48 protein-coding genes and 4 pseudogenes (1 of these 52 cut by a window edge) are annotated in these 56,179 nt (G+C 71.4%); 22 read left to right on the top strand and 30 right to left on the bottom strand.

The genetic code is table 11. The features are described from left to right. Positions 1 to 475: the 5' portion of an aspartate/glutamate racemase family protein gene (locus AB0L95_RS21510; protein ID WP_365163515.1), read on the bottom strand. 311 nt of this gene lie to the left of the window's left edge; only the first 475 of its 786 coding nucleotides appear in the window; its start codon is at positions 473 to 475; its stop codon lies off the left edge, out of view. Between the two features lie 57 nt (positions 476 to 532). On the opposite strand from AB0L95_RS21510, the gene AB0L95_RS21505 reads away from it, so the two are divergent. Next, the gene (locus AB0L95_RS21505) at positions 533 to 1,708 is read left to right on the top strand and encodes a glycosyltransferase (RefSeq protein ID WP_365163514.1); all 1,176 of its coding nucleotides are present in this window, start codon (positions 533 to 535) and stop codon (positions 1,706 to 1,708) included. Positions 1,709 to 1,739: 31 nt separating this feature from the next. Here the strand turns inward: AB0L95_RS21505 and AB0L95_RS21500 are convergent, their stop codons facing one another. Further along, the gene (locus tag AB0L95_RS21500) at positions 1,740 to 3,095 is read right to left on the bottom strand and encodes a TerD family protein (RefSeq protein WP_365163513.1); all 1,356 of its coding nucleotides are present in this window, start codon (positions 3,093 to 3,095) and stop codon (positions 1,740 to 1,742) included. Between the two features lie 289 nt (positions 3,096 to 3,384). Between AB0L95_RS21500 and AB0L95_RS21495 the strand changes: the two genes are divergently transcribed. The 4 genes from AB0L95_RS21495 to AB0L95_RS21480 all read left to right on the top strand — a co-directional run bounded on the left by AB0L95_RS21495 (position 3,385) and on the right by AB0L95_RS21480 (position 8,291). Beyond that, positions 3,385 to 3,825, top strand: a complete 441-nt coding sequence (locus AB0L95_RS21495; RefSeq protein WP_365163512.1) for a DUF6643 family protein — start codon at positions 3,385 to 3,387, stop codon at positions 3,823 to 3,825. A 48-nt stretch (positions 3,826 to 3,873) separates the two neighbouring features. Next, positions 3,874 to 4,698, top strand: coding sequence for an MOSC N-terminal beta barrel domain-containing protein (locus AB0L95_RS21490; protein ID WP_365163510.1), 825 nt, complete (start codon positions 3,874 to 3,876; stop codon positions 4,696 to 4,698). Between the two features lie 425 nt (positions 4,699 to 5,123). Next, complete coding sequence (locus tag AB0L95_RS21485) at positions 5,124 to 5,729, top strand: hypothetical protein (RefSeq protein ID WP_365163509.1); 606 nt, start codon at positions 5,124 to 5,126, stop codon at positions 5,727 to 5,729. A 123-nt stretch (positions 5,730 to 5,852) separates the two neighbouring features. Next, positions 5,853 to 8,291, top strand: coding sequence for a right-handed parallel beta-helix repeat-containing protein (locus AB0L95_RS21480; protein ID WP_365163508.1), 2,439 nt, complete (start codon positions 5,853 to 5,855; stop codon positions 8,289 to 8,291). On the opposite strand, the gene AB0L95_RS21475 is transcribed toward AB0L95_RS21480, so the two are convergent. After that, positions 8,261 to 10,531: a hypothetical protein gene (locus AB0L95_RS21475; protein ID WP_365163739.1), complete on the bottom strand. Its 2,271-nt coding sequence runs from the start codon at positions 10,529 to 10,531 to the stop codon at positions 8,261 to 8,263. The two genes, AB0L95_RS21480 and AB0L95_RS21475, sit on opposite strands and share 31 nt — an antisense overlap. A 413-nt stretch (positions 10,532 to 10,944) precedes the next feature. On the opposite strand from AB0L95_RS21475, the gene AB0L95_RS21470 reads away from it, so the two are divergent. Both AB0L95_RS21470 and AB0L95_RS21465 read left to right on the top strand, forming a co-directional pair. Further along, positions 10,945 to 11,772 (top strand): DeoR/GlpR family DNA-binding transcription regulator, encoded by an 828-nt coding sequence (locus AB0L95_RS21470; RefSeq protein WP_365163507.1) that lies wholly within the window; start codon positions 10,945 to 10,947, stop codon positions 11,770 to 11,772. Positions 11,773 to 11,854: 82 nt separating this feature from the next. Then, positions 11,855 to 12,373, top strand: a complete 519-nt coding sequence (locus AB0L95_RS21465) for an SRPBCC family protein (RefSeq protein ID WP_365163506.1) — start codon at positions 11,855 to 11,857, stop codon at positions 12,371 to 12,373. Here AB0L95_RS21465 and AB0L95_RS21460 read toward each other — a convergent pair. Beyond that, positions 12,341 to 13,465, bottom strand: a complete 1,125-nt coding sequence (locus AB0L95_RS21460; RefSeq protein WP_365163504.1) for a PLP-dependent cysteine synthase family protein — start codon at positions 13,463 to 13,465, stop codon at positions 12,341 to 12,343. The genes AB0L95_RS21465 and AB0L95_RS21460 overlap by 33 nt on opposite strands. A gap of 404 nt (positions 13,466 to 13,869) precedes the next feature. On the opposite strand from AB0L95_RS21460, the gene AB0L95_RS21455 reads away from it, so the two are divergent. Both AB0L95_RS21455 and AB0L95_RS21450 read left to right on the top strand, forming a co-directional pair. After that, positions 13,870 to 14,193: a hypothetical protein gene (locus AB0L95_RS21455; protein WP_365163503.1), complete on the top strand. Its 324-nt coding sequence runs from the start codon at positions 13,870 to 13,872 to the stop codon at positions 14,191 to 14,193. A gap of 242 nt (positions 14,194 to 14,435) precedes the next feature. After that, positions 14,436 to 14,960, top strand: a complete 525-nt coding sequence (locus AB0L95_RS21450; RefSeq protein ID WP_365163500.1) for an ATP-binding protein — start codon at positions 14,436 to 14,438, stop codon at positions 14,958 to 14,960. 74 nt (positions 14,961 to 15,034) lie between these two features. On the opposite strand, the gene AB0L95_RS21445 is transcribed toward AB0L95_RS21450, so the two are convergent. Then, positions 15,035 to 15,322, bottom strand: coding sequence for an SHOCT domain-containing protein (locus tag AB0L95_RS21445; RefSeq protein ID WP_365163738.1), 288 nt, complete (start codon positions 15,320 to 15,322; stop codon positions 15,035 to 15,037). A gap of 170 nt (positions 15,323 to 15,492) precedes the next feature. On the opposite strand from AB0L95_RS21445, the gene AB0L95_RS21440 reads away from it, so the two are divergent. After that, the gene (locus tag AB0L95_RS21440; RefSeq protein WP_365163499.1) at positions 15,493 to 16,068 is read left to right on the top strand and encodes a TetR/AcrR family transcriptional regulator; all 576 of its coding nucleotides are present in this window, start codon (positions 15,493 to 15,495) and stop codon (positions 16,066 to 16,068) included. 44 nt (positions 16,069 to 16,112) lie between these two features. Continuing rightward, a complete protein-coding gene (locus tag AB0L95_RS21435; RefSeq protein ID WP_365163498.1) occupies positions 16,113 to 16,697 on the top strand; it encodes a DUF4865 family protein in 585 nt (194 codons plus the stop codon). A gap of 67 nt (positions 16,698 to 16,764) precedes the next feature. Here the strand turns inward: AB0L95_RS21435 and AB0L95_RS21430 are convergent, their stop codons facing one another. Both AB0L95_RS21430 and AB0L95_RS21425 read right to left on the bottom strand, forming a co-directional pair. Beyond that, the gene (locus AB0L95_RS21430; RefSeq protein ID WP_365163496.1) at positions 16,765 to 18,009 is read right to left on the bottom strand and encodes an ROK family protein; all 1,245 of its coding nucleotides are present in this window, start codon (positions 18,007 to 18,009) and stop codon (positions 16,765 to 16,767) included. Then, the gene (locus AB0L95_RS21425) at positions 18,006 to 18,695 is read right to left on the bottom strand and encodes an alpha-ketoglutarate-dependent dioxygenase AlkB (RefSeq protein ID WP_365163495.1); all 690 of its coding nucleotides are present in this window, start codon (positions 18,693 to 18,695) and stop codon (positions 18,006 to 18,008) included. Before AB0L95_RS21425 ends, AB0L95_RS21430 begins: the two co-directional genes overlap by 4 nt. Before the next feature lie 154 nt (positions 18,696 to 18,849). On the opposite strand from AB0L95_RS21425, the gene AB0L95_RS21420 reads away from it, so the two are divergent. Then, positions 18,850 to 19,983 (top strand): methyltransferase, encoded by a 1,134-nt coding sequence (locus AB0L95_RS21420; protein ID WP_365163737.1) that lies wholly within the window; start codon positions 18,850 to 18,852, stop codon positions 19,981 to 19,983. A gap of 46 nt (positions 19,984 to 20,029) precedes the next feature. Here the strand turns inward: AB0L95_RS21420 and AB0L95_RS21415 are convergent, their stop codons facing one another. Next, complete coding sequence (locus AB0L95_RS21415; protein ID WP_365163493.1) at positions 20,030 to 20,920, bottom strand: ketose-bisphosphate aldolase; 891 nt, start codon at positions 20,918 to 20,920, stop codon at positions 20,030 to 20,032. A 186-nt stretch (positions 20,921 to 21,106) separates the two neighbouring features. Next, positions 21,107 to 21,985, bottom strand: a pseudogene (locus AB0L95_RS21410) (sugar isomerase); the annotation flags it as partial. 139 nt (positions 21,986 to 22,124) lie between these two features. On the opposite strand from AB0L95_RS21410, the gene AB0L95_RS21405 reads away from it, so the two are divergent. Further along, positions 22,125 to 22,904 carry a DeoR/GlpR family DNA-binding transcription regulator gene (locus AB0L95_RS21405; protein WP_365163492.1) on the top strand — a complete coding sequence of 260 codons (780 nt, stop codon included), beginning with the start codon at positions 22,125 to 22,127 and terminating at the stop codon, positions 22,902 to 22,904. A 192-nt stretch (positions 22,905 to 23,096) separates the two neighbouring features. After that, positions 23,097 to 24,932 carry a glycoside hydrolase family 15 protein gene (locus AB0L95_RS21400; protein WP_365163491.1) on the top strand — a complete coding sequence of 612 codons (1,836 nt, stop codon included), beginning with the start codon at positions 23,097 to 23,099 and terminating at the stop codon, positions 24,930 to 24,932. Positions 24,933 to 25,023: 91 nt separating this feature from the next. Here the strand turns inward: AB0L95_RS21400 and AB0L95_RS21395 are convergent, their stop codons facing one another. After that, positions 25,024 to 25,755: a CBS domain-containing protein gene (locus tag AB0L95_RS21395; protein ID WP_365163490.1), complete on the bottom strand. Its 732-nt coding sequence runs from the start codon at positions 25,753 to 25,755 to the stop codon at positions 25,024 to 25,026. A 296-nt stretch (positions 25,756 to 26,051) separates the two neighbouring features. After that, positions 26,052 to 26,447: a MarR family transcriptional regulator gene (locus tag AB0L95_RS21390; RefSeq protein ID WP_365163489.1), complete on the bottom strand. Its 396-nt coding sequence runs from the start codon at positions 26,445 to 26,447 to the stop codon at positions 26,052 to 26,054. Between the two features lie 86 nt (positions 26,448 to 26,533). On the opposite strand from AB0L95_RS21390, the gene AB0L95_RS21385 reads away from it, so the two are divergent. Together AB0L95_RS21385 and AB0L95_RS21380 are read left to right on the top strand one after the other, a co-directional pair. Next, on the top strand, positions 26,534 to 28,036 hold the full coding sequence (locus AB0L95_RS21385) for an MFS transporter (protein ID WP_365163488.1): 1,503 nt from the start codon (positions 26,534 to 26,536) through the stop codon (positions 28,034 to 28,036). Between the two features lie 72 nt (positions 28,037 to 28,108). Continuing rightward, positions 28,109 to 28,420 carry a DUF6332 family protein gene (locus AB0L95_RS21380; RefSeq protein ID WP_365163487.1) on the top strand — a complete coding sequence of 104 codons (312 nt, stop codon included), beginning with the start codon at positions 28,109 to 28,111 and terminating at the stop codon, positions 28,418 to 28,420. On the opposite strand, the gene AB0L95_RS21375 is transcribed toward AB0L95_RS21380, so the two are convergent. The 3 genes from AB0L95_RS21375 to AB0L95_RS21365 form a co-directional block, all read right to left on the bottom strand. After that, positions 28,381 to 29,046, bottom strand: a complete 666-nt coding sequence (locus AB0L95_RS21375; protein ID WP_365163486.1) for a response regulator transcription factor — start codon at positions 29,044 to 29,046, stop codon at positions 28,381 to 28,383. The genes AB0L95_RS21380 and AB0L95_RS21375 overlap by 40 nt on opposite strands. Then, positions 29,043 to 30,299: a sensor histidine kinase gene (locus tag AB0L95_RS21370; RefSeq protein WP_365163485.1), complete on the bottom strand. Its 1,257-nt coding sequence runs from the start codon at positions 30,297 to 30,299 to the stop codon at positions 29,043 to 29,045. Before AB0L95_RS21370 ends, AB0L95_RS21375 begins: the two co-directional genes overlap by 4 nt. A gap of 103 nt (positions 30,300 to 30,402) precedes the next feature. Then, positions 30,403 to 31,095, bottom strand: coding sequence for a TetR/AcrR family transcriptional regulator (locus tag AB0L95_RS21365; protein ID WP_365163483.1), 693 nt, complete (start codon positions 31,093 to 31,095; stop codon positions 30,403 to 30,405). A 208-nt stretch (positions 31,096 to 31,303) separates the two neighbouring features. On the opposite strand from AB0L95_RS21365, the gene AB0L95_RS21360 reads away from it, so the two are divergent. Beyond that, positions 31,304 to 31,753, top strand: coding sequence for a nitroreductase family deazaflavin-dependent oxidoreductase (locus AB0L95_RS21360; protein WP_365163480.1), 450 nt, complete (start codon positions 31,304 to 31,306; stop codon positions 31,751 to 31,753). Here AB0L95_RS21360 and AB0L95_RS21355 read toward each other — a convergent pair. Next, entirely contained in the window at positions 31,743 to 32,975 is a 1,233-nt protein-coding gene (locus tag AB0L95_RS21355) for a geranylgeranyl reductase family protein (protein ID WP_365163479.1), read from the bottom strand. The genes AB0L95_RS21360 and AB0L95_RS21355 overlap by 11 nt on opposite strands. Positions 32,976 to 33,184: 209 nt before the next feature. On the opposite strand from AB0L95_RS21355, the gene AB0L95_RS21350 reads away from it, so the two are divergent. Both AB0L95_RS21350 and AB0L95_RS21345 read left to right on the top strand, forming a co-directional pair. Next, the gene (locus tag AB0L95_RS21350; protein WP_365163477.1) at positions 33,185 to 34,540 is read left to right on the top strand and encodes a dipeptidase; all 1,356 of its coding nucleotides are present in this window, start codon (positions 33,185 to 33,187) and stop codon (positions 34,538 to 34,540) included. A gap of 63 nt (positions 34,541 to 34,603) precedes the next feature. After that, positions 34,604 to 34,797, top strand: a pseudogene (locus AB0L95_RS21345) (MBL fold metallo-hydrolase); the annotation flags it as partial. 90 nt (positions 34,798 to 34,887) lie between these two features. Here AB0L95_RS21345 and AB0L95_RS21340 read toward each other — a convergent pair. The 8 genes from AB0L95_RS21340 to AB0L95_RS21305 form a co-directional block, all read right to left on the bottom strand. After that, the gene (locus tag AB0L95_RS21340) at positions 34,888 to 35,931 is read right to left on the bottom strand and encodes an NUDIX domain-containing protein (protein ID WP_365163475.1); all 1,044 of its coding nucleotides are present in this window, start codon (positions 35,929 to 35,931) and stop codon (positions 34,888 to 34,890) included. A gap of 187 nt (positions 35,932 to 36,118) precedes the next feature. After that, positions 36,119 to 36,313, bottom strand: coding sequence for a hypothetical protein (locus AB0L95_RS21335; protein ID WP_365163473.1), 195 nt, complete (start codon positions 36,311 to 36,313; stop codon positions 36,119 to 36,121). A gap of 61 nt (positions 36,314 to 36,374) precedes the next feature. After that, on the bottom strand, positions 36,375 to 40,673 hold the full coding sequence (locus AB0L95_RS21330; protein WP_365163472.1) for a TIR domain-containing protein: 4,299 nt from the start codon (positions 40,671 to 40,673) through the stop codon (positions 36,375 to 36,377). Positions 40,674 to 40,746: 73 nt separating this feature from the next. Further along, positions 40,747 to 41,481: a hypothetical protein gene (locus AB0L95_RS21325; RefSeq protein ID WP_365163471.1), complete on the bottom strand. Its 735-nt coding sequence runs from the start codon at positions 41,479 to 41,481 to the stop codon at positions 40,747 to 40,749. Next, a complete protein-coding gene (locus AB0L95_RS21320) occupies positions 41,460 to 42,254 on the bottom strand; it encodes a hypothetical protein (protein ID WP_365163469.1) in 795 nt (264 codons plus the stop codon). The genes AB0L95_RS21325 and AB0L95_RS21320 overlap by 22 nt, the downstream gene beginning before the upstream one ends. A gap of 8 nt (positions 42,255 to 42,262) precedes the next feature. Then, positions 42,263 to 43,414, bottom strand: coding sequence for a hypothetical protein (locus AB0L95_RS21315; protein WP_365163468.1), 1,152 nt, complete (start codon positions 43,412 to 43,414; stop codon positions 42,263 to 42,265). Further along, positions 43,411 to 45,699, bottom strand: coding sequence for a hypothetical protein (locus tag AB0L95_RS21310; RefSeq protein ID WP_365163466.1), 2,289 nt, complete (start codon positions 45,697 to 45,699; stop codon positions 43,411 to 43,413). The genes AB0L95_RS21315 and AB0L95_RS21310 overlap by 4 nt, the downstream gene beginning before the upstream one ends. A 351-nt stretch (positions 45,700 to 46,050) precedes the next feature. After that, entirely contained in the window at positions 46,051 to 47,010 is a 960-nt protein-coding gene (locus AB0L95_RS21305; RefSeq protein ID WP_365163736.1) for an ROK family protein, read from the bottom strand. A gap of 213 nt (positions 47,011 to 47,223) precedes the next feature. Here AB0L95_RS21305 and AB0L95_RS21300 point away from each other — a divergent pair, with 213 nt between their 5' ends. Continuing rightward, a complete protein-coding gene (locus AB0L95_RS21300) occupies positions 47,224 to 48,318 on the top strand; it encodes a LacI family DNA-binding transcriptional regulator (RefSeq protein ID WP_365163465.1) in 1,095 nt (364 codons plus the stop codon). 64 nt (positions 48,319 to 48,382) lie between these two features. Here the strand turns inward: AB0L95_RS21300 and AB0L95_RS21295 are convergent, their stop codons facing one another. Beyond that, entirely contained in the window at positions 48,383 to 49,687 is a 1,305-nt protein-coding gene (locus AB0L95_RS21295; protein ID WP_365163464.1) for an aldolase/citrate lyase family protein, read from the bottom strand. A 214-nt stretch (positions 49,688 to 49,901) separates the two neighbouring features. Between AB0L95_RS21295 and AB0L95_RS21290 the strand changes: the two genes are divergently transcribed. Next, complete coding sequence (locus AB0L95_RS21290) at positions 49,902 to 50,807, top strand: endonuclease/exonuclease/phosphatase family protein (protein ID WP_365163463.1); 906 nt, start codon at positions 49,902 to 49,904, stop codon at positions 50,805 to 50,807. A gap of 74 nt (positions 50,808 to 50,881) precedes the next feature. On the opposite strand, the gene AB0L95_RS21285 is transcribed toward AB0L95_RS21290, so the two are convergent. The 4 genes and pseudogenes from AB0L95_RS21285 to AB0L95_RS21270 form a co-directional block, all read right to left on the bottom strand. Next, positions 50,882 to 51,844, bottom strand: a complete 963-nt coding sequence (locus AB0L95_RS21285; RefSeq protein WP_365163461.1) for an electron transfer flavoprotein subunit alpha/FixB family protein — start codon at positions 51,842 to 51,844, stop codon at positions 50,882 to 50,884. A gap of 57 nt (positions 51,845 to 51,901) precedes the next feature. Further along, positions 51,902 to 52,687, bottom strand: a complete 786-nt coding sequence (locus tag AB0L95_RS21280) for an electron transfer flavoprotein subunit beta/FixA family protein (RefSeq protein WP_311700845.1) — start codon at positions 52,685 to 52,687, stop codon at positions 51,902 to 51,904. Positions 52,688 to 52,881: 194 nt separating this feature from the next. Beyond that, on the bottom strand, positions 52,882 to 53,391 hold the full coding sequence (locus AB0L95_RS21275) for a flavin reductase family protein (RefSeq protein ID WP_365163460.1): 510 nt from the start codon (positions 53,389 to 53,391) through the stop codon (positions 52,882 to 52,884). 256 nt (positions 53,392 to 53,647) lie between these two features. Then, positions 53,648 to 54,059 (bottom strand): annotated as a pseudogene (locus AB0L95_RS21270) (thioredoxin family protein). 319 nt (positions 54,060 to 54,378) lie between these two features. Here AB0L95_RS21270 and AB0L95_RS21265 point away from each other — a divergent pair. Next, positions 54,379 to 55,107, top strand: coding sequence for a lysophospholipid acyltransferase family protein (locus tag AB0L95_RS21265; RefSeq protein WP_365163459.1), 729 nt, complete (start codon positions 54,379 to 54,381; stop codon positions 55,105 to 55,107). 6 nt (positions 55,108 to 55,113) lie between these two features. Here AB0L95_RS21265 and AB0L95_RS21260 read toward each other — a convergent pair. After that, a pseudogene (locus AB0L95_RS21260) lies at positions 55,114 to 55,364 on the bottom strand (cytoplasmic protein); the annotation flags it as partial. Between the two features lie 21 nt (positions 55,365 to 55,385). Beyond that, positions 55,386 to 55,979, bottom strand: a complete 594-nt coding sequence (locus AB0L95_RS21255; protein ID WP_365163457.1) for a transglutaminase family protein — start codon at positions 55,977 to 55,979, stop codon at positions 55,386 to 55,388. Between the last annotated feature and the right edge of the window lie 200 nt (positions 55,980 to 56,179).

Genomic DNA, 56,179 nt, shown 5'->3' with positions numbered 1-56,179 from the left:
CGGCCGCGTCGATCGCCGCGTCGTCCGCCTTCTCCACGGCGTCCGCGAGCCCGGGGCACGGGACCTCGACGACCTCCACACCGTCCGCGAACTCCCGGATCAGGCCGCGCTGGTAGGGGCTGCCGGTGGTGGCGGGCGTGGCCCAGATGGCGACCGGTCCGCCGCCCGCCGCGGCCGGCTTGATCGCCGGGACGGTGCCGATGACGGGCAGACCGGGTTCGAGGAAGGCCCGCAGGGCGGGCAGGGCGTGCACGGTCGCGGTGTTGCAGCCGACGATCAGGGCGTCGGGGCGCTGTGCGGCGGCGGCCTCGGCGACGGCCAGGGCCCGCTGGGTGACGCCCTCGGGAGTGCGCGGCCCCCAGGGCATCCCGTCGGGGTCCAGTGAGAGCACGAGATCTGCGTCAGGCCGTAGGCGCCGTACCGCCACGGCGGCGGGCAGCAGTCCGATTCCGGAGTCCATCAGCGCGATCTTCACCCCGCAACCATAGTCGATGCGCCCCGAGGGGCCTCCCCGTGGGGCAGACTGCGACGGGTGACTGCCCTTGTGTGGATCGCTGTCGTGTCGCTGGCCTCCTGGTTGTGGCTGCTGGTCGGCCAGGGCTTCTTCTGGCGTACGGATCTGCGGCTGCCGCCGCGCCGGGAGCCGGAGTCGTGGCCGTCCGTGTGTGTTGTCGTACCGGCGCGGGACGAGGCCGCGGTTCTGCCCCACAGCCTTCCGTCGTTGCTCGCTCAGGACTATCCCGGACAGGCCGAGGTCTTCCTCGTCGACGACGGCAGTTCGGACGGCACCGGAGACCTGGCCCGGGCGCTGGCCGAGCGGTACGGCGGGCTGCCGCTCACGGTCGATTCCCCGGGTGAGCCTTCGGCGGGCTGGACGGGCAAGCTGTGGGCCGTACGGCACGGAATCTCTCTCGCACGCGCGCGTGCCCCCGAATACCTGCTCCTGACGGACGCCGACATCGCGCATGCTCCCGACAGCCTGCGGGAGTTGGTGGCGGCGGCGCGCACCGGCGGTTTCGATCTGGTGTCACAGATGGCACGGCTCCGGGTGGACAGCGTCTGGGAGCGGCTCGTCGTGCCCGCCTTCGTGTACTTCTTCGCGCAGCTCTACCCCTTCCGGTGGATTGCGGTGAGGGGATCGCGGACGGCCGCCGCCGCGGGCGGTTGTGTGCTGCTGCGCACGGAGGCGGCCGAGCGGGCGCGGATCCCCGACGCCATCCGGCAGGCGGTGATCGACGACGTGGCGCTCGCGCGGGCGGTCAAGGCCGGCGGTGGCCATATCTGGCTGGGGCTGGCCGACCGGGTCGACAGCGTGCGTCCCTATCCACGGCTGCACGACCTGTGGCGGATGGTCTCGCGCAGTGCGTACGCGCAGTTGCGGCACAGCCCGCTGCTGCTCCTCGGCACGGTGCTCGGCCTCACCCTCGTCTATCTGGTGCCGTCCCTGACGATCGTGGCGGGACTCGTCAACGGGAACACGACCGCGATGGTGGTCGGCGGGCTCGCGAAGCTGGTGATGACGGCGACGTACATCCCGATGCTGCGTTACTACCGGCAGCCGCTGTGGCTCTCGGTGCTGCTGCCGGTCACCGCCTTTCTGTATCTCCTGATGACGGTCGATTCGGCGGTGCAGCACTACCGGGGGCACGGTGCGGCCTGGAAGGGCCGCACCTATGCCCGTCCCGACGCGGCGCTGGACGAGCGGTGAGCGGACCGCTCACCCGGGGCGGACGGAGCGGTCACTTTCTGCCGGGGGCCCAGTTCATGCCCCACCCGTAGGCGCGGTCGATCGTGCGCTGGGGGCTCACCCCCCGCTCGGGGACCAGGTAGCGGGCCTCGCGCTGGACGACGAGGTCGCCGCCGGTGTTCGTGATGAGGGCGAGGGCACACACGGTCGAGGGCACCGTGCACTCGTCGAGGGAGAACTCGATGGGTGCACCGTGCTGCGGCCGGAGCGTGACCGTGGCGTGCAGGTCGGCGAAGGAGCGGGCGCCCTCGTAGATGGTGACGAAGATGAGGATGCGCCGGAGGCTCTGCTTGTGGTCGAGGTTGACGGTGAGGTTCTCGCCTGTCTCCACGGCCCCGGTGCGGTCGTCGCCGTCGAGGTGGATGTACGGCGGGCGGTGCAGCGCCCCGAAGGCGTTGCCGAGGGCCTGGACGACCCCCTTGCTGCCGTCGGACAACTCGTAGAGGGCGCACAGGTCCAGGTCGAGGTCCGAGTTCGAGGCCGCCGCCGGACCGCGACGGCCGCCCCATCGCGAGAACTGTTCACGTGTCCGCCAGTTGAGGTTCACCCGCAGGGCGCCGGAGGTGCCGCCCTGCTTGGTCAGCGACACCGACGGGGCCTGTTTGGTGAGCGTGACCTTGGTGAGGCGGACCGGAGTGGACGGGGTCGACGGCGGGTTCTGGGGCGGGAGCGGTGCCCCGTAGGCGCCCGTCGGAGCCGGGGCGGCCGACGGCAGGGGAAGCGGCACCATGGGCGGGACCGGTGCGGTGACCGGCGGCGGGGGAGGCACGGGCGTGGGCGGCGCAGGCATGGCGGGGGCAGGTGCGGTGGGCGGCTGGGCGTGCTGCGGCTCGTCCACCGTGATCCCGTAGTCCGTGGCCAGACCCTCGAGTCCGCTGCTGTAACCCTGCCCGACGGCGCGAAACTTCCAGGTGCCCTGACGGCGGTAGAACTCCCCGAGCACGAACGCGGTCTCCACGGTCGCAGTGGGGTCGAAGCGCGCCAGCTCCGTGCCCTGCCCGGCGTCGAGCACCCGGATGTAGAGGCCGGGTACCTGCCCGAACGTTCCGCCGTCGGCGGAGGCGGCGAGCACCACGGTCTCGACCGCGGGCTCCACGCGCGCGAGGTCGACGAGGAGCGTGTCGGTCACCTGGCCGCCCAGGTCCTGCTTGCCTTCGTGACGCACCGCTCCGGATGAGTGGACCGGCTGGTTGTAGAAGACGAAGTCGCCGTCGGTACGGACCTTCCCGGAGACCAGCAGCAGCGCCGAGGCGTCCGCGTCGGGGACGCCCGGTCCGGAACGCCGGCCCAATTCGACGCGCAGGGCCGTTGTCGGCATCTGGAGGTTGGATCCTTTCGACATTGGCATGTCCGCCCCCATCACCTGTCGCTCCGCCGGGAAGGGATCCGGGCGGTCCGTGCATCCGTTGCGGCCAACCTATTCTCCCGGGCTGAGAAGTCCCATCAGCGGCACCGAAGAGCGGTGGTCAACCGCCGGTAACCTGCCAGGAACTCGGCCTTTACGCGATCCAAACCCCGATTGCTGCCCTTTTTTGACAAGTTCGCTCGCATTGGGGATCCCACGTCACCCCGGGCACGAAAAACAACCCTCTTATCGGTCTCCCCAACCAGCACATCGTGGGCTTAACTTATGTGCCATGACCTCCCCCCGCTCCACCTATGGCGGCGGTTACTACTCCGCGTCGCCCTTCCCGGACACTCCGATCTACGACAGGCTCGTCGCCGAGCGGGGCACCCCGCAGATCGCTCCGATCCGGGTCCCCTCCGCTTACGAGGCGCCGGGTAGCAACCTGCCCGCACTGCCGTCGGCGCTTCCCGCGCTGCCGGCCGGCCCGTCCCAGGCCCCGGCCTACGGCTACCCCCAGGTTCCGCAGCCCGTGCCGATGCAGCAGGCCCCCACCGCGTACATCCCGCAGCAGGCCGGTCCGCGCGGCTACCCGGGCCCCCAGCAGATGCAGCAGCCCCGCCCGATGGCCGCTCCCACCGGCTACGAGGCGATGCGCCCCGCGGCGCCGCGTCCCGGCCCGGCGCCGTACCAGGATCCGTACAACAACGGGCAGCAGTACCGCGGATACTGATCCATTTCGTGACGTGAGGCCATCTGTACGCAATGGCACGATGGCCTCATGCCGACACCAGTGCTGCACTCGATTCACGTTCACCCGGTCAAGGCACTGCGGGCCCAGCAGCTCAGCGAGGCCGTGGTGGAGCCATGGGGGCTGTCCGGGGACCGGCGCTGGGCACTCATCGACGAGACGGGCAAGGTCGTCACCCAGCGCGAGCAGCCACGCCTCGCGCTGGTCACCGCCGAGTCCCTATCCGACGGTGCTGTCCGGCTGTCCGCCTCCGACCGGGAGCCGCTGAGTGTGCCCGTGCCCGAACCGGCCGGGACGACGACCGCGAAGTGGGCGGGAGAGAAGATCGAGACGGTTCCGGCCGTCCCCGGGGCAAGCGAGTGGTTCAGCGCGTACCTCGGCGAGCGGGTGACCCTCGTCCACCTCGACGATCCCGCGCACCGCCGCCCCATCGACCCGCCCTTCGGACGCCCGGGCGAGACCGTCAGCCTGGCCGACGGCTTTCCGCTGCTGGTCACCGCACTCGCCTCCCTGGACGCCCTCAACTCCTTGATCGCACAGGGCGATCACCCCGACGAGGGTCCGCTGCCCATGAACCGGTTCCGGCCGAACGCCGTCGTGTCCGGTACGGCGCCCTGGGCCGAGGACGACTGGGAGCGGATCGCGATCGGCGAGGTCGAGTTCCGGGTCGCCAAGGGATGCGGGCGCTGCGTGGTGACGACCACGGACCAGGCCACCGCCGAGCGCGGCAAGGAGCCCTTGCGTACGCTCGGCCGCCATCGGCGCATCGGCGGCCGGTTGATCTTCGGCCAGAATCTCGTGCCGCTGACGCGCGGCACGATCCGCGTCGGCGATCCGGTCGAGATCCTCGGATGAGCCGCGCCACGATCACCGGGTGAGCGGGCGCCGGGCGGGCCCGCCCGGCCGCTCCTCCCGCTCAACGGCTTCCCGCCCTCGACGCGTCCCCCTTCCCCGAGGACTCGCCTCTCCCGCCTCCTTCTCCCCTCCCCGGGGCCGTCCGACCGTCTGCCCCCATCCGCCCCGCTGCCCCTCCTCCTCCCCTCCCCCGGATCGCGACGCGTCCGCCGGACTGAGGACCTCCGACTCGCCGCGCCGAGCGAGTCCACGAACCGCCCCGTGCGCGGGAACCCGGGCAGCCGACGCGGTCGTTGAGTGTGCATGAGAAGTTCATGAGGGGCTCATGAGACAGAAGACGGGTGATTTCGCTCTCTCTTCACCGATTCCGCACACGAACGGGCGGATGTGGGGACTATGACGGAGGCGGAAGGGGGTGGGGCACGGTGCGAGCAATCGTCGGCCTGTGGCGCTGGCGGCGCAATCCGCTGCGCCGTACATCCGATCTGGTCGAGGCCTGGCTGGCGCTGGTCGCCATGGTCCTGGTCCTGGCCGCCGCACCGGTGGCGGGCACCGTGATCGGCACGATCGCCCAGAACTCCCTGCAGCGTGCCGTGCGGGACCAGCAGCGCACCCACCACCAGGTGGCGGCCACCGTCGTCAGGCGGCTCAACCGCGCCCCCGTGGAGCCGGATCCGGAATCACCCACGACACGGCAGAGACAGAGCCGGGTGCTCGCCGACTGGACCGCCCCCGACGGCACCGCGCGGCACGGCACGGTCCTGGCCGCCCTCGACTCCCCGCACCGGGGCGATCAGTTCGTCCTCTGGACCGACGACCAAGGCCGAATAGTGGCGCGTCCGCTGGACGGTGAGACCGCGACGACGCACGCGGTGCTGGCCGGATTCGGCGCGGCCGTGATGGCCGCGGGACTGATAGAGGCCGGCCGCCGCATGATCGTCTGGCGCATGCTCCAGCGCCGCTACGCCCGCTGGGACCAGGCATGGGACAAGGCGGGCCCGGACTGGGGCCGTACCGGGACAGGCAGTTGACGGCCTGCGGACTCCGGTCAACCCGCGGCGTCCGCGCACGCTACGGTGGACCGGCCGGGCTGTTCGGCTGTCCGGCTTCTTCGCGAGAACCCGCGTGAGCAGAGGTGGGGGCACAGCAGCGCCATGGCACAGGGCACGGTCCAGGTGACGCACACCGGCACATCGCGGTGGCGGCGCCGCACAGGTGAGTACGCATCGCTCGCCGCCGCCCTGGAGGCCGCGGGCGACGGAGACGTCCTCACCGTGGCCCCCGGCACCTACCGGGAGAACCTCGTCGTGCAGCGGGCGGTGACGCTGCGCGGACCCGAGGGCTCCCCCGGCTCCGTGCGGATCGCGCCGGTGGACGGCGTACCGCTGACCGTGCGAGCCTCCGCCGTGGTCCAGGACCTGCATGTCGAGGGCCAGGACGCGGCCGCGCCCGCGGTGCTCGTGGAGACGGGCACCCCGGAGCTGGTCGATCTGCGGATCATGACGCGGTCCGCGGCCGGGATCGAGGTCCGCGGCGGCGCGCGCCCCACGGTCCGCCGGTGCACGGTCGACAACCCGGCCGGCATCGGCATCGCCGTCGTGGACGGCGGTGGCGGGGTGTTCGAGGAGTGCGAGGTCGTGGCGGCCGGCCAGTCCGGCGTCGCGGTCCGTGGCGGCGGCCATCCTCGGCTGGAGCGCTGCCGGGTGCATCACACCTCGGGGGCAGGCCTGTCGGCGACCGGTGAGAATTCGGCGCTGGAGGCGGTGGGTTGCGAGGTGTACGAGGTCCGGGGCTCCGGGGTGCAGGTCACAGGGCGGGGCACCGCGCATCTGACGGACTGCGATGTGCACCGGACGACCGCGGACGGCATCACACTGGACACCGACGCGGTGCTGACCCTCGCCGACTGCCGTATCCACGACATCCCGGAGAACGCGGTCGACCTGCGTTCCCGATCGGTGCTCACGCTCACCCGGACAACGGTGCGGCAGTTCGGGCGCAACGGCCTGTCGGTGTGGGACCCGGGCACCCGCGTGGACGCCAACCAGTGCGAGATCTTCGACAGCACCGGCGACTATCCGGCGGTGTGGGTCAGTGACGGGGCCACCGTGGTCCTCGAAGCGTGCCGGGTACACGACGTGCCCGACGCCCTGTTCGTCCTCGACCGCGGTTCACGCGCGGACGTCGTGGACAGCGACCTCACCCAGGTGCGCAACACCGCGGTGTCGGTGAGCGACGGGGCCACCGCGCAGCTGGACGACTGCCGGATCCGGGACGCGGCGACGGGTGCCTGGTTCCGGGACCATGGCAGCGGCGGCACGCTGTCGGGCTGCACCGTCGACGGCACCCAGACGGGCGTGATCGTCACCAAGGGCGCCGACCCCACCATCGAGCGCTGCACGGTGACCTCACCGTCGGAGGCGGGCTTCTACGTCTCCGCGGGCGGCCGGGGCAGCTTCCTGAACTGCCGGGTCACGGACAGCGGCGGCTACGGCTTCCATGTGATCGACGGCTGCCGTGCGACGCTGCGAAAATGCCGCACGGAGCGCTGCAGCCGCGGGGGTTATGAGTTCGCAGACGGCGGCCCGGGCGCGCCCGGTGGCGGCGCCGCGATCGTCGAGGACTGCACGAGCGACGAGAGCGCCGGACTGCGGCCGGCTGTGGCCCACGAGGCCGCCGTCCAGCCGTCGACCCAGTCGGGCGGTCTGCTCGGCGCGATCCCCGGCCAGCGCACCGCCGAGCAGGAGCCCCTCGTCGCCGCCCCGGAGCCGGAGAAGCCGGTCCGTACGTCGACGACCGTGCTCGGGGAACTCGACGCGCTGGTGGGCCTGGAGAGCGTCAAGCGCGAGGTGCGCGCGCTCACCGACATGATCGAGGTGGGGCGCCGCCGGCAGCAGGCGGGCCTCAAGGCGGCCTCCGTGCGGCGGCATCTGGTGTTCACGGGTTCCCCCGGCACCGGCAAGACGACGGTCGCGCGGCTCTACGGCGAGATCCTGGCGTCGCTCGGGGTGCTGGAGAAGGGTCATCTCGTGGAGGTGTCCCGGGTCGACCTGGTCGGCGAGCACATCGGTTCCACCGCCATCCGCACCCAGGAAGCCTTCGACCGGGCGCGGGGCGGAGTGCTGTTCATCGACGAGGCGTACGCGTTGTCCCCGGAGGACTCCGGGCGCGACTTCGGCCGTGAGGCGATCGACACGCTGGTGAAGCTGATGGAGGACCACCGGGAGGCGGTCGTGGTGATCGTCGCGGGCTACACCGCCGAGATGGAACGGTTCCTGTCCGTCAACCCCGGTGTGGCCTCCCGCTTCTCACGCACCATCACCTTCGGTGACTACGGGCCCGGGGAGCTGCTGCGGATCGTGGAGCAGCAGGCGGAGGAGCACGAGTACCGGCTGGGCACGGGAACCTCCGAGGCGCTGCTCAAGTACTTCACGGAGATCCCCAAGGGTCCGACGTTCGGCAACGGACGCACCGCGCGTCAGACCTTCGAGGCGATGGTGGAGCGGCACGCCGGCCGGGTCGCCCAGCTGGCGGAGCCGAGCACGGAGGATCTGAGCCTGCTCTACCCGGAGGACCTGCCCGAACTGCCCTGAGCCGCACCCCCGGAGCCCTCGTCACCCGACCCGGGCGGCGTGCCCGCGGGGCGCGGTCCGGGGAGTCCGGGCCGCAGCCGTGCCAGCAGCCGGGCGCGTTCCTCGGCGAACGCCGGATCCGCCTGGTAGTCCCCGTGCCCGAGAATCGGTGCGGGCAGCGGATGGCGAGGCGTGCGACCGTAGGCGAGCGGGTCCCTGAGCGGTGCCCGGTCCACCTGCGGGCCGCAGTCGCCGGGCAGCCGGATCGGTCCGCCGATCGGGTCGGTCAGACGGTGGAGATTGCGCCAGCAGTCGACCTCCCGATGCAGGGAACTGAGCGCGGCCGGGCCGAAGTACGCCGGGAACCAGCGCCCGTAGAGCCGCTCCAGGGGTGAGCCGTAGGTCAGCAGGCCCACCCGTCGGCGCACGGAGGGCGTCAGCTGCCAGGCCGCGGCGGCCGCCAGCACGCTCCCCTGGGAGTGGCCGGACAGCACGATCCGTCCGCCGCTCTCGCGCGTCCAGGTGGCCATCCGCCAGGTCAGGTCGGGTACGGAACGTTCGGCGTAGCACGGCGGGGCGAAGGGGTGGGCGGCGCGCGGCCAGAAGGTGCCGACGTCCCACAGAATGCCGATGGTGCGGCGCGCGGAGGCGTCCTTGTAGGCGCGGCGGCCCCAGGTGACGAAGACGAGGAAGCCGACACCGATCAGCCAGGAGCCGAGCGTCTGCACGGTCTCGGCCACGCCCCGGACGACGGGTTGTGCGGTATGTGCGGCGCCCGTCGGCGTGTCGTCGGTGACGACGGCACCCACCAGGGCGGCCGCCCCGAGCAGCAGGGTCATGGCGGATGTGACGCCGACGACGAGCGGGGCCCGGTCGGTGAGAGTGGCCATCGCGCGGGTGCCCGCGATGCGCGCGGTACGGGCCGGGTCCGTGGGCTCGCCCGGGTGGTCGCGTTCGACCTCGGCCGCCTCGGCTCGGCGCAGCAGCCAGGTGCGCCTGGCCAGGCGGGCGGCCACGCCCAGCAGGACGAACAGCAGGAGCGGGATGGTGGACGCCTGCCAGGTGAGCAGGACCGGCGGGCCCGCCAGCGAGTGGCCCGTGCCGTCCAGCCAGTCGGCGACCCGTTGGGCCACGCCGCCGGACATCACCCCGCCGAGCGCGCAGGCGAGCAGCGCGACGGCGGGTCCGGCCTGTCCGCGCAGTGCGGTGCGTGAGTCGGGGTGGGCGCGGTACAGGATGTGCGCGACGACGGCGAGCGCGAGGACAAGCAGCCCCTGCGCCAGGGTCAGCGCACCGAACGTCGCAGCACCCGGCAGCCGCCCCTGCGACGGTCGGCCGGGGCGCGACCAGCCTGCGTAGATCATGGCCGCGACGACCAGCGCGAGCGCGCCCGCGGGCAGCAGGCGCACCACCGATCGGTCGAGTTGCCGGTCGAGCAGGTTCTCGGTGCGCCCCCGGCGGCACACCACCGCCACCACCAGCACCGCGCTCGCCATGAGCGCGGCCTCCAGCAGCAGACCGATCAGGTGCAGCGTGGTCGCGCCGTGGCGGTGGTCGGCGTGTACGGCGGAGGCGGTGAGGGCGGCGGCGACGGTGAGGAAGCCGGCGGCGGTGTGAGCGGCGCGGAGCCGGGCCACGAGGCGGCGTCCGTACCAGAACCCGGGGCGGCCGAGCGCGGGGCGGTGCGGTTCCTCGTCGGGCTCCGGCGGCCGGGGGATCGGCTCCTGGGACTCGTAGGCGCACCAGGTGCGGTGGGACAGATACCAGAGCAGGCCGTTGAGGACGGTGGGCACCACAGCGGCCAGGGCCACGCGTCGGCCGGGTGGGCTCCACCAGCCTGCGCCGGAGCCCGCCGGGGAGAGAAACCCGAGCCAGGCGTGGCGGCGGGCGCAGGCGTGGGTGCCCGCGCACTGCCAGGCCGCGAGGTCCATGGCCACCTCGCAGGCGGCTGCGACCAGCAGCACGGTGAGGGTGAGTCCGACGAGCCGCACGATCAGGCCGTAGAGCCGGACGGTCTGCCGGCGGCCTGTGGTGGTGGGCCGCATCCAGTGGGCCAGGTTGGCCACCATGAACGGCAGCAGCAACAGCCACAGGGCGCGCGCGGCGTTCCCCGAGGTCAGGTTGCACCAGACGTACGCCTCGGGCACCGGGCGGCCGTGCCGGTCCGCCGGGTGCCGCTCCACGTCGGCGTCGTCGGCGCGCCGGTACACCGCTGCCGTGTCGTCACCGGTGATCCGGACCGTGCGGGGATCGCCGAGCATCTCCTCGGGTGTGGTGCCGCCGACGCCGTGGACCAGGAGCTCCAGGGCGGTCGCGGCCTCCGCGGACGCCGGTCCGGCGGCGCCGTGGTCTCCGTCGTGTTTCGGTGCACGCTCCACTGTTTCGCACCTCCCCCGTGCCGCGTACGGTGTGTCGTCGCAGGCAAAGGATCGCCTTCGGTGCGACGGTGCACACTCGTTGTCACGGAATCTCCCCGATATGTGTGACGACGCGGGACGGCGGACAAGGAGATCCCGGGCTGCGGTCGGTGGCACCGGGTGAGACGACCCGTGCGAGGATGAGACCTCCTCGGCACCGGTGACGGGAGAATGGCCTCGTGGATGCCGGTGCGCACAGCCTGCGGGAATTTCGGGTGAATCCAGGATGAAGGAGGATAAAGGGGAGTGGAGCCGACGTGAGTGAGAATCAGAACCTCCTCGCGGAGCAGCGCCGTGCCCTGATCCTCGACGAGGTACGACGACGCGGCGGCGTCCGCGTGAACGAGCTGACGCGCAAGCTCGGTGTCTCCGACATGACGGTCCGCCGCGACCTCGACGCGCTCGCCCGCCAGGGCGTTCTGGAGAAGGTGCACGGCGGCGCCGTCCCGGTGGTGGAGGCGAGCACGCACGAGCCGGGGTTCGAGGCCAAGTCGGGCCTGGAGCTGACGGCCAAGGAGGACATCGCGCGGGCGGCGGCGGAGCTGGTCACGCCGGGCACGGCGATCGCTCTCTCCGGGGGGACGACGACGTACGCACTGGCCCATCACCTGGTCGACGTACCGGAGTTGACGGTCGTCACCAACTCGGTGCGGGTGGCGGACGTCTTCCACTCGGCGCAGCGCACATCGGGTCCGCGCCAGGGTGCCGCCACGGTCGTGCTGACCGGCGGGGTGCGCACCCCGTCCGACTCGCTGGTGGGCCCGGTGGCCGATCAGGCGATCGCCTCCCTCCACTTCGATGTGCTGTTTCTCGGGGTGCACGGCATATCGGTGGAGGCGGGTCTGTCGACGCCGAACCTCGCGGAGGCCGAGACCAACCGGCGCCTCGTGCAGTCGGCACGGCGTGTCGTGGTGGTCGCCGACCACACCAAGTGGGGCACGGTGGGCCTGAGTTCGTTCGCCGCGCTGGAGCAGGTCGACACGCTGGTGACCGACGCGGGGCTGCCGCCCGAGGCGCGCGCGGAGATCTCCGAGCATCTGCGGCTGATGGTGGCCGGGGAGACCGAGGACGCTACAGACATCTGACGGCCCGCCAGCTAGGGTGACGCCGGCCCGGCGCCGATCGTGTGCGTCTGGGGCACCGTCGTCCCTGAGGAGGTCGTCGTCCATGGCACGCCGTCTGCGCCCGGTGGAGCTCGACTTCATACGGACCGCCCCGGTGCGGCTCGTCTTCGCCCGGGAGGTCGCGACACCCCCGGAGCGGGTCTTCCGGGCTCTCGCGGAGGACGTGTCCGGCTGGAGCGAGTGGTTCGCCGCGGTGACCTCCGCCCGCCCGCTCGACGGGGGTGCCGGGCGCGAGGTGCGCCTGATCGGCGGCACCCGCTTCCGGGAGACGATCGTCGCGGCCATGCCGCACGAGGTGTACGCGTACCGGGTCGACGAGACGAACGCGCCCGGGCTCCGCGCGCTCCTCGAGGAGTGGCGCCTGACGCCGGCGGGCGCGGGCACCCGCGTGCAGTGGACCTTCGCGGCCGACGGGCCGGGCGCGCTCCAGTGTGCGCTGAAGGGGGCACGCGGGGGCCTCGGGCGCGCGTTCAGGGGCGCGGTGACGGCCCTGGAGGGCAGGCTGGCGGCCCAGAACGCGGGGCCGGGATCAGCCCGGCCACACCCCGGTCGCCAGAAGTGAGGTGATCGCCGCCGAGTACGGCACGATGTCGAGTCGCTGATCGGCGAGCCACGCGTCCGAGTAGTACTTGTCGAGGTAGCGGTCGCCCGGGTCGCACAGCAGGGACACCACGCTGCCCGTGCGCCCCTCCGCCACCATCTCGGCGACGATCTTCAGCGCGCTCCACAGCCCGGTGCCGGTCGACCCGCCGGCCCGGCGGCCGATGGCCCCTTCCAGGGCCCGTACCGCGGCGACGGCGGCGGCGTCCGGGACCTTCATCATCCGGTCGATGGCGCCGGGCACGAAGCTCGGTTCCATCCGGGGCCGTCCGATGCCCTCGATCCGTGAGCCGCTCTCGCAGGTGACGTCCGGATCGCTCGTGGTCCACCCCGCGAAGAAGCACGAGTTCTCCGGGTCGGCGACGCAGATGCGGGTGTCGTAGCCCATGTAGTGCACATACCGCGCGATGGTCGCCGAAGTGCCGCCGGTGCCTGCCGTGGCGACGATCCACGCGGGCTCCGGGAACCGCTCCAGCTCCAGCTGACGGAAGATGGATTCGGCGATGTTGTTGTTGCCGCGCCAGTCGGTGGCCCGTTCGGCGTAGGTGAACTGGTCCATGTAGTGGCCGCCGGTCTCCGCCGCAAGGGCGGCCGAGGCCTCGTACATCTTCCGGGGGTCGTCCACGAAGTGGCACCGGCCGCCGTGGAATTCGATGAGTCGGCACTTCTCGGCGCTCGTCGTGCGGGGCATGACCGCGATGAAGGGCACGCCGATGAGCCCCGCGAAGTACGCCTCGGAGACGGCCGTCGAACCGCTGGACGCCTCGATCACCGGGCGCCCCGGACGGATCCAGCCGTTGCACAGTCCGTACAGGAACAGCGAGCGGGCGAGGCGGTGCTTGAGGCTTCCGGTGGGGTGGGTCGACTCGTCCTTCAGATACAGGTCGATGCCCCAGTGCTCGGGCAGCGGGAAGCGCAGCAGATGGGTGTCGGCCGAACGGTTCGCGTCGGCCTGCACCTTGCGGACGGCCTCTTTGAGCCACGTGCGGTACTCGGCGTCGCTGCGGTCGACGTCGAGCGTCTCGCCGGGGCGGGTGATCTGGGGGGTGCTCACGGCGGGGCTCCTTACCGGGGGGTGCCGAGGCTGGTTTCACACGCTCGGACGCCCCGCATCATAAACACCTTTCACAGGGGTTCCCACCTGCATAAACGCTTCTTTGGGCCACTCAAAGGCGTCCCTTGCGCAGCGGCGGAAATCGGTGGGGGCGCATCCGCGCGAGTGCGCCGGTTGCCCGCCGTGCCCTCACCGTGTGCACTGGTGCCAGGCGCCGGGTGCGGGCAGACTGCACGGCGAGGAACGCCGGTCGGTGCAGCCTGGCGTCACCGGGGCACCGGCCTGCGCGGAATCGGTTACTCGATCACGACCGGACTCGATCAGCGCCACCGGATCGCGCGCCGCGCGGGATCCGGACGGGATCCGGTACGGACACAGGCGGACGCGCGAGGGGGCGGAGCATCATGGCGGAGCCGGAGTTCACGGCCACGGGTGTGCGGATCGGGAAGAGACTGCGGTCGCTCACTCGGGCCGGAGAGGTCCGGATCAGTGACGGCCGGCTGCGGCTGTTGACCAGTTACGGCAGCGAGATCGACAGCGCGCCGGTGCAGGCGGTGCGGGCGTCCAGGCCCTGGTTCGCGCCGGAGGGCCGGGCGTCGGCGGACCTCAACGGCACCCGCTATTCGCTGACGCTCGGCGACCACGACCCCGCTCCGGGGCAGCCGGGTCCGCCGTCGGCGCGGCGGTTCATCGAGGCGGTGCGCAGGGCGTCCGGGCGGGGCGGCTGAGCGGAGCGCGAGTTGCGGTAGGTCACCCCTTGGGCCACGCTGGTCTCACATCACTCTGGGTTTACCGGCGATCACGCTGAAGAACCAGCCCGCCGGTACGACAGCGGGCGGCCCCCGTACGAAGCCGTACCGCACCAAGCGGCCGGAGCCCTCCGCCGCACAGCAGGCGGCAGGTACACCCAGCCCACCTGCTGGATCCGTTCTCCGTCTTCTTCCGGACCTCAATTCGGGGAGTCGCAGCCGTGATCAGCCAGCCAAGCAGGCACTGCACGGTGGAGCTCCAAGCCCTGCCGTCGCGGATCGGCCAGGTCCGCAGAATCGTATCGGCGCAGTTGCGCTACTGGCACCTCGATCTCTTGATAGACCGGGCGTCCCTGGGTGTGACCGAGCTGTTGACCAACGTCCACCTGCACGCACAGCCCGACAAGACGTGCACCGTGGAGATGGAACTGCTGCTCGACCGGCTCACCGTCTCGGTGCACGACCACGATCCGCGCCTGCCGGAGTTGCGCGCGCCGGATCCCACCGCCACCAGCGGACGCGGCCTGGCGATGGTCGCCGCGCTGGCCGACAGCTGGGGCGTGCGACCGAACGGAGACGCGGGCAAGATCGTCTGGTTCGCGCTGCCCGCGCCGTCGCCGGCGCCGACCGCCCCGGTCCCCGGCCTCACGCCGTACGAGAAGGCCCTGGAGGCTCCGCCCCGCGCGCTCACGGTCGACGAGCGCGGAACACGACACGCTCCCGCCCGGTCCGCCGTTGCCGGCTGACCGGGCGGTGACCCCTGTCCCGTAGCGCAGGCCGCCCTTCCCGGCAGCCGGGGCCCGGACGGCGGCCGCACCGCTCACGCGGCGCCCTCCTTGCCCACGCGGCCGAACTGCTCGTCCAGGACGGACAGTCGGCGCCAGTACTCGTCCTCGTCGATCTCGCCGGAGGCGAATCGGCGGCCGAGCACGGCGATCGGCGAGTCGCCGGCCGGACGGCCGTCCACTGCGCGCCACGGGCCACCTCGGCCGCGTCGAGCGGTGCGGCGGACGACGGTCACGACGCCGAACACGACGGCCGCCCAGACCAGCGGGAAGAACAGGATCCAGGGGCCGGGACCGTCGTAGCCATGAGCCAGGGTCTGCATCTCGGTCATCTCCTCGGTGAGTTCTCAGTGAGTTCTCGGCGATGACCCAAGACTCGCTCCGGGAAGGGTTCGAGGTCGTCGTACGGCCGGCGGCAGTGCGCGTACCCCCTCAGGAGTACGGGCGTTCGGCGACTGTCGCCTCGGACTCCTCGATCTCTGTACCTACTGGTATGTATATTGCCGCCGTGAGCACCCAGGAGCGACTGATCGAGTCCACCCGCGAACTGCTGTGGGACCGTGGCTACGTGGGCACCAGTCCCAAGGCCATCCTGGAGCGCTCCGGCGCCGGCCAGGGCAGCATGTACCACCACTTCAGGGGCAAGCCGGACCTGGCGCTGGCCGCCATCCGTCGCACGGCCGAGGAACTGCGCGCCACGGCGCGGGCCGTGCTCTCCGGCCCCGGAACGCCGTACGAACGCATCGAGGCGTATCTGCTGCGCGAGCGCGACGTGCTGCGCGGCTGCCCCGTGGGCCGGCTGACGATGGATCCGGACGTGATCGCCAGCGAGGCTCTGCGGGCCCCCGTCGACGAGACGGTCGACTGGCTGCGCGAGCAACTCGCCCAGCTCGTCGAAGAGGGCAAGGAGCAGGGCCAGTTCACAGAGTCCCTGGACGCGGAGGAGATCGCGGCGACCATCCTCGCGACCGTCCAGGGCGGCTATGTGCTGGCCCGCGCCTCGGGTGCGCCGGCTGCCTTCGACACCGCGGTCCGGGGCCTGCTGGCCCTTCTCCGGCCGACCTCCTGACAGAGGTTCGACGTCCGCGCCCACACCACCTCAGGAGGCATCCGATGCACGCCATGCAGTACGAGCTGACCCTGCCCGCCGATTACGACATGGGCATCGTCCGCAGCCGTGTGTCCCGTGTCGGGCATCTGCTGGACGACTGGGCCGGCCTCGGCTTCAAGACGTACCTGATACGGGAGCGCGGAGTGCACGGCTCGATCGTCAACCAGTACGCGCCGTTCTACCTCTGGAACACCATCGAGGGCATGAACACCTTCCTGTGGACGGGCGCCTTCCAAGGGCTCGTCGACGACTTCGGGCGGCCGGTGGTCCGGCAGTGGACGGGGCTGGCGTACGAGGAGGGGGTCGCCGCCGGCTCGCCCGCCGTGGTCGCCGTGCGCGGTCGCGAGCGGGTCCCGGACGGCGTGGGGCTGTCCGAGACCATGGCGGACGTGGTGCGCGAGACCGAGCGGTTGGCCGCGGCGGACGGCGCGGTGCTCGCGGCGGCGGCCGTCGACACCCGCGGCTGGGAGGTGGTCCGCTTCTCGCTCTGGGACCACGAGGCGCCCAAGGCGTCGGGCGATGTGTTCCAGGTGCTGCACACGTCGGCACCAGGGAGGGGGCGGCTGCCGCGCGGACGCCAGTGGTGAGAAGCCGCGGACTCGCGGCTGCCGGAGGACGGACGGGCCCGGGACCGGGCCCACTCCGCTACTGGCCCTAGACCTCGGCCAGCGCCACCGGCGGGTCGTCGAGCACCGGCTGCCAGGCCAGTTCGGCCGCCCCCACCAGGCTGTTGTGGTCGAGCGTGCACGCGAGGATGGGGACGCCACCGCTGCGGCCCCACAGACTGCGGTCGGCGACGACGGCGCGCAGCCGCTCGGGTTCGGCGTCGAAGAGGCTGCGGTGCAGTCCGCCGAGGATGATCCGGTCCGGGTTGAGGATGTTCACCAGCCCGGCGAGGCCGAGTCCCAGCCGGTCGATCAGTACCTCGACCGCGGAGCGCACGGCCGGGTCGGCGGGATAGCCGTCGCGGATGAGGTCATTGGCCTGTTGGAGCTGTGACACCGCGGGGCCCGCGTCGCGGCCGGCCGCCGTCAGAAAGGCCAGCGGGTCCGCCTCCACGTCCAGACAGCCGCGGCTGCCACAGTGACAGGGGCGGCCCTCGGGGTTGACTGTCAGGTGTCCCACCTCCAGCGCGAGCCCCGAACTTCCGGTGTGCAGCCGCCCGTCGAGCACCAGCGCACCGCCCACGCCCCGGTGACCGGTGGCCACGCACAGCAGGTCCCGGGAGCCGCGGCCCGCGCCGTGCCGGTGCTCGGCGAGCGCGGCGAGGTTGATGTCGTTGGCGGCGAAGGCGGGCCCGGGGATGCCCGCGGCGCGCACCTGCTCGGCGAAGATCTCCCGCACGGGCGCTCCCGCCGGCCAGTCCAGATGCAGCGGGTTGAGCGCGAGGCCCTCGGGTTCGGCGACCGCGGACGGCACGGCGAGCCCCGCGCCCACACAGCGCCGGCCGGTCTCGCGCAGCAGCTCGGCGCCCGCCTCGACCACCGAGCCGAGCACCTTCGCCGGGTCGGCGTCGACGGTCTCGCAGCCCGGCGCGGTCGCGACGATCCGGCCGCCCAGCCCGACGAGCGCGGCCCGGAAACCGTCCGCGTGCACCTGGGCGGCGAGCGCCACGGGCCCGTCCTCGGCGACCTCGAGCCGATGCGAGGGCCGTCCCTGCGCACCGGCGGCGGCGCCGGGATGCGCGTCCACCCGAATCAGTCCCAGGGCTTCCAGTTCGGCGGCCACGGCTCCGGCGGTGGCCCGGGTGACGCCCAGTTCGGCGGTGAGCACGGCACGCGTCGGCGCACGTCCGGTGTGCACCAGCTCCAGGGCGGGGCCGAGCGCACCGCGTCCCCGGTCCAGCCGCGTCCGTGTGTTCGCTTCCCCTGCCGTCCGGGGGGCCTCCTTGCCAGTCATGAGGGCGAGTCTCCCATGATCCGCTCCGGGTCCGGCCGGAAGCCGCCGGCCCTCAGCGTGATGTTCAGCCGGCCTGTCAGCCCGAGCGAGGGCGGCGCCGTATGCGGACACACCCGGGGCACACCGTGGTACGCGAGCCGCGCGGGACCGCCGAAGACGAACAGATCCCCGCTGCGCAGCTCCACATCCGTGTAGGGGCGCGCCCTGGTCTCGGTGTTGCCGAAGCGGAAGACACAGGTGTCGCCGAGACTCAGCGACACCACGGGGGCCGCGGACTGCTCGTCGCTGTCGCGGTGCATGCCCATATGGGCGTCCGCGTCGTAGTAGTTGATCAGGGCGATGTCGTAGGGCTCCGACGGGACGGCCGCCGGTCCGAGGGCGGTCTCGACCGCCTCGCGGGCCAGCGTCGCGAGCCGGTCCGGGAGCGGCTTGACGGGGGCGCCGTCGCCGTCGACGGCCGTGCGGGCGTAGCCGTACGGGTACCAGTGCAGGCCGAGGCACACCTGGCGGGCGGTCATGGTGCCGCCGCCGGGGGTGCGCACGGTCCGCAGTCCGGCGGGCGGCCGGGCCCACTCCCGGCAGGCGGCGAGCAGTCGCCGCTGCCGGTCCGCGTCCAGCCAGTCGGGCACATGGACGGCGCCGGGTGCGATCCGCACACGGCCGCGTGGGAACAGCTCGGCGTCCATGGCCCCATCATCACGTATCCGGCCGGACGGGCGGAGCCGTACGAGCCCGGGGCCCCGGGCCCGGCCGACCCCTGTCCCCCGGGTTCCTCGCCGACGGCCGGAGACAGGGGCTGAGCTGCGCCTCGGCTAGCCTGGAGGCACGATGAACGACCGTATGAGCACGCCCTGGGGCGCGTACGCGCTGACCCGTTTCCCCGAGGATCCCCGCGACCGGTTGCGCGCCTGGGACGCGTCCGACGCATATCTGCTGCGACACCTCGCGGCGAGCGGTACGTCGCTCGACGGTACGGTCGTGGTCGTCGGCGATCGGTGGGGCGCGCTCACCACCGCGCTCGCGGCGCACCGCCCGACGCAGATCAGCGACTCGTTCCTGGCCCGCGAGGCGACCCGGGCGAATCTTGCCCGCAACGACGTCGCCCCGGCCGCCGTACGCCTCCTGACCACGCAGGACGCCCCGCCGCCCCGGATCGACGTCCTGCTCGTACGGATCCCGAAGAGCCTCGCGCTGCTGGAGGACCAGCTGCACCGGCTGGCGCCCGCTGTGCACGAGGGCACGGTGGTCGTGGGCACCGGGATGGTCAAGGAGATCCACACCTCGACCCTGAAGCTGTTCGAGCGGATCCTCGGCCCGACCCGTACCTCACTCGCCGAGCAGAAGGCCCGGCTGATCTTCTGTACCCCCGACCCGGCGCTCGAACGGGGCGCCAACCCGTGGCCGTACCGGTATCGACTCCCCGACGGCATCGGCTCGCTGTCGGGCCGGACCGTCACCAATCACGCCGGTGTCTTCTGCGCGGACCGCCTCGACATCGGGACCCGGTTCTTCCTCGGGCATCTGCCGAGCGGCCGGGTCGCCGAGCGCATCGTGGACCTCGGCTGCGGCAACGGGGTGGTCGGTCTGGCGGCCGCGCTGGACGCGCCCGGCTCCGAGGTTCTGTTCGTCGACGAGTCGTACCAGGCGGTGGCCTCGGCGGAGGCGACGTACCGGGACAACGCGGAGGGGAAGGCCGAGTTCCGGGTGGGGGACGGCCTGTCCGGGCTGCCGGCCGGGAGCGTGGACCTCGTCCTCAACAACCCGCCGTTCCACACCCATCAGGCGACGACGGACGCCACGGCCTGGCGGATGTTCGCCGGGGCGCGGCGCGCACTGCGGCCGGGTGGCGAGCTGTGGGTGATCGGCAACCGCCATCTGGGCTACCACGTGAAGCTGCGCCGTCTGTTCGGCAACAGTGAAGTGGTCGCGAGCGATGCGAAGTTCGTGGTCCTGAGGGCCGTGAAGAAGGGGTAGCGGTGGATCTCCGCGGCCCGCGCCGAGGGGGATCCACCGCGCGGGGCTAGGGGGTCTCGGGCGCGGGTGAGGGCGCGGGCGCGGCATCGTCCCGGAGTACGGTGATCAGTCGGGCCACGGTCCGGACCATCGCCTCCCGCCCTACGCCCAGATAGCCCCGTGAGTCGGCCGCCTCGGGATGCGCGGCGAGGAACTCCCTGATCGCACCGGTCATCGCGACGTTCAGCGCGGTCCCTATGTTGACCTTCGCGATGCCGCCCGCGACGGCCGCCGTCAGCTCTCCGTCCGGCAGTCCGGAGGAGCCGTGCAGGACGAGGGGTACGTCGAGCGCGGCACTCAGCCGCTTGAGCAGAGCGTGGTCGAGCGCGGCCGTGCGCGTGGTCATCGCGTGGGTGCTGCCGACGGCGACGGCGAGGGCGTCGACGCCGGAGCCGGCCACGAAGGCGGCGGCCTCCCGGGGATCGGTCCGGGCGCCGGGGGCGTGCGGGTCGGGCGGCGGCTCGCCCTTCTTGCCGCCGACCTGCCCCAACTCGGCCTCGATCCACAGCCCTTGAGTGTGCGCCCAGTCGGCGGCGGCGCGGGTGGCGGCGAGGTTCTCCTCGTACGGCAGCCGGGCCGCGTCGTACATCACGGAGCTGAACCCGGCGCCGGGCGCCTGCCGGAGCAGGCCGTCGCTGTGGATGTGGTCGAGGTGGAGGGCGACGGGCACGGCGGCGCGCGCGGCGGCCTCGGCGGCGGCCCGGGCGAGGGGAAGCAGACGTCCGTAGCGGTACTTGACCGCGTTCTCGCTGACCTGGAGCACCACCGGGGCGCCCGCGTGTTCCGCGCCCGCGATGACGGCCTCGACGTGTTCGAGGGTGATGACGTTGAACGCGGGGACGGCATGGCGCGCGGCGGCGGCAGCGGCGATCAGGTCGCCGGTGGCTGCGAGAGGCATGGGTCCTCCCGCTCAACGGGTACGCGGGGCGGGGTCGGAGCTCCCGCCGTGGTTCGGGCCGGGGCTCGCGCCCGCGCTCGGGCCGGGGCTCGCGCCCGCGCTCGGGCCAGGGCTCGCGCCCGCGCTCGGGGTCGGGCTCGCGCCCGGGTTCGCGGTCGGGTTTCCGCCGTGGCCTGGATCCGCGCTCGGAGTGAGGATGACCGAGCGAGTCAGATGGCGCGGCCGGTCGGGGTCGAGACCCCGGGCGGCGGCGACGGCGACCGCGAGCCGCTGGACGCGTACGAGTTCGGCGAGCGGGTCGAGTGCACCGGCAACCCACAGCCCGCCCGTGTCCCGCACCTGCCGGGCGAGCCCCTCGGGCGCCTCGCCGAGCATCCAGGTGGCGGTGCCGTGCGTGGTGATGCTGATGGGGCCGTGCCGGTACTCCATCGCCGGATAGGCCTCCGTCCACGCCCGCGCGGCCTCACGCATCTTGAGGCCGGCCTCATTGGCGAGCCCGACCGTCCAGCCGCGGCCCAGGAAGGTGAACTGTGTGCAGTCGGCGAGGCCCGCGGGCAGCGGGGTCTCCACTGCGGTACGGGCGTCGGCGACCACGGCGTCCGTGTGCAGGCCGAGGTGGGCCCGCAGCAGGGTGAGCGCGGTGGTGGCGAAGCGGGTCTGGACGACGGACCGCTCGTCGGCGTAGCCGAGCACGACCACGTCGTCGGCTCGGTCCATCACGGGTGTGCGGGGGTCGGCGGTGATCGCGGTGGTCCGGGTCCGCCCGCGCAGCCGGCCGAGGAGTTCCAGGACCTCGGTGGTCGTACCGGACCGGGTGAGGGCGACGACCCGGTCGTACGGGCGCCCGTAGGGGAACTCGGAGGCGGCGAACGCGTCCGTCTCGCCCTGTCCGGACCGCTCACGCAGCGCGGCGGCGGACTGCGCCATGAACCACGAGGTACCGCATCCGACGATCGCGACCCGCTCCCCCGCCGCCGGAAGGGCCCGTGTGTGGTCCGCCGCCTCCTTGGCGGCGCGGCTCCAGCACTCGGGCTGACTGCTCAGCTCGTCCTCGACATGGGTCATGCTCCCACCCTCCCCGCTGTGCGCTTTCCTGCAAGATATAAGCGATTTTCAAGCAGAATCAAGCATTCGGAGCGAGGTGGGGTGCGTTAAGGTCGCCGCATCGGCCGAGGAACCCAGGCCGGGGAACGGAGACACGCGGATGTCGCGGGACGCCCGCTGGAAGGCGCTGCTGGAACTGCTCGTCGAGCGGGGACGGCTTGATGTCGAGGAGGCGGCGGCCGAGCTGCGGGTGTCGGCCGCGACCATCCGCCGCGACTTCGACCAGCTCGCGGAGCAGCAGATGCTGGTGCGTACGCGGGGCGGCGCCGTGGTGCACGGCGTCTCCTACGAGCTGCCGCTGCGCTACAAGACGGCCCGCCACGCCTCCGAGAAGCAACGCATCGCCAAGGCGGTGGCGGATCTGATCGCCCCCGGGGAGGCGGTGGGCCTGACCGGCGGCACGACGACGACGGAGGTGGCGCGCGCTCTGGCGGTGCGCGGCGATCTGGCGACGGGCTCCCCCGCGCTGACCGTGGTCACCAACGCACTGAACATCGCCAATGAGCTCGCCGTGCGACCGCAATTCAAGATCGTGGTGACGGGCGGGGTCGCGCGCCCGCAGTCGTACGAGCTGATCGGCCCGCTCGCGGACGGGGTGCTCGGCCGGGTCACCCTGGATGTGGCCGTGCTCGGCGTGGTGGCCGTCGATGTCACCCATGGCGCGGCGGCGCACGACGAGGCGGAGGCCGCCATCAACCGTCTGCTGTGCGAGCGCGCCGAGCGTGTGATCGTCGCGGCGGACTCCAGCAAGCTGGGGCAGCGCGCGTTCGCGTGGATCTGCGGGGTGGAGTCAATGGACACGCTGGTCACGGATTCGGCGGCCGGGCCGGACCTGGTGCGGCGGTTCGAGGAATCGGGCGTGCGGGTGATCGCGGTCTGACGCACGTCCCCGACCGGGGTGATCGCGGTCCGACGCACGTCCCCGGCTGGGCTGGTCGCGGCTTTCGCACGTCCCCGATGCGGTCGGCCGTGTCCCACTCACACCGCCCACCCCGTTCCCCGTGCTCCCGTCCCCGCCCGCGCCTAAGCTGGGACCTGCGGTGGGGCGTGCCGGGTGCTCAGGGAGGCTGTGATGGCCGAAACGCCGTGCGATGCATTTGTGTCCGGAGGCTCCCGATACCTGTCGATCGCCGACCACGGGCTCATCGGTGACCTTCGCACCGTGGCCCTGGTGGGGACCAACGGCACCATCGACTGGTACTGCTGCCCGGCCTTCGACCGCCCGAGCGTGTTCGCGTCGATCCTGGACGCCGACGAGGGCGGCTCCTTCGAGCTGACGGCGACCGTTCCGGCCCGTACCAAGCAGTTCTACTTCCCCGACACCAACGTGCTGATCACGCGGTTCTTCACCGAGGACGGGGTCGGCGAAGTACAGGACTTCATGCCCATCGGCGAGGGATGCGTCGAGGCCGACCGCCACCGACTGATCCGGCGGGTGCTGTGTGTACGTGGTTCCATCCCGTTCCGGGCCCGGATCGCCCCACGCTTCGGGTACGGCGCGCAGCCGCACACCCTCCGTCTGCTCGGCGACGTGGCGGTCTTCGAGTCCGCGGACCTGACACTGGCCCTGACCGCCACCATGCCCCTGGAGGGCGATCACTCGGATGTATGGGCGGACTTCAAGCTGGCCGAGGGTGAGTCGGCGGTGTTCGCGCTGGACCAGCTCGCCGACTCGATGCCTCCGCGCATGTGCGCACGCACGGAGGCGGAGAGGCAGTTCGCCACCACGGTGACGTACTGGCGGCGCTGGCTGGCCGCCTCGCGCTACCGCGGCCGGTGGCGGGAGATGGTGCACCGCTCCGCCCTCACCCTGAAGCTGCTCACCTACGCTCCGACCGGCGCGATCGTCGCTGCCCCGACCACCAGCCTGCCCGAGCAGCTCGGCGGCGAGCGCAACTGGGATTACCGCTATGTCTGGGTGCGGGACGCGGCGTTCTGCGTCTACGCCCTGCTGCGGCTGGGCTTCAGCGGCGAGGCCGAGGCGTTCATGAGCTTTGTGACCCGGCACATCATCCCGGGGGACGGCGGACCGTCCGGCCCGCTGCAGATCATGTACGGGATCGACGGCCGCACCGATCTGCCCGAGCGGGAACTCGACCATCTGGAGGGTCACCAGGGCTCCGCGCCGGTGCGGGTCGGCAACGCCGCAGCCACCCAGCTCCAGCTCGACATCTACGGCGCCCTCATCGACTCCATCTACCTCTACGACAAGTGGGCGCAGCCCATCTCCAGCGACCAGTGGGACCAGGTCTGCGCCCTGGTCGACTGGGTCCGTGACCATTGGGACCAGCCCGACGAGGGCATCTGGGAGACCCGTGGCGGCCGCAGGAACTTCCTGTACTCGCGGCTGATGTGCTGGGTGGCGATCGAGCGGGCCATCCGGCTCGCCAACCGCCGGGGCCTACCCGCCGACCTGCTCCGCTGGCGGCGGTGCCGGGACGCGATCTACCGGCGGATCATGGACCACGGCTGGTCCGCCGAGCGCCGGGCCTTCGTCCAGTATGAGGACGGCGACGTGCTCGACGCGGCGCTGCTGATGATGCCGCTGGCCAAGTTCGTGGCACCCACCGATCCCAAGTGGCTGTCCACCCTGGACGCCCTCACCCAGGACCTGGTGTCCGACTCGCTGGTCTACCGCTACGACCCGCAGGCGGCCCCGGACGGCTTGCGCGGCGACGAGGGCACGTTCTCCATCTGCTCGTTCTGGTACGTCGAGGCGCTGGTGCGGGCCGGCCGTCTCGACGAGGCACGGCTCGCTTTCGAGAAGATGCTGACCTACGCCAACCATCTGGGCCTGTACGCCGAGGAGATCAGCCGCACCGGTGAGCAACAGGGCAACTTCCCGCAGGCGTTCACACACTTCGCGCTGATCAGCGCGGCGTTCAACCTGGACCGGGCCTTGGGCTGAAAGTGCCTTTGCCCCACCCGGCCCGGCGCCTTCGCCCCGCCCAGCCGGGAGTCTTGGCCCCGCCCGGCCGGAAGAGGGACGACGCGCCCGCTCAGGGATCGCGCAGCCCGTCGCCGGCGGCGCCGTGCGACGATCGCTCGTGGCGGGGCAGGCGGGAGTCGTCGAAGCGATACGTGAGCTGGTCGATCACCGCGACCACTCCGTCGATCTGCTTGGTCATGGAGACGGCGACCCCCGTCTCGGTCTTGCGCACCAGCCGGCCGGTGAGTGTGACCACGCCTTCGACCACGAAGACATCGATGCTCCGGGGTGCCAGTCGCAGGGTGCGGATCAGCACTTCCTCGATCACTTCGCGGCGGATCTCCGCGTCGGACCGCAGAAAGACCTGGAGCAGGTCCCGGCGCGTGACGATGCCGACGAGCCGGTCCTCCTCGTCCAGCACAGGGAGCCGTTCCACATGCCGCTGCGCCATGGTCCGCGCGGCCTCGGCGATGGTCTCCTCGGCGTGCACGGTGACGGGCGGTACGGTCATGAGCTGGCCGGCGGTGAAGGCCCTGGACTTGGCGACCTGTCTGCGCGCCCTGGGCGTCAGCGGGGCGAACCGGAAGCGGCGCCTGGGTTCGTCCGCGTCGAGGGCTTCCGACTGCCTGGCCACCAGGTCCGTTTCGGAGATGACGCCGATGACCTTGTCGTCGTCGTCCACCACGGGCAGCCCGCTGATGTGGCGGTCCGCGAGGAGCCGCGCGACCTCCTTGAACGGAGTGCGGTATTCGGCGCGGATGACATCCGTGCTCATCACCGAGCCGACCTTGTTGTGCTTCATGCCCTTCCCTCCTCGACGGAGTGGGCGCAGACAGTGGGTCCTGGGGCCCGCGCGGCAGCAGACGTACGCACGCGGGCGTCGAGCACGGTGCCCCGTGCCTCTCGATCCTCCCCCAGCCTCTCGACACGTCCCTCGCTTCTGCTCTTCGAGCATCCAGCGGTTCCGGGGGCGATTCCATGGGCTGGCCGGGGGTGGGCCGGGGGCCGTTCGGCCCTGATATCGAGCCTCGGGTGCCGCGGGTGCGGGCGACGGACACCGCGACTCCGCGTGGAGCGTACGGCTGAGCGACCGGGGCCTCAGCCCGCCAGCATCTTCGCCAGCACCGCTCGGTGGATCGGCAGCACCTCGCGATACAGGTCGCTTCCCTTGGCGGTGAGGGCCACGCGCACGCCGCGTCGGTCCTCGGCGCACATGGCCCGCTCGACCAGTCCGTCCTTCTCCAGACGGGCGACGAGCCGCGACAGCGCGCTCTGGCTCAGATGGACCCGCTCGGAGATCTCCTGCACACGGTAGGCACCCGACTCTTCCGGGGCGGTGCGCTCGGACAGCAGGTCGAGCACCTCGAAGTCACTGGCGCACAGGCCGTGCGGGTGGAGGGCACGGTCGAGTTCGCACTGGGTGTGTGCGTGCAGCGCCAGGATGTCGCGCCACTGGTCCACGAGCGCCCGCTCGACCTTGTTCACCGCCGCCATGGCCGCACCGTAGCAAAGAACCCGCTTTGTTGCATCCGAATTAAATGCGCTTGCATCCAATGCATGCGCATGTAAGTCTCTGGGGTATGACCTCTCCGCTCCCCAACACCGCGTCCGAGGGACGCTGGACCCCGCGGCTGTGGGGCACCCTGCTGGTGCTCTGCGCCGCGATGTTCCTGGACGCCCTGGACGTGTCGATGGTCGGCGTCGCCCTGCCGTCCATCGGTTCCGATCTCCACCTGACGACATCGACCCTGCAGTGGGTCGTCAGCGGCTACATCCTCGGCTACGGCGGACTGCTCCTCCTCGGCGGACGCACCGCGGACCTGCTCGGCAGGCGCCAGGTGTTCCTGGTGGCCCTGGGCATCTTCGCGGTGGCCTCACTGCTGGGCGGGCTCGTCGACTCGGGTCCGCTGCTGATCGCCAGCCGCTTCATCAAGGGCCTGAGCGCCGCGTTCACGGCACCGGCCGGACTGTCCATCATCACCACGACCTTCGCCGAGGGCCCGCTGCGCAACCGCGCCCTGTCGATCTACACCACCTGCGCCGCCACCGGCTTCTCCATGGGCCTGGTGCTCTCGGGTCTGCTCACCGAGGCCAGCTGGCGCCTGACCATGCTGCTGCCCGCGCCGATCGCACTGATCGCCCTGCTCGCGGGCCTCAAGCTGCTGCCCCGCAGCGAACGGGAGAAGGACCACAACGGCTACGACATCCCCGGCGCCGTCATCGGCACCGCGTCGATGCTGCTGCTCGTCTTCACCGTCGTCCAGGCACCGCAGGCCGGCTGGGCGTCCGCCCGGACGCTGCTGTCCTTCCTCGCCGTCGCCGTGCTCCTGACCGCGTTCGTCGCCGTCGAGCGGCGCTCGGCCGGCCCGCTGGTCCGGCCGGGCGTGCTGCGCTCCGGCACCCAGATCCGCGCACAGCTCGGGGCGATGGCCTTCTTCGGGTCGTACGTCGGCTTCCAGTTCCTGGTCACGCTGTACATGCAGTCGCTGCTCGGCTGGTCGGCGCTGCACACGGCCCTCGCCTTCCTGCCCGCCGGGGCCCTGGTGGCCGTCTCGTCGACGAAGGTCGGCGCGATCGTCGACCGCTTCGGTACCCAGCGGCTGATCGCGGTCGGCTTCGCGCTCATGGTCGTCGGCTATGCGCTGTTCCTGCGGGTCGGCCTCGACCCGGTGTACGCGGCCGTCATCCTGCCGAGCATGCTGCTCATCGGCGCGGCCTGCGCGCTGGTCTTCCCCTCGCTCAACATCCAGGCCACCAACGGTGTCGACGACCACGAGCAGGGCATGGTCTCCGGTCTGCTGAACACCTCTGTCCAGGTGGGCGGCGCCGTCTTCCTGGCCGTGGTGACGGCGGTGGTGACCGCGCATACGCCCGCGCACCCCACGCCGCAGGGCGTGCTCGACAGCTACCGCCCCGGACTGATCGTGGTCACCGGCATCGCCCTCGCGGGCCTGCTCGTGACCCTGACGGGACTGCGCACCCGCCGGTCGCAGCGGTCCCTGGTGGTCGCCGGGTCCCTTCCACAGGAGGTCGGGACCCTTGCGCAGGAGGCGGACGCGGAGCGCGTGGCGGTCCGCGACTAGGGGGACGCCTCCCCAGGTGCGCCCGGCGGGGCTTCCTTGCTCCGCCGGGCGCACACCTGTTTGACTCGGCGTATGGAGAATCACGGGGGACGTTCACCTGGCGGCCGGCGACGGCGCACCCAGGCCGAGCGGGACGCGATCACGGTCGAGATCGGCTACGCACTGGGCACCGCCGCGTTCGCGGCGGCCCTGCTGTTCGGTGCCGTGGCGGGACCGGTGTTCGCGTTCGACCTGACGGGCGGCGCGCGGCGCGCACTGCTCGTCTCGGGGGCCGTCGGGGCCGTGGTGCTCTTCGCCGCTCGGGTCGTCATCGTGCTGGTGCGTTTTGGGCGCGGCGCCGGGGGTCAGCCCAGCCAGCCGGGTCGCACCAGCCCCGACTCGTAGGCCAGGACCACCAGTTGCGCCCGGTCACGGGCGCCCAGTTTGACCATGGTGCGGCTGACGTGGGTCTTCGCCGTGAGCGGGCTGACGACCAGCCGTCGGGCGATCTCGTCGTTGGACAGACCGATCCCGACCAGGGCCATCACCTCCCGTTCCCGCTCGGTGAGCGCGGAGAGCGAGGCCATGGCCGCGGGCTGTTTGGAACGGGCGGCGAACTCGGCGATCAGCCGCCTCGTCACACCCGGCGAGAGCAGAGCGTTACCCTCGACCACGGCGCGGACGGCGCGCAGCAGTTCCTCGGGCTCGGTGTCCTTGACCAGGAAGCCGGAGGCACCGGAACGGATCGCCTCGAACACGTACTCGTCGAGTTCGAAGGTGGTGAGCATCACCACCTTCACCGTCTGCAGATCCGCGTCTTCGGTGATCCCGCGGGTCGCCGCGAGCCCGTCGACCCGCGGCATACGGATGTCCATCAACACGACGTCGGGCCGTAGTTCGCGGACCCTGCGCAGTGCCTCCTCGCCGTCGGCCGCCTCTCCCGCCACCTCGATGTCCGGCTGGGCGTCCAGCAGCGCCCTGAACCCGGCCCTGACCAACGACTGGTCGTCGGCGAGCAGTACACGGATCATCGGCCCTCCCGGCGCTCGACGGACTCCTCGGCCGACGCGCTCAGCGGCAGCACGGCGAGCACCCGGAAGCCGCCGTCGGCCCGCGCGCCCGCCTCGATCGTGCCGCCGAGGGCGGCGGCCCGCTCCCGCATCCCGGCGAGCCCGTTGCCGCTGCCGCCCGCGTCGGCGCCGGTCGCGGGACCGTCGTCGTCGACACGGAGGCGGAGCGCCCCCGCCCCGCTCTCGACGCGCACGCGCGCGTGCCGCGATCCCGAGTGTCGTACGACATTGGTGAGCGCCTCCTGGACGATGCGGAAGGCGGCGAGATCGGCGGCGGGGGCGAGCCGGGGCGCCGTGCCCTCGACGGTGACCGCCAGTCCGGCGCTCGCGGCCTGTTCGACCAGCTCCGGCAGCCGCCCGAGCCCGGGCGCGGGCGCGCGGGGCGCGTCACCAGGCGTGCGGAGCGTGTCGAGCACCTGGCGCACCTCCCCCAGCGCCTCCTTGCTGGCGGCCTTGATCGTAGTGAGCGCCGTGCGCGCCTGCTCCGGGTCCGAGTCCAGCAGCGCGAGACCGACCCCCGCCTGGACGTTGATCACGGAGATGCTGTGGGCGAGGACGTCGTGGAGTTCACGGGCGATGCGCAGCCGCTCCTCGTCGGCGCGCCGGCGCGCGGCCTGCGCCCGCTCGGCCCGCTCGCGCGCCCACTGCTCGCGCCGGACGCGCACCAGCTCCGCGACCGCCACGAACGCCACCACCCAGGCGGCGACGACCAGTTCCTGCCCCCAGGAGGTGGCCGAATCTCCGGAGGGCGGCAGCCGGCGGTACAGCCAGTGCGCCACAAGAACGTGCCCCGCCCAGAACACCCCGACGGCCGTCCACGCCGCCGTGCGGCGCCCGGCGACGAGCGCGCCGAAACCGCCGACGGCGACAGTGAGGAACACCGGGCCGTAGGGGTATCCGGCGCCCAGATACACGGTCGCGGCCACGGATGTCACGAACACGACGGGTACGGGATGCCGCTGACGCCACAGCAGCGCCCCCGCGGCCACCAGCAGCAGCGCATAGGCGAAGACATCCAGGTGCGCGCGGCCGTGCTGCCCGTCGAGCGCCGCGGCATGCGTACCGACGACCACCAGGACGGTGAGCAGCAGGGTGGAGCGCCAGGGCAGACGGGAGCCGCGGGCCTCGTCGTCCCGACGGCTCCGCCACGGCGGCCCGGACCGCCGTGGCGGTCCGGGGCGTCGCCGTGGCCCCGCTGCGGTCTGCTCCTCCATGACGTTCACGCTAGACGCAGCCGGGCGCGGGCGGCGTCAGCCGGTCGAGGTGATCAGCCGTACTCCCCGGGGAGTACGTCGGGGGGCCGGTGCGCGGCGGCTACTACGGGAAGACCAGGCCCACGCCGTGCGCCAGTTGGGCCGCCGCATGCCGGAAGAACACCTCCCGGTCCTCCACGACCCTGTTGAACTGTCCGAACAGCTCGAATCCGACCAGTCCGTACAGCTGCGCACAGGAGGCGACCAGGGCCGTGACCACCTCGGGCGGCAGATCGGGGGCCAGGTCGGCGGCCATACGGCGGGCCTCCGGCTCCAGTTCGGCGGGCACCGGGGTCCGGGCCACGCCGCGCCCGCGGTGGGCGTCGCGCACGATGTCGAGCAGCTGAAGCCAGACACGGGAGGCGGACGGGACGGTCGACTCGGGCGCGGAATATCCGGGCACCGGTGTGCCGTAGATCAGCGCGTACTCGTGCGGGTGCGCGAGCGCCCATCGGCGCACGGCCTCGGACACGGCGACCCAACGCCGCGCGGGGGCGAGGTCGCCGGCCCGCGCGGCCGCGGCCTCGGCGGCTTCCCCCAGCGCGTCGTAGGCGTCGATGATCAGCTCGGTGAGCAGGTCGTCCCGGCTGGGGAAGTAGCGGTAGAGCGCGGAGGAGACCATGCCAAGCTCCCGGGCGACGGCGCGCAGGGAGAGTCTGGCCGCGCCTTCCGCGGCGAGCTGTCTGCGGGCCGCGTCCTTGATGGCGGCAGTGACCTCGATCCGGGCTCGGGCGCGGGCTCCTTGGGGGGTGCTCATGTCCGCAGTGTGCCACGTTTCCAGAGCAGTGCACACAACCGAGAGCGCAGCTCTCAACCGCGAGCATCGCACTCAGCCGAGAGCGTCGCACTCAAACAAGAGCGCCGCACCAAACAGTGAGCACTGCTCTTGCGGTGGAGCACCGATCTCCTCCACACTGTTCCACAGCGAGAGCACCGCTCACACTTTCCGCCCCTGGAGGACGGCCATGTCCACACACGTCCGGAAGCCCGGCTGGTTCACCGTCAACGTCTTCAACCGCGCCGTGGCCTGGATGACCCGCCGCGGCATCAGCATCTGGGGATCCCGGGTGCTGGCGGTGCGCGGCCGCAAGAGCGGCGAGTGGCGCACCACCCCCGTGAACCTGCTGACCGTGGACGGACAGCAGTACCTGGTCGCTCCCCGCGGCCATGTGCAGTGGACCCACAACATGCGCGCGGCCGGCGGCGGCGAACTGCGCCTGGGCAAGAACGTGGACGTGTTCACGGCCACCGAGATCGCCGACGACGACAAGGTTCCGCTGCTGCGCGCCTACCTCAAGCGCTGGAAGGCGGAGGTCGGGGTCTTCTTCAACGGTGTGGGCCCCGACTCCCCGGACCAGGAGCTGCGCCGGATCGCCCCCGACCATCCGGTCTTCCGCGTCACGGTCAGGAACTGACCTCGTCCCCGACCGACCGCCGGTCCAGCGCGGTCAGGGCGCGCTGGGCGATCGGACGGGTGCGGATCATCTCCGCCAGGGAGGAGGCCCCCCGCGTGATGTCCTTGAAGGCCGTCCACGCGGGGCGGAAGCCGGTCAGCGCCGCGTGGAAGAGCCCGGGGCGCCGCTCGAACGCCGCCAGCAGCCGCTTCCCGACGCTCATCTCGACGCCCAGACCGGCCTTGATCGCGAACGCGTAGTTCAGGGCCTGGCGCCGCGTGTCCACCGCGTCGTGCGCCTCGGCGATCCGCACCGCCCACTCCCCGGCGAGCCGCCCCGACCGCAGCGCGAAGGAGATGCCCTCACGCGTCCAGGGCTCCAGCAGCCCCGCCGCGTCTCCGCACACCAGCACCCGCCCGCGCGACAGCGGCGAGTCGTCGGCACGGCAGCGGGTCAAGTGTCCGGAGGAGATGCTCGGTTCGAAACCGGCGAGGCCGAGCCGGGCGATGAAGTCCTCCAAATACCGCTTCGTCGCGGCGCCTTCACCGCGCCGGGAGATCACGCCGACCGTCAGCGTGTCGCCCTTCGGGAACACCCAGCCGTAGCTTCCCGGCATCGGTCCCCAGTCGATGAGGACCCGCCCCTTCCAGTCCTCGGCGACGGTCTCCGGCACCGGGATCTCCGCCTCCAGGCCCAGGTCCACCTGGTCGAGCTTCACCCCGACATGCGCCCCTATACGGCTGGCGCTGCCGTCGGCACCCACCACCGCGCGCGCCAGCACCGTCTCGCCGCCCTGCAGGACGACGGCGACCGTGCGCCGGTCGGGCACCGCCGATCCGTGCTGCTCGACCCGCGAGACGGTCACACCCGTCCGCAGTTCCGCGCCCGCCTTCTGCGCGTGCTCGACGAGTTGCTGGTCGAACTCGGGACGGTTGATCAGCCCGAACAGCATCTGCTTGGAGCGGCGGGTGCGGGTGAAGCGGCCGTTGTTCGAGAAGGTGACCGCGTGCACCCGGTCGCGCAGCGGCAACTCGAAGCCGGGCGGCAGTGAGTCGCGCGAGGGGCCGATGATGCCGCCGCCGCAGGTCTTGTAGCGAGGGAGCTCCGCCTTCTCCAGCAACAGCACGCTGCGTCCCGCGACGGCCGCCGCGTAGGCGGCCGAGGCCCCCGCGGGTCCCGCGCCCACCACGACGACGTCCCACACCCGCTGCACGCCGTCCGCCGAAGAGTTCTCGCTGCTCACGATGGTCTACTGCTCCCGATCAAGCCGCCTGCCGCACCTGTCCCCCGCATCCTACGGCCGCATCGTCGCAGGCCGCTGTGGGAGGATCGGCAGCGTACGTGCACTGCACACCCGTACGCGCGCACCCCAGCGTGATCACCCGCACACAGAGTTACACACCTACACAGAAGTACCCATCGGTGCCACACCGCACCTCAAGGAGCGTTCCCATGTCCTCGAATCCCGTCGCCGAGACCGTCGCCTCGTTGATGCCCAGGGCGAAGGAGGAGCTCACCGAACTGGTGGCCTTCAAATCGGTGGCGGACTTCGGCCAGTTCCCCAAGAGCGAGAGCGAGGGCGCCGCGGGCTGGATCGCCGACGCGCTGCTCGCCGAGGGTTTCCAGGACGTGGCGCTGCTGGACACCCCGGACGGCACACAGTCGGTCTACGGGTATCTGCCCGGCCCCGAGGGCGCGAAGACCGTGCTCCTCTACGCCCACTACGACGTGCAGCCGCCGCTCGACGAGGCCGGCTGGACCACGCCGCCCTTCGAACTGACCGAGCGCGACGGCCGCTGGTACGGGCGCGGCGCCGCCGACTGCAAGGGCGGAGTCATCATGCATCTGCTGGCGCTGCGGGCGCTGCGGGCCAACGGCGGTGTGCCGGTGCATGTGAAGGTGATCGCGGAGGGCTCGGAGGAACAGGGCACGGGCGGTCTGGAGCGGTACGCCGAGCAGCACCCCGATCTGCTGGCGGCCGACGCCATAGTCATCGGTGACGCGGGCAACTTCCGGGTCGGTCTGCCGACGGCCACCACCACGCTGCGCGGAATGACCCTGGTCCGGGTCCGGATCGACACGCTGGAAGGCAATCTGCACTCCGGCCAGTTCGGCGGCGCGGCCCCGGACGCGCTGGCCGCGCTGATCCGCGTCCTGGACTCGCTGCGCTCCGAGGACGGCTCGACGACCGTCGACGGGCTCACGGGCGGGTCCGACTGGGAGGGCCTGCGGTACGACGAGGAGTGGTTCCGCAAGGACGCCAAGGTGATCGACGGAGTCGAGCTGATCGGCTCCGGTTCCGTCGCCGACCGGCTGTGGGCCCGACCCGCCGTGACCGTCCTCGGCATCGACTGCCCGCCGGTCGTGGGCGCGACCCCGTCGGTGCAGGCGAGCGCCCGTGCGCTGATCAGTCTGCGGGTGCCGCCGGGGGTGGACGCGGCCGAGGCGACGAAGCTGCTCCAGGCCCATCTGGAGGCCCACACCCCGTGGGGCGCCCGGGTGCGGACGGAACAGATCGGACAGGGGCAGGCGTTCCGGGCGGACTCCTCGGGACCGGCGTACACCGCGATGGCCGAGGCGATGGCGGTCGCCTACGCCGGCGAGGAGATGCAGTACGCGGGCCAGGGCGGCTCCATTCCGCTGTGCAACACCCTCGCGTCGCTCTATCCGCAGGCCGAGATCCTCCTCATCGGCCTGAGCGAGCCGGAGGCGCAGATCCACGCACTGGACGAGAGCGTGTCCCCGCAGGAACTGGAGCGCCTGTCGGTCGCCGAGGCCCTGTTCCTGCGCAACTACGCGGCGAGCTGACCGGTTCTGACCACGGCAGAGGGTCCTCGCCCGCAGGCGAGGACCCTCTCCGCGCTCGTCCCCATGGACGTCGTCGAACTCCTGCCGCGTCGGCATCTGCTGCGCTTCGCGGCCGGTCGGGCGTATCTGTCGGTCGGGCCTGTCTCTGGTGCGACGACGACGGGTTGACGCTCATCGACGCCGGCCCGACGGGCTCGGGTACGGCGATCGACGAGGCGAGCACGGGCCGGGGGCGAGACCCTGCGCAGCTGCGGCGGACAGGTACGACGTCCCGTGACGTGTCCCCGCAGCGAAGCATCGAGGGATCGTGACCCACCGACGCAGCCGCCCCGGCGTTTGACGGATCGTCAGCCGAGCGGAACGCCCGCCTCCAGGTAAAGTGCCGCGCCGCGTTCGCGGGCCCGCAGCGCCCAGCGGAGACGTTCGTAGCGCACGGGCGGCAGCAGATCGGCCGCTTCCGCCTCCGTGACGAACCGCCAGGCGCGCAGCTCGGGCCCGGGCAGCAGGACACGTTCGGCTTCGATGCTGTCGAGGCGACCGCCGTCGAAGAGCAGGCGCAGTCCGCCGTAGCCGGGGGGCGTGGGGGACTCCCAGTCGACGACGAGGAGCCGGGGCACCTCCTGGAGCGTGATCCCGGTCTCCTCGGCGACCTCGCGCATGCCGGCGCGGGCAGGGGCCTCGCCGGGCTCGACGACGCCCCCGGGGAATTCCCAGCCGGCCTTGTAGGTGGGATCGACGAGCAGCACACGGTCCTGCTCGTCGAAGAGGAGCACCCCGGCCGCGAGGGTCTCGGAGGTCGGCTCGGGGGTCTGCACGATGTCGCTGACAGGCGCGTCGCCGGTGCGTACGGCCTCGGCGATCCGCAGGGCACTCTCGTACGGAGTGAGCGCGCTGGTGTCGACGGGGTGGGCGTCGGCGGCGAGCCAGGCGCCCAGCGCGACGCGATAGGGCTCGATGTGGTCGTACGACCACTGGCGGATCCGCATCTCGCCGTCGGGGAGGTCGGGTGGCACCTCCCGGGCGGCTATTCGCTCACGCAGGATCGTTTCGGCCGGAGCGAGCAGGACATGGCACACGGAGATGCGGCGGGCGGCGAGGCCGCCGAAGATCTCGTCGCGGTACTCCTGGCGCAGCAGGGTCATCGGAACCACGAGGACACCGCCGAGTTCGGCGAGCATGGCTGCCGCGGTGTCGATCACGAGCCGTCGCCAGATCGGAAGATCCTGGAAGTCGCCGACCTCGGCGAGGTGTTTGGGCGGCAGCAGCTGCGTGAGCGATCCGCCGATGACCTCCGGGTCGAAGAGCGTGCTGTTCGGGATCAGCTCGATCACTTCCCGTGCGGTGGTGGTTTTCCCCGCACCGAACGCGCCGTTGATCCAGACGACGATCACAGTTCCCCCTCTTCTGTTGGCCCCCTGTGGCTTGCCCGCTCCACCCTGCCATGGAAACCCGGCGCTGATGAGGGTGCGTCCGGCGCGCCGATCGCCGGGACGCCGCCGGGGCGCTCAGGGGGCCGCATGCCGCGGCGCCGGTGCCCCTGTCGTCCAGGGCCACCGGCGCCGCGTGTTCGGCTCCCCCTCAGCCGTTCTGCCCCAGGGCGCCGTTCTCGGTGGCGAGGCCGTCCTGGTCGATGGTGTGGTCCACGGTGCTCACAGTGTCCTTGACGTTCAGATCACCGAGCGTGTCGCGGTCGGCGGCGTGGGAGGGGGTGACGGCCGCCACGACGAAACCGGTGGCGAGGGAGGCGAGGGCGAGCATGCTGCGCTTCTTCATGACCGGTTCAACTGCCGCCACTGGTCCGGAGTCACGGCCCCTTCTCCGATGACGCGGCCGGTCAGTACAGCGGCGCCCGCTCCAGCAGTTCCGGCCAGCCGCCCAGGTTGCCCTCCGTCCGTGCGTGGAGGTAGTTGCTGCCCCTCATGCTCTCCCGTAGCGAGGCCGGCGTGGTCTCCTCGCGGAACAGCGCGTCGAGCCAGGCGGGTTTGGGCTTGAGCTGGGCCGCGGCCGACACCACGGGGGTGCAGAAGGCGGGTTCGCACAGCATGCGCCGTGTCCAGCGCTCCTGGTCGACCGGCGTGAGCCGCGTGCACAGGTCCCCCAGGAAGACCGCCCAGGGCCGGGCGATGTCGCGCTTCCACTTCACGTTCTCGGGCTGGACCCGGTGCATGGCCTCCACGATCGTCGCGGTCAGACGGGCCGCCTCCACGGGGTCCTCGGGGACGAGCCGCTCCATGAGGAAGCCCAGAGACCGGAAGATCTCGCTCACCGTCCCGCTGCCGAGGTTCGAGCGCACGTCGTACCCGGCGCGCTCGGCCAGGCAGAGCGCGAAGGCGACGATGCCGTCGGCGCGGTGCAGCGCCCCGAGATGGGCGTGCGCCTGGGTGAGCAGCATGCGGGCCTTCGACTCATGGCTGATCACCTGCTCGGTCGCCCGGCACGGCGGCTCGGCGCGGGCCGCCCGGCCGGCCTTCAGCAGGGGCCTGAGGACGCGCAGCAGCATCGTGGGAGCCGTCGCGTCCCACATCCGGGCGGGGACCGTCACCGTCGCCAGTTCCAGAAGGGCGTTGCGCAGATCCTGCGCCGCCGCCGCTTCCCAGGCCCCTACGATCTCATCGATCGTCGGGTAGTCGTCGAAGCCGAGTTCCAGATGGACCTTCCAGAGGATGAAGCCGTGTCGGCGGATGTCCGGTCTACGGTCGTCGACGAGCCGTCGCCGGTACTCGATGAGCGCCTGACGGTGCGGGGCCGGGAGCCACTCCCGCACGGGCTGTGCGTCGTGCGCGTCGGACCGCACGGCCTTGGCCATGTCCCCCAGCGTCTGGTGGAGCACCTCCGGCATCGCCGCGGTCCGCGCGTAGAGGATCAGTTGGTCGACGAGTTCGGGGTGGCGGGGTACGGCGTACTGCAGCCGGCCCACCATGTTCTCCAGTGCGGCGCGCCCTTGCCTCGTACCGCGGAGCGTGTCCTGGACCTCCTGGTCTCCGACGAGGGCGGTGAGGGCCCTGCGGGCCTCGGCGTGCCCGGCGGTGGCGGCGGAGATGAGGAACGAGCTCAGACCCGTGTTGCTCAGCCACAGCGAGCGGACCGGGGCGAACGGGCCGGGTTGTGCCTCGGGCAGCAGCGTGAGCAGGGTCTCGGCGGGCAGCCGCGCCTCCTGAAGGGCGTTGCGCCACAACCACCTCTCGTCCTTGCCGCCCTGGGGTGAGTTCTCCTCGCACGGCAGGTCCCGCAGTGCCCGGGCGCAGCGTCGGCGTGCCTCGACGGTGAGCGGATTACCGGTCTCCGGCCCGGCGTCCGGGTCGTCGGCGGCGGGGTCGGCCGGGTCGGTGGCGGTGCGCGGGTCGCGGCGGAAGCGTGCCGCCCGCCCGACGAGCGACTCGGTCAGGACGCCGTAGCACACGGCCAGTTGGCGCGCCGGTTCCCGGGTGGACAGGACCGTGTCCAGGTAGTCGGCGGGATCCACGGCGAGTCCGCCGAGTACGGCAGCCGTGTGCATGCGCAGCGTGGTCCGCAGGGCGAGGACGCTCGTGCGGCGCTCCTGCCCGCCGGCCGCCGCCCGGTCCTGGCCGAGCCCCAGCCGTCTGCGCAGTTCCGGGAGGACCTCCTCCGCTCTCGGCGCACTGTTGAGGAAGAAGCTGCCGAACGCCCGCTCGAAGGGAACCGTGTCCTGTTTGTCCGGCTGAACGTCCGCGAGTTCCTCCATGAAGGTCCTGACGGACGTCCGGACGAGCCGTGGAGGGAGGGTCCAGCGGGCCATCCGCACCAACAGGTCGGTCAGCAGGGCGAGTCGGCCGGTGCCCACGGCCAGCCGCCAGAACTCGGCGGCGAGATCGACGGCGCGTTCCTGGTTGGCGGGCACCACGGCGTCGAGCAGCCGGAAGGCCAGTTTCTCGTTGTGGTGCAGTTCGTTGGCGGGCAACGACCGCAGCCACTCGAAGCAGCCGTGGGCCCGGGTGAACGCCTCGACGGCCACGGCGTCCTGGGTCGCGAGCCGCACCAGGGCCTCGATCACGCCTCGCCTGACCCGCTTTCGGTCCCGCTCCCCCGCCCACAGCAGGGCCAGGTCGTCCAGCGGCCGACTCAGGTCCCGGTGGGTCACGGACGGCAGCAACCGCAGAAACCGGTCGATCAGCGGGGTGTCGGCGCGTCTCAACGCACCGGGCGCGTTTGCGCGCACCAACGGGCCGGGCTCCTTGAACTTGGCGTAGACACGCAGCCCCATGCCCAGCAGAGCGGGGTCGTCGGAGGCGAGCCAGCCGGACAGTGCCGCATCGGCCCGGTCCTTGGAGAAGGTCTCGCCGCCCGCTTCGGGAAGCCGTCCGGCCATCAGCAGGACCTCGCCGGCCACCTCGCCGAAGTAGAGGTCACCCGGGTCGCGGGCGACTCTGTCCATCAGGTCGTCGACGGCCGAGCTGCCGCACGCGAGCACGCCCCGGGCCGCCGCGTGCTCGAAGAACGTCTGATGAAAGAACCAGAGGTATCCGGTCTGCTCCCGGATGGAGAGCACGCCCCGAGAGCGCAGCGCCTCCAGGGCGGCCGGCACATCAGGGCCGTCCCGTACGACCAGATCCCGCGTACGGGACAGCTGGGCCTCGATCCCGCCCTCCAGCACGGCACGCCGGGCGTCGAGCCGGCTGGAGGCGAGGATCAGTCGTGCGGCGGCTCTGGCGTGAGCGGACAGATCGGCCGCGGGCAGTGTGGTCGACGTCCGCCAGGCCCGCTGGTCGCTCACCACCCGGCGCTTCCAGAACCGGTCGTACAGATGAGGCGTGTCCACGTCCTCGTCGGGCATGTCGGGCGCGTACAGCTCGAACAGGAGGCGCAGCGCGAAGGGGTTGGCGCACACCTCCCGGAGCGCGCGCCCCAGCGAGGCGGCGTTCGTGACCCGGTCGACGACCGCTGCGGTCGGCGGGGCTCCGTCCAGTCCGTCGTAGAAGCCGCGGGCATAGCTGCGGACGGCCTCGGGCCATTCGTCGGCGTCGTAGGACCCGAGGAGACGGGTCCTCAGGTCCACCCCCGCTCCCGCCACGGCCGTGGTCAGGCGCTGGGCCTCCACGGGGCGGCAGGTCAGGAGGGTGGACAGGCTCAGTCGGTCGGCGGCGCGCACCACGTCGACGACGAGGGCACAGGCGTCGTCACTGTGCATGAGCAGGTCGACGGTGTCGACCAGGAGAACCGTCGAGGGTTCCCGTCGGGCCGCCTGCTGGATCGCGCGGAGCACCACTCGGGGCGCGAGAACGCCCCTGCGCCGGGCGGAGTCGCCCTGCCCCGCCTCGTAGAGACCGGACAGCAGGCTGCTCGCCCGGAGGAACAAGGGACGCCGTCCCTGCTCGGCGAGGCGCCGGTGGATGCTCCATACGAGACTCGTCTTGCCGTAGCCGGCCTCACCCACGACCGCCGTGCACCCCGGCCCCTCCAGGGCCGCGATGACGTCCTTCTCGATGGTGCGCTGTACATACAGCCCGTGGGAGAGCAGCAGGTCCTGGCCCAGGGGGTGTACGCCGACGATCTCGGCCTCGGCGGCAGCGGCCTGCGAGTTGTGCCACAACTCCGCCAGCTCCGGCGGGTCGCCGTCCTGTCGGCCGGCTGCGGAGGTGTCGCGCGGCGGCAGCACCGGTCGGGCTCCGAGTTCGGGCTCGATCTCATAGGGCTGCTCAAGCAGATAGCGCAGGAGTTTCTCGGCGCCCTCTCGCGTGAGGTGATCGATGATGAAGGGCGGTACGGCGGTGGTCAGGAGGTAGGCGGGCAGGTCGTCCGGCGAACCTCCTGGCAGTACGACGGTGAGGACGCGGCGGTGCCATGTCCGGTGGTGCCGGTATACGTATTCCTCGAGAAGTCCCGTCTCCCAGGCGACCCCTCGGCCGACCCCCGGGGCCTCGGTGCCCTCGGCCCGCAGCTTGTAGGAGGGTGAGGCAATCACGAGGACGAAGTCCGCCTGCTCCGCCTCCTTGACCATCCACTTGGGCCAGTTCTGCCGCTGCTCGGCGGCCACCCCGTCCCACTGCGCGTCGACGTGGTTGGCCCGCAGCAGCTGGTACAGCTCCCGCACCTGGTCGGCGTGGGCGCCGCCGTCATCCTCGTGCGCGTAGGAGATGAACACCCTTGGCGCGTCGGATGGTTCGGTACGCGTCATGGGCAGGCACCCTACCGTTCAAGCGCGCCTCCCGTCCTACGCCGTGCGGCGGGGCACGGCGTAGGACGGGCCGTCATGGCCAGTCATGCACAGCGGGCAGGATCCTCTTGACCTGTTGCGCGGCCTCTTCTTCCTGAGCGCGCTCCAGCAGGAGGGCAAGTCCCCGCCCGGCTCGTACCATGCGGGAGCCGAGCGGCAGTCCGGAGAACTCGGCCCGTCGACATCCCCGGACGACGTACTCCGCCGCCGCTCGGTCCTGGTTCAGCACCATCAGCAGGCGGGCACGGGCCCACAGCAGTTCCGCGTGCTCCAGTGCGTCAGCAGGGTTCTCGCTCGTGGCCAGCTGCCGGCACATACCGATGACCTCCTCGAATCTGGCCCCCGCGTCACGGACGAGGCGCACGAGATGCCGACTGAGGTCCTCGGATTCGTAGGGCGTAAGGGCTTCCCGGAACCAGGTGACTGCGTCACCCAAGCCCTTGACGAAGGAGGAAGGCAACGGAACGCGCACTTCCCCGTAGTCATCGCTCAGCCTGAAGACGAACTCCCCCAGGACCGATTCCCCGCTCCCCAGCGTATTCGTGGATGGCGTGAATTGGATGACACGACCTTTGACGTTGATGGGACGCCCGTCACCGGAGCGGTACAGAGAACCCTCCACCATGGGGAGAAGTATCTCGACGTCGAGTTCGTATTGCCGCTTCGCGGCCTGCCACCGCGGAAAGGCGAATTCCAACGTGTAGAACCGGCGGTCCTGAGCGCGGAACACGGCGTCCAGCGCATCCATCAAAGGTGCTGGATCAGCCACCACACCCCGAGAACCACGGCCAATACCCCCAGCGCCAGCAGAACTTGGCGCTTCGCTCCGGCCTGCGCGGTGCCGTCCCGGCGCGGTGCCGGGACGCCACCTTTTCCCAGCTGTTCGACCTCCTGCAGGTCACCCTCGTGGAGAAGGGCGGCCATCTCGCCGGGCAACGCGCGCGCCGCGCCCCGCGCGCCGTCGGCGGTGAGCAGAGCATGCGTGGTGAAGGCGTATCCGGTGTGCTTCTCGGCCAGAAGACGCCGGGCGCGGGCCATGAAGGCCCCGGTCGCCGTCGCATCGTGAACGCTGCCCGCCCACGACCCGGGGATGTCCTCTCCCGCCTCGTGCGTTTCCGGCTCCTCGGCGGTTTGTCTGAGCGCGGCGAGCAACCTGTCTCCGACGTCATCGTTCGCATCCGTCATGAGCGCGTCGACGAGGTCCCCGGGAAAGGCGCTGTCCAGGGCGTCTCCCAGCCGGGTCCGCTCTGCGTCGTCCAGTCCGCATCGCACGATCCACAGGGCGAGGCCGTGCTCGCCGTCCGCACCGTCCAGTACCACCGTGTGCCGGATCCGGGTGCCGAGCACGTCGGTGCGGCGTGACGGGATGCCGCTGATGAGCAGGCTCGCACGGCCCGCTTCGTTCCGGTGGACGATGACCTCCTCGCTCTCCAGGAAGACCCAAGGAGCGAGCGCATCCCACCACGGTACGGCCGGGGCCTCGCCGAGGAAGGCGTAGTCCTTGCTCCGCCTGGTGCCCCGGGTCATCAGGTAGGCGCGCATCGGGCCGCTCACCATTCCTCCACTCGCTCGTCGGCTGGCTGCTGGGCCATGCGTTTGAGCACCGCTGTCAGCTCCTCCTGGTGCCGCGCCGCATCGTCGATGACCTGTTGGCTGGACAGACGGGTGTTCCTGTTGGCCAGCGCCTCCCCGAAGAGGTAGTAGTCCAACGCCCCCCAGAACCCCTTGGTCTCCAACTTGCGCCCCAGCGCGGCTTCGAAGACACCCCTGGCCGCATCCGCCCGCCGCTGTTCCGCGGCGTCCTGGCCGTAGACCACGCAGCTGCACAGCTCCCGCATGACGGTTGCGGCGGCCTTGGGCCGCACTTCGGGTGGGATCTCCCGGAATCGGTAGTGTCCGCGAAAGTCCAGGGTCCGGTCACCGTCGTCGTCCACCTCGACCCACTCCGCCTCCATGAGGTCCACACAGCCGTAGGTGTCGATGGGGGCGTAGACCACCCGTACGTTGCGGTCCTTCGCCTCCTCGTGGACAGCACCGACGATCGTTCTGTACTTTTCCCGAACGAGTTGGCGCAGTCTTCCGGCTTCTCGTCCTTTGCCGCCGTTGTCATCGAAATACTTCTCGCATTTCAGCGGCGCGAGAACGAGCACGGCCGGCTCGTCACGGTGCTCGGGCCGGTTGCGTGCGCGGGCCCATTTCCGGGCCAGGGCCTCGACGTCCTCAAGGCCGAGCAGGTCCGCGACCGCCCGGCGCTGCGCCGGAGTCACGGCCTCCATCAGTACGGCGGCTTCCACGGGGACCAGCAGCATCAGGCTTTCGGTGATGTGCCTCTCGCACTCGGCCCAGCTCTCCTTGGCCTGGGGGACACGGACGCGCACGGCGGGGTCGAGCCAGCCGCCCGGGTAGTCGAGGATGCTGAACGGGATGCCCGGCCTGCTGTCCCCGAATGCCTGAAGGCTCACCTGATACAGGGCCTTGGCCTGGCTTCCGCCCAGGGACGCCGCGTCGAACTCGCGTGATTCGATGGCCCGTCGGAGTTCCTTGCGGTTCTTGCGGACCCGCAACTCGGTCGCCTCGTCCAGGACGAGACTCACTCCGCTACCGGCCAGCATGGATTCCGTCTCGGCCAGGACAGCGGTCAGCATGGTGGTCTTCCCGACCCTCGACGGGCCCACCATCGACGCCTTGAACGACAGTGTCACCGTCTGCTCCCCTCAGCCGCGGGGTGCCGCGGATCCACGTCATCGATCAGGCGGCGCAGCTCCGCCACCAGTCCGCGCACCCGGCGCACCTGAGCCGTCACCGCTCGGGGCCCGGCAGTGTCGGTGGGCCACATGCGGTCCTGGAACTGCCCCACGAGGCGTCTGAACTCCACCTCGGACTGGTCCGAGCGCACGAAGGAGTCCTCGAACTGCTCGCCGTACGCGAACAGCGCCTGGGCCGCGGTCGCCGGCTCACGAGCCAGGACCGCTTGAGCGTCGTAGGCGGCCTGCCGGGCCAGTTGGGTGATCCTCTCCAGCAGGAGTTCGGCACCCTCGGCTGTGCGGGGCACCGCCAGCAAGGTGGTCGGGCCGTCCGCCGCCGGATCGTCCGGTTCGGGAAGGAGGACGCCGAGGGCACGACGCACATGGGGCAACACCCGGGTGTGGTAGTCGAGCCGTACGTCCAACGCGGAGTCGAGCGTCCCGGCGAGCACGGGGCAGGGGTCGTACGCGTCATGAAGGACACGAGCCAGGGCCTGCAGGGAGTCCCGGGGTCGAGCGGCGTCCGCCGCAGGGGGACTGTCACGGAGGAGGAGCGCCAGCCTGGGGCCCAGCGCGTCGACCAGACCCGCCCAGTAGTCCTCCCGTCGTCGCGTCAGCACGTCGTCCACCGCGGCGAAGCGGCGTGCCATCTCCACCCGTACCCGGTTGAGCTCCGTGGACGCGAAGGGGAGCGACGCCCGGTCGACACGCAGGCGGTTCAGCGCCCGTTCCCGCCATGCCTCGGCGCCTTCCCCGAAGCCGCTGAGCACCCAGGTGCGGACGCTCTCGTGCACCTCCGCGACGCGCTCCAGGAACTCGGTGTCGTCGAAGTCGTCCTCGGCACGAGCGCTGAGAGTGTCGACCCATGCCTGGAGCGAAGCCGCCACTTCCTCGCGCAGTCGCTCGGCGCGGTCGAACGTCTGCTCCGCCGATGTGGGAACCGCCAGGGTCCGCAGTACAGCGGTCCAGGCAGCCAGTTCCGTCGCGATCGCCTCCGTGCGTTCCCGGCACACCGCGATCGCGTCCGCGATCACCGCCTCGTCCATACGCGGCAGGGCGGTCGCCAGGTGCTCCAGAACCGGTCTCAGCACCAGCTCCCGCACCGCGTCGCGGTCGGCGCCGTCCTCCAGCACCACCCAGTAACCGCGGTGCTCGTCATTCCCGTTGAGCCGCTGGCTCAGGTCGTCCGCGAGAGCGCGGACGTTCTCGGGAAGACACATACCCGTGTTGACCAGGATCAGCGTGAAGTCCCGTACATCGGCGACGGTGCAGACGCTCCCGATGAGCTGAAGGGCGCGGGCGTCCTCCTCCGCCCACATGGCATTGGTGTCGGTCGGCCGCTTGACGACGATGACGAAGTCGACGTCGTTGCGCAGGCCGTCGAGATGGTGTGCCTCGGCCTCGGGGACCAGTTCACCGAGCCCGGGCATGTCCACCAGGCCCAGTGCGGTCACTTCGTCGATCGGGAAGGCGCAGGTGATGGCCGCGTCCCGGACGGCCAGGTACGGCCTCTTCACCGGGGGCGCCCCAGCACCGTCCGGATAGGCCACCCACTCCCTGATGTCCGAGAGGTCCACCGTCCGGATCTCCCCGGTCAGGCAGTGCCGGTAGGTACCGAGTGCCTGCTGTGCCTCACGGACCCGGGCCAGCAGCGGGGCCAGCCGGGGCTGGTCGGCCTTGCCCGCTCCGTCGGCGGGCGGCGGATAGTCGTAGAGCGCGAAGGCCGACAGGTCGCCGGGCGCGGGATCGAGGCCCAGTTCGGCGTGATACGGAGCGATCACCTCCTTGAGGAACGAGCCCTCGGTGTGCATCGTCAGCAGTGCGCCGCGGTCGGTGGCCGAGTGGTAGATCCGGCTGCGCACGGCCGTGACCGGCTGGCCGCGCCCGCTGGGTATCTGCTGGTCGTCGAGCCCGGACAGCGACTGAAGCACCGTGCTCTTGCCGTTGCGGGCACGGCCGCTCACACCGATGTTGACGGTGTTTCGGCCGACCCGGCCCCGGACCCCGGCCAGTACGTCCAGGCAGTCCTGCACCGCTCGCTCGATGGCCGCCGTGTCGAACGAGTCCAGGGCGGCGTGCGCCGGCCCCTGCGGACCGGCCGGGCCGGCACTCCTGGTCGCGTCACGCAGTTCCCGGACCAGTTGCCGGATCCGGGTCCACCGGTCCAGTTGTTCGTCGACGACAGGCAGAAGCTCCCGCCGTCGGCGCAGCACAGCATCGAGTCTTTCCTTGATATCGCTCACGGACGAGCCGCCCCCCTCGTGCAACCCGCGTACGCGTGTACGCCCCCCCACAGGCGCACAGGCTCCATGCCCCCACGCATGGCCGTGATCGCCGGACTGCGCCTGAGACGGTCACCGTAGGAGACACGCCGGGCCGGCGCAACGAAATCGATTCGTTAATGCCGAAGACAGCCGATCCGGTCGCTAATGATGAAATTACGAGCCAAAAGAGAAGCTAATTCCGTCAGGAAACTGCCAAACACTGGCCAGTGACGGTCAAATCCAGTCACGCCTGCCGCGTAGCTCCTCCTGGGGCAGCACGCTCATGACACCGGCCAGGTGCGCGCCGCGACCCGCCCTCACGGGGCCGGTTCAGGTCGCGATGCCCGCCGTCGGCAAGCTGTCCCGGCCTCCCAGAGCCGCCGCTGCCGCGCCCACGAGGCCCGCGTCCGTGCCCATCACCGCGGGCGTCACGGTCAGGCCCTGGACGAAGGACAGCGTGGCGTAGCCGGAAAGGGCCCTGCGCAGGGGCGTGAAGAGAACGTCGCCCGCGTTGCCCACTCCCCCGCCGATGACCGCGATGTCGATCTCCACCAGCGTCGCGGTCGCGGCGATCCCCGCGGCCAGCGCCTGCGCGGCCCGCTCGAAAGAGGCCACGGCCACCGGGTCGCCCTGGCGCGCGGCGGCGGCGACCGCGGCGGCCGAGGTGTCCCCGTCCGGGCCCGGCTGCCAGCCGCCCTCCAGCGCGCGGCGGGCGATGTTCGGCCCGCTCGCGATGCGTTCCACACAGCCGCGCGAACCGCAGGGGCACGGGTCACCGTCCAGGTCGACGCTGATGTGTCCGATGTGGCCCGCGTTGCCGGTCGGGCCCGGGTGCAGCCGCCCGCCCAGGACGAGACCGCCGCCGACGCCCGTCGACACCACCATGCAGAGCGCGTTGTCGTGGCCGCGGGCGGCGCCCTGCCAGTGCTCGGCGGCCGTGATCGCCACGCCGTCGCCGATCAGCCGGACGGGCAAGCCGTCCGTCGCCGCACGGACCCGCTCGACCAGCGGGTATCCGCGCCAGCCCGGTACGTTGACGGGGCTCACCGTTCCCGCGGAGGCGTCCACGGGGCCCGCGCTGCCGATGCCCACGGCACTCGCCCTGCCCCAGAGCGGGGAGAGCGCCAGCTCCGCGACGACGTCCGCCACCGCGCCCATCACGGTGTCGCCGTCCTCCTTCGCGGGCGTCGCGCGCTGCGCGCGCACCAGGATCCGGCCGTGGCCGTCCACGAGCGCCCCGGCGATCTTGGTGCCGCCGATGTCGAGCGCGGCCACGAGGTCGTTGTGCATCAGAGTCAGATCTCCCAAGGCTTGAGTCGTACCGGAGTCGTGCCGGACCGGACACACTGCGGCGATCACCGCGGGGTCCGGGCCTCCGGCCGGGTACGGGCAGGAGGCGCCCCTGAAGGAAGGCGCAGGCCGGAGATTGCGGTGGACAGTCTCTCCCGCATCTGACAACGTTGTCCAGGCTCTATGCTCGACGCCACATCCTCATACAACCCCATGGACCGCCGCACCCCCGTGGACGACAGGACAGGACAGCGCATCGTGCCCGAGACCGCCCGCCGAGGAGACCGCGTCTCCGGAACCCGCTACGGCAATCGTCCGACGATGAAGGACGTGGCAGCGCGAGCCGGAGTAGGCCTGAAGACGGTCTCACGGGTCGTCAACGGCGAACCCGGGGTCACCCCGGACACCGAGCGCCGGGTCCAGGAGGCCATCGAGGCACTCGGATTCCGTCGCAACGACAGCGCGCGGGTCCTGCGCAAGGGACGTACCGCGAGCATCGGCCTCGTCCTGGAGGACCTCGCCGACCCGTTCTACGGACCGCTCAGCCGCGCGGTCGAGGAGGTCGCCCGGGCCCACGGTGCCCTGCTGATCAACGGGTCGAGCGCGGAAGACCCGGACCGTGAGCAGGAGTTGGTGCTGGCGCTGTGCGCACGCCGGGTGGACGGGCTGGTGGTCATCCCGGCCGGTGACGACCACCGCTATCTGGAGCCCGAGCTCAAGGCGGGCGTCGCCACGGTGTTCGTGGACCGCCCGGCCGGCCGGATCGACGCGGACGTGGTGCTGTCCGACAGCTTCGGCGGCGCCCGTGACGGCGTGGCCCATCTCATCGCGCACGGCCACCGGAGGATCGGCTTCATCGGTGACAGGCCCCGCATCCACACCGCGGCCGAGCGACTGCGCGGTTACCGGGCCGCCATGGAGGACGCGGGGATACCGGTCGAGCCCTCCTGGATGTCCCTCGGTGTCACCGACCCCGAGCGGGTGCGGCGGGCCGCCGAGGAGATGCTCTCAGGTCCCGTCCCCGTCACCGCGATCTTCGCCGGCAACAACCGGGTGACGGTCACCGTCGTGCGTGTCCTGGCCGAGCACGACCATCCGGTCGCCCTCGTCGGCTTCGACGACTTCGAGCTCGCGGATCTCCTCAAGCCCGGCGTCACGGTCGTCGCCCAGGACGCCGCCGCCCTCGGGCGCACGGCCGCCGAGCGGCTCTTCCGCCAGCTCGACGGCTCGCTCGTCACTCCGGAGCGCATCGAACTCCCGACCCGCCTGATCACCCGCGGCTCGGGCGAACTGCCGCCCGCGGACTGACGCGCGGAGCACGAGCGACGGGCAGCGCGCGGTCGGCCCAGCAGGCCCCCGCCCCCGCACGCGTCTACTGAGCCGACGCCGTCAGGCCGCCCCGTCGCGGCCTCGCAAAGCCCTCCAGGTCCGCTCGGGTCAGGCCGGTCGCCCGGGCGACCTCGGCCGTGTCGAGCGCGCCGCAGTCCAGCCCGCGCAGCAGATAGCCGCTCAGTGCCTTCGCGGTCGCCGGTTCGTCCATGACATCGCCGCCGGTCCGGCCCGCATACCGGACCAGGCGCCCCGCGGCCTGCTCGAAGCCCTCACGGTAGAAGGCGAAGACGGCCGCGTACCGGGTGGGGAGATGACCGGGATGCATGTCCCAGCCCTGGTAGTAGGCGCGACGCAGGGCCCGCCGGGTGAGCCCGTAGTGCAGCCGCCATGCCTCGTGGACCTTCTCGGTCGGGCCGACCGGCAGGACGTTGGTGGAGCCGTCGCAGACCCGTACGCCGGTGCCGGCGGCCGCCACCTGCATGACGGCCTTGGCATGGTCGGCGGCCGGGTGGTCGCTGGACTGGTACGCGGCGGACACGCCGAGACAGGCGCTGTAGTCGAAGGTGCCGTAGTGCAGTCCGGTGGCGCGTCCTTCGGCGGCCTGGATCATGCGCGCGACGGTCGCCGTGCCGTCGGCGGCGAGGATGGCCTGGCTGGTCTCGATCTGGATCTCGAAACCGATCCGGCCGGGCTCCAGCCCGTGCGCCTTCTCGAACTCCTCCAGGAGCCGCACCAGGGCGGTGACCTGTTCGGGGTAGGTGACCTTGGGCAGGGTGAGCACGAGGCCCCGCGGCAGGCCGCCGGCCTCCATCAGACCGGTCAGGAAGATGTCGAGCGTGCGGATGCCCCGGTCCCGAACCGGCGCCTCCATGCACTTCATACGGATGCCCATGTACGGGGCCGCCGTGCCGTCGCCGGGGGCCTGTGCGATCAGTCGCGCCGCGCGGGCGGCCGCCTGGTCCTCCTCGGCGTCCGGCCGCGGTCCGTAGCCGTCCTCGAAGTCGACACGCAGATCCTCGACCGGTTCACGCTCCAGCTTCGCGCGGACACGGTCGTGGACGGGCTCGGCGAGCTCGTCCGGGAGGCCGAGCACGGCGGCCAAGGACGCGGCGTCCGGGGCGTGTTCATCGAGTGCGGCCAGGGCCGCTGTACCCCAGGAGCGGATGGTGTCGGCGGCGAAGACGTCCCCGGGGACGTAGACCGTGTGGACGGGCTGGCGCGTGCCGGGGTCACCGGGATAGCACCGCTCCAACTCGGCGTCGACCGGGGCGAGGGAGGCCGCGATCGCCTCGCTGACGGCACCCGGCAGGGTCGTCGCCACCCGCTGCTGCTGGCCCGAACCCATCCCGCACCCTCCTGCTTTCCGCTGAACGGAATCAACAATCCGTTGAGCGAAGCTATCCGCGGCTGTCGCCGTGGGTCAACACCCTCCGGACCCGTGCGGCTCCCGCTCCAGGTCGGACACTCCCCGCCCTCGCGCTGTTCACGCCCATCTCATCCGGCTCTGTCACACTACGGGCACAGGGCTCGTCCGGCACCCGCCACAGAAGGAGCCTCCCGTGCCCCCTCTCAGCAGCGTCACGCGCCGTCTGGGCCTCAAGACCGCCGTGGCGGCCGCGGCCGTCCTGCCCGTGTCCGGTGCGGCACTGTCGTCGCAGGGTGCCCCGGTCTCGGACCGGCACGAGCGCCATCTGGAGGTCATGTCCTTCAACCTGCGGTACGCGAGCGACGCGGGGCGGCACAGCTGGGCGGTCCGCCGCCCGGCGATGCGCGCGCTGCTGCGCCGCGAACGGCCGCATGTCATCGGCACCCAGGAGGGCCTGTACCACCAGGTGCGCGACATCGCGGCCGATCTCGGTTCGGAGTACGCGTGGCTCGGCACCGGCCGTGCGGGCGGCAGCCGCGACGAGTTCGTGGCCGTCATCTACGACACGCGCCGGCTGACGCCGGTGGAGTACGACCACTTCTGGCTCTCCGACACGCCCGATGTGATCGGCTCGAACACCTGGGGCGGTGCTTGTATCCGCATGGTCACGTGGGTCCGTTTCCACGACGCGCAGCCCCCTGGGCGGGAGTTCTACGTCCTCAACACCCACCTGGACAACAAGAGTCAGTACGCACGCGCGCGTGCCGTGTCCCTCATCGCCGACCGGGTGGCCGGACTCGACCGCGCCCTGCCGCTCGTGGTGACGGGCGACTTCAACGTGGCTGCCCACAAGAACCCCGTGTACGACGCCCTGCTCGGTGCCGGTCTCATGGACACCTGGGACATGGCGGCCGAACACACCGCGCCCTACGGCACGTTCCACGGCTACCGTCCGCCGAAGCCGTACGGCGATCGCATCGACTGGATCCTGGTCACACCGGGCGTGACCGCGCACTGGGCCTGTGTCAACACCTTGGCCCCGGACGGGCAGTTCCCGAGCGACCATCTGCCGGTGCAGGCGTCCCTGACTCTTGGATGAACGCTGACTCTTGGATGAACGAGGCCCCCGGGACCGCAATGACGGTCCCGGGGGCCTCGTAGCCGCGAAGGCGCTCAGCCCTTGCGGGCCTTGACCTCCTCGGTCAGCTGCGGGACGACCTCGAACAGGTCGCCGACCACGCCGTAATCGACCAGGTCGAAGATCGGGGCCTCGGAGTCCTTGTTGATCGCCACGATCGTCTTCGAGGTCTGCATACCGGCGCGGTGCTGGATCGCACCGGAGATACCGGAGGCGATGTACAGCTGCGGCGACACGCTCTTGCCGGTCTGGCCCACCTGGTTGGTGTGCGGGTACCAGCCGGCGTCGACGGCGGCACGCGAGGCGCCGACGGCCGCACCGAGGGAGTCGGCGAGCGCCTCGATGATCGCGAAGTTCTCCGCGCCGTTGACACCACGGCCGCCGGAGACCACGATCGCGGCCTCGGTCAGCTCGGGGCGGCCCGTCGACTCACGCGGCGTGCGGCCGGTGACCTTGGTGCCGGTCGCCTTGTCGGAGAACGTCACCGCCAGCTCCTCGACGCTGCCGGCGGCCGGAGCGGCCTCCACGGCGGCCGAGTTCGGCTTGACCGTGATGACCGGGGTGCCCTTGGAGACACGGGACTTGGTGGTGAAGGAGGCGGCGAACACCGACTGGGTGGCCACCGGGCCCTCGTCGCCGGCCTCCAGGTCGATGGCGTCGGTGATGATGCCGGAGCCGATGCGCAGCGCGAGACGGGCGGCGATCTCCTTGCCCTCCGCGGAGGACGGGACCAGGACGGCGGCCGGGGACACCTGCTCGTAGGCGGCCTGCAGCGCGTCCACCTTCGGCACGACCAGGTAGTCGGCGTACTCGGACGCGTCGTGGGTGAGCACCTTCACCGCGCCGTGCTCGGCGAGCGCGGCGGCCGTGTCGGCGGCACCGTTGCCGAGGGCGACGGCGACGGGATCGCCGATGCGCCGGGCCAGCGTCAGCAGCTCCAGGGTGGGCTTGCGGACGGCGCCGTCCACGTGGTCGACGTAGACGAGAACTTCAGCCATGGGAATGGATCTCCTTGCGGATTGCGAAGTCTTCAGGGGCGGTCAGGCTGAGGAGCCTTAGATGAACTTCTGGCTCGCGAGGAACTCAGCGAGCTGCTTGCCGCCCTCGCCCTCGTCCTTGACGATGGTGCCCGCGGTGCGCGCCGGGCGCTCGGCGACGGCCTCGACCGCGGTCCAGGCGTTCTCGAGACCGACCTCGTCGGCCTCGATGTCCAGGTCCGAGAGGTCCCAGGACTCCACCGGCTTCTTCTTGGCCGCCATGATGCCCTTGAAGGACGGGTAGCGCGCCTCGCCCGACTGGTCGGTGACCGACACGACGGCCGGCAGGGACGCCTCCAACTGCTCCGAGGCGGCGTCGCCGTCGCGGCGGCCCTTCACGGTGCCGTCCTCGACGGACACCTGGGACAGCAGCGTCACCTGCGGCACGCCCAGGCGCTCGGCCAGCAGCGCCGGTACGACACCCATGGTGCCGTCGGTGGAGGCCATGCCGGAGATCACCAGGTCGTAGCCGGCCTTCTCGATGGCCTTGGCCAGCACCAGCGAGGTGCCGATGGCGTCGGTGCCGTGCAGGTCGTCGTCCTCGACGTGGATCGCCTTGTCGGCGCCCATCGACAGGGCCTTGCGCAGCGCGTCCTTGGCGTCCTCCGGACCCACGGTCAGCACGGTGACCTCAGCGTCGTCGGCGTCCTCGGCGATCTGCAGCGCCTGCTCGACGGCGTACTCGTCCAGCTCGGAGAGCAGACCGTCCACGTCGTCCCGGTCGACGGTCAGGTCATCGGCGAAGTGCCGGTCGCCAGTGGCGTCGGGCACGTACTTCACAGTGACAACGATCCTCAAGCTCACGCCGGCTCTCCTACTGCATCGTCATTTCTGGGCTGCCTTCTTGCAGGCAGCATAGGCGCCTGAAGCGGCCGATCCCGGTCGGGGCGACCCCGCGCTCCGAACGAAATATTACTCGCCAGTACACCCATTTCATGCCCGCTAAGCAAGCGCTTTGAACTGTGACCTTGGCAACGCTGCGTAACCGGCGAGTAGGTTCAGTCGCGCAGCCCGTTGAAGCGCCCCTGGTGGTAGACCAGCGGACGGCCGGCGCCGGACGGGTCGCCGCGGACGACCTCGGCGACCACCAGACGGTGGTCGCCGGCGGGCACTCGCGCCACCACACGGCAGACGAGCCAGGCGAGCACGCCGTCCAGCACGGGAACCCCCTGGGGACCCTCGCGCCAGCTGGTGGACGCGCCGAAACGGTCGGCGCCGCTACGGGCGAAGACGCCGGCCAGGGCCTCCTGGTGCTCGCCGAGTATGTGCACGCCGACATGGCCGGCCCGGGAGACGGCGGGCCAGCTGGAGGCACCGAGGCCGATACCGAACGAGACGAGCGGAGGCTCGGCGGAGACGGAGGTGAGGGAGGTGGCGGTGAAGCCGACCGGGCCGTCGTCCCCCCGGGCGGTGATCACGGCGACTCCCGCGGCATGCCGGCGGAAGACCGCGCGCAGCAGGTCCGGGGAAGCTAGCCGAGCGGCGTCGAGGCCGGGCGTTGCCGTCATGGAGCTGTCCTTCTGCGAGAGGGGCGTGGAGGAGGAACCGTGGCTGGTCACCAGGCCGGACAGCGGGCACTCGCGGTGCGGGCCAGGTCCACATGGACACGCTCGAAGAGAAGGAGTTCCGGGGGCATACGGTCAGGCTGACGATAGATGGTGCGCACAGTCAAGTGCGTCCCGGGATCCGGGAGATGAGTCACCGACCGCCTCACGGTTCACCCCATATAGTCTCAAAGTAGCCCGGCGGCTCTCGCCGGGGGCCTCAAACGGCCTCACCCAGGGCCGCGATGACGTCCGCCTTGCGGGGCTGCCCCGTCGCCCGCCGTACGATGCGCCCGTCCGCGTCCAGGACGAGCACGGTCGGCGTCTTGAGGATGCCGAGTGCGCGGACGAGTTCGAGCCGCTGCTCGGCGTCGATCTCCACATGAGCGACCCCGGGCACCAACCCGGCGACCTGTGCGAGGACGCGCCGTGTGGCCCGGCAGGGGGCGCAGAAGGCGCTGGAGAACTGGACAAGCGTCGCCCGCTCGCCGAGCCCCTGGCCCAACTCGGCTGCCCCGAGCCGCATTTCGTCGTCCCGCCCGCGCACGCTCACTCCCCCGCTCCGCCGCCGCTGCGGCACATTACCGACACTCGCCGGGGCAAGCACGGCCACACGTCACACATCCGGTCATTCTCCGTTGCAGCGTCCATGAGCCCGCAAAGATTCCCGCGCCGCACACCGTCGCCTCCCTGATACACCGCATTCGGGACCGCCTCGCATGTGTGCCATATCCGCCCGTAAGGCATGCGGTTGCGCACAAGGAATATGACCAGACGAAAAGCTCACGATGGGTCATACCGCTGACGTGATGAGGATCTCGCCGCGCGCGGGCACCAGAACTGGCCCCACGTCCGTTCTTGGGGCACGATCTGCGAGACGCCGTAAACCTACGGCTGCGTAACTTCCGCCGGGAGTCCCTTCCCAGGCCGAGAGAAGGGTCCACCCCGCCCATGGCTGAGCTCGTCTACCGTCCCGTCATCGGTCTCGCCCTCACGATGTTCAAGGCATGGGACCTGAAGATCGACTGCAAGGGCTCGGAGAACATCCCGAGCTCGGGCGGTGCGGTGCTGGTGAGCAATCACATCAGCTATCTGGACTTCATCTTCAACGGCCTGGCGGCCCTGCCGCAGAAGCGCCTGGTCCGCTTCATGGCCAAGGAGTCCGTCTTCCGGCACAGGATCTCCGGCCCGCTGATGCGTGCCATGAAGCACATCCCGGTGGACCGCGGGCAGGGCGAGGCCGCCTACGCGCACGCACTGGACTCGCTGCGGTCGGGCGAGGTCGTCGGCGTCTTCCCCGAGGCCACGATCTCCCAGTCGTTCACGCTGAAGAGCTTCAAGTCGGGCGCGGTGCGGCTGGCACAGGAAGCAGGCGTCCCGGTGGTCCCGATGGCGGTCTGGGGCACACAGCGGCTGTGGACCAAGGGCCAACCGCGCAACTTCAAGCGCAGCCACACCCCGGTCACCATCCGGGTCGGCGAGGCGATCGAAGCCCCGCGGGACTCGTACGCGGGCGCGCTCACCCGCCAGCTGCGCGGGCGCGTCCAGGAGCTGCTGGAGGCCGCCCAGCGTGCCTACCCCGGGCGCCCCAAGGGGCCCGAGGACGCATGGTGGATGCCGGCCCACCTCGGCGGCACGGCTCCGACCGCGGAGGAGCTGCGCGCCGCCGAGGCACACTGAGCCGGATCAGACGGGGGCGCGCACCGCGATCCGCGCCCCAGGGCTGAATTTCTCCAGCAGTTCGGCCGGTTCGGCACCGGCCCGCTCCACGTCGGCGACCAGCATCGGCGCCAGGCTCTCCGGCGGGAAGACGGCGGAGGCCGACTCCTCCTCGGTCAGACGGGGACGGGTGCGGGCCCCTGGCGTCAGCTCCAGCGACGGCAGGTCACACCCGTCTCGTCGCGCCGGACCACCTCGCCCGGCTCCAGGTGCTCGACCGCTGAGAGTCGTCGCCTGCCTCAAAGTGCGGTGGGGAGCGTCTTCCAGAGGGCCGGCCGGTCGGGCGCGGCTCTGAGGGCGTCCAGCACGGCCGGATGAGGTTCGGCATACAAGCCCGGATAGTCCAACTCATGGGACTCCTCGTCGGGGACCCAGGCGAGCCGCTCCCCGCCCAGGGAGAACCGGGCGTCCACCCCCGGCCTGTTCCCGCGGGGATCCTGCCGGTGCCAGGCACCGTGGAACCGGACCGCGACCAGTCCGTGCACGGCATGGCCGCTGCCGTCGTCGTGCAGCAACCGCTGGTAGCACAGGGCCGTCGGGATGTCCTCGGCGCGCAGCAGCGCGACCAGGGCGTGCGCCTTGGCATGGCAGATACCGGTGCGCTCCCGGAGGACGTCGGAGGCACGCCAGGTGACGCGCAGGTCACCGCTGTCGGCGGAGTGCGGGATGGTGTCGCGTACGAACTCATAGGCGGCTTGCGCATAGGCATACGAGTCGGCGACCTGCCCGGCCAGTCGCGCGGCCGTTGCGCGCACCACCGGATGATGATGGTCGATGACATCGTCCGCGGCCAAGTAGGCGGACAGGTCCGGCGTTCGCTGGATCAGCTCCATGGTTCCAGAGCATAGGAATGCGGTCGATCGACGGTCAATGACTTTTCGATCAGCCGCATATTTATGCGGATGGCGAGTCGGCGGCCGAAGAGGGCCAGCACAGGCCTAGTGTGATGCGCCAGAAATTTCGGGGGTAAGTTGGTGGCCTGTTTTCATGTCGCCGGGTCCTCGTGCTGTTGAAGTCACTCTGTCCGCTGAGG

Origin of the sequence: Streptomyces sp. NPDC052036 (assembly GCF_040680495.1) — a bacterium.
GTDB lineage: Bacteria > Actinomycetota > Actinomycetes > Streptomycetales > Streptomycetaceae > Streptomyces.
The sequence above is the reverse complement of the archived record's forward strand: the minus strand, read 5'-3'. Positions and strand labels throughout refer to the sequence as shown.

What these genes read in the sequence shown, in the direction of transcription:
- AB0L95_RS21500 (WP_365163513.1), bottom strand. Translation starts at nt 3,095, where the DNA reads ATGCCAATGTCGAAAGGATCCAACCTCCAGATGCCGACAACGGCCCTG.
- AB0L95_RS21495 (WP_365163512.1), top strand. Translation starts at nt 3,385, where the DNA reads ATGACCTCCCCCCGCTCCACCTATGGCGGCGGTTACTACTCCGCGTCG.
- AB0L95_RS21490 (WP_365163510.1), top strand. Translation starts at nt 3,874, where the DNA reads ATGCCGACACCAGTGCTGCACTCGATTCACGTTCACCCGGTCAAGGCA.
- AB0L95_RS21480 (WP_365163508.1), top strand. Translation starts at nt 5,853, where the DNA reads ATGGCACAGGGCACGGTCCAGGTGACGCACACCGGCACATCGCGGTGG.
- AB0L95_RS21475 (WP_365163739.1), bottom strand. Translation starts at nt 10,531, where the DNA reads ATGCTCGGCGATCCCCGCACGGTCCGGATCACCGGTGACGACACGGCA.
- AB0L95_RS21465 (WP_365163506.1), top strand. Translation starts at nt 11,855, where the DNA reads ATGGCACGCCGTCTGCGCCCGGTGGAGCTCGACTTCATACGGACCGCC.
- AB0L95_RS21455 (WP_365163503.1), top strand. Translation starts at nt 13,870, where the DNA reads ATGGCGGAGCCGGAGTTCACGGCCACGGGTGTGCGGATCGGGAAGAGA.
- AB0L95_RS21445 (WP_365163738.1), bottom strand. Translation starts at nt 15,322, where the DNA reads ATGCAGACCCTGGCTCATGGCTACGACGGTCCCGGCCCCTGGATCCTG.
- AB0L95_RS21440 (WP_365163499.1), top strand. Translation starts at nt 15,493, where the DNA reads ATGTATATTGCCGCCGTGAGCACCCAGGAGCGACTGATCGAGTCCACC.
- AB0L95_RS21435 (WP_365163498.1), top strand. Translation starts at nt 16,113, where the DNA reads ATGCACGCCATGCAGTACGAGCTGACCCTGCCCGCCGATTACGACATG.
- AB0L95_RS21430 (WP_365163496.1), bottom strand. Translation starts at nt 18,009, where the DNA reads ATGACTGGCAAGGAGGCCCCCCGGACGGCAGGGGAAGCGAACACACGG.
- AB0L95_RS21425 (WP_365163495.1), bottom strand. Translation starts at nt 18,695, where the DNA reads ATGGACGCCGAGCTGTTCCCACGCGGCCGTGTGCGGATCGCACCCGGC.
- AB0L95_RS21420 (WP_365163737.1), top strand. Translation starts at nt 18,850, where the DNA reads ATGAGCACGCCCTGGGGCGCGTACGCGCTGACCCGTTTCCCCGAGGAT.
- AB0L95_RS21415 (WP_365163493.1), bottom strand. Translation starts at nt 20,920, where the DNA reads ATGCCTCTCGCAGCCACCGGCGACCTGATCGCCGCTGCCGCCGCCGCG.
- AB0L95_RS21405 (WP_365163492.1), top strand. Translation starts at nt 22,125, where the DNA reads ATGTCGCGGGACGCCCGCTGGAAGGCGCTGCTGGAACTGCTCGTCGAG.
- AB0L95_RS21400 (WP_365163491.1), top strand. Translation starts at nt 23,097, where the DNA reads ATGGCCGAAACGCCGTGCGATGCATTTGTGTCCGGAGGCTCCCGATAC.
- AB0L95_RS21395 (WP_365163490.1), bottom strand. Translation starts at nt 25,755, where the DNA reads ATGAAGCACAACAAGGTCGGCTCGGTGATGAGCACGGATGTCATCCGC.
- AB0L95_RS21390 (WP_365163489.1), bottom strand. Translation starts at nt 26,447, where the DNA reads ATGGCGGCGGTGAACAAGGTCGAGCGGGCGCTCGTGGACCAGTGGCGC.
- AB0L95_RS21385 (WP_365163488.1), top strand. Translation starts at nt 26,534, where the DNA reads ATGACCTCTCCGCTCCCCAACACCGCGTCCGAGGGACGCTGGACCCCG.
- AB0L95_RS21380 (WP_365163487.1), top strand. Translation starts at nt 28,109, where the DNA reads ATGGAGAATCACGGGGGACGTTCACCTGGCGGCCGGCGACGGCGCACC.
- AB0L95_RS21375 (WP_365163486.1), bottom strand. Translation starts at nt 29,046, where the DNA reads ATGATCCGTGTACTGCTCGCCGACGACCAGTCGTTGGTCAGGGCCGGG.
- AB0L95_RS21370 (WP_365163485.1), bottom strand. Translation starts at nt 30,299, where the DNA reads ATGGAGGAGCAGACCGCAGCGGGGCCACGGCGACGCCCCGGACCGCCA.
- AB0L95_RS21365 (WP_365163483.1), bottom strand. Translation starts at nt 31,095, where the DNA reads ATGAGCACCCCCCAAGGAGCCCGCGCCCGAGCCCGGATCGAGGTCACT.
- AB0L95_RS21360 (WP_365163480.1), top strand. Translation starts at nt 31,304, where the DNA reads ATGTCCACACACGTCCGGAAGCCCGGCTGGTTCACCGTCAACGTCTTC.
- AB0L95_RS21350 (WP_365163477.1), top strand. Translation starts at nt 33,185, where the DNA reads ATGTCCTCGAATCCCGTCGCCGAGACCGTCGCCTCGTTGATGCCCAGG.
- AB0L95_RS21335 (WP_365163473.1), bottom strand. Translation starts at nt 36,313, where the DNA reads ATGAAGAAGCGCAGCATGCTCGCCCTCGCCTCCCTCGCCACCGGTTTC.
- AB0L95_RS21330 (WP_365163472.1), bottom strand. Translation starts at nt 40,673, where the DNA reads ATGACGCGTACCGAACCATCCGACGCGCCAAGGGTGTTCATCTCCTAC.
- AB0L95_RS21320 (WP_365163469.1), bottom strand. Translation starts at nt 42,254, where the DNA reads ATGCGCGCCTACCTGATGACCCGGGGCACCAGGCGGAGCAAGGACTAC.
- AB0L95_RS21305 (WP_365163736.1), bottom strand. Translation starts at nt 47,010, where the DNA reads ATGCACAACGACCTCGTGGCCGCGCTCGACATCGGCGGCACCAAGATC.
- AB0L95_RS21300 (WP_365163465.1), top strand. Translation starts at nt 47,224, where the DNA reads ATGGACCGCCGCACCCCCGTGGACGACAGGACAGGACAGCGCATCGTG.
- AB0L95_RS21295 (WP_365163464.1), bottom strand. Translation starts at nt 49,687, where the DNA reads ATGGGTTCGGGCCAGCAGCAGCGGGTGGCGACGACCCTGCCGGGTGCC.
- AB0L95_RS21285 (WP_365163461.1), bottom strand. Translation starts at nt 51,844, where the DNA reads ATGGCTGAAGTTCTCGTCTACGTCGACCACGTGGACGGCGCCGTCCGC.
- AB0L95_RS21275 (WP_365163460.1), bottom strand. Translation starts at nt 53,391, where the DNA reads ATGACGGCAACGCCCGGCCTCGACGCCGCTCGGCTAGCTTCCCCGGAC.
- AB0L95_RS21265 (WP_365163459.1), top strand. Translation starts at nt 54,379, where the DNA reads ATGGCTGAGCTCGTCTACCGTCCCGTCATCGGTCTCGCCCTCACGATG.
- AB0L95_RS21255 (WP_365163457.1), bottom strand. Translation starts at nt 55,979, where the DNA reads ATGGAGCTGATCCAGCGAACGCCGGACCTGTCCGCCTACTTGGCCGCG.